The sequence below is a fragment of the Candidatus Enterococcus testudinis genome, assembly GCF_002140915.1.
GTDB classification, from domain to species: Bacteria; Bacillota; Bacilli; order Lactobacillales; family Enterococcaceae; genus Enterococcus_D; species Enterococcus_D testudinis.
Genome location: NZ_NGKU01000001.1, coordinates 2,803,194 through 2,860,864, shown reverse-complemented (window position 1 = coordinate 2,860,864; position 57,671 = coordinate 2,803,194). Strand labels below are relative to the sequence as shown.

The following is a 57,671-nucleotide window of genomic DNA, read 5'->3' as shown; positions in this document are numbered from 1 at the left end:
GCGACGGATAAACGTTAAATAAATAGGATGAAAAAAGATTAAAAGTGGAAAATATGGGAGGAAATAAAAATGAAAAAGATTTTAGGTTTTGCAACGACAGTATTGTTAACAGCAGCTTTGGCAGCATGTGGAACAGGATCTAACTCAAGCAGTTCTGACTCAACGACTGCTAGCAGCGGTGAAAACACCAAATTGGTGGTAGGTGCGTCTGTCACACCGCATGCGGAAATTTTAGAACAAGCCAAACCATTATTGGCTGAAGAAGGTATTGATTTAGAAATTCAAACATTTGATGATTATATCTTACCGAATAAAGCATTGGAAAATGGCGACATCGACGCCAACTACTTCCAACATATTCCTTATTTAAACAAACAAATTGCTGACAACGGCTATGACTTTGTCAATGCTGGTGCAATCCATATCGAACCAATGGGTCTATATTCTCAACGGATCGACGACATTGCTGACTTGGCAGATGGTGCGACAGTCATCACATCCAACTCTGAATCTGACTGGGGACGTATCTTAACAATCTTACAAGATGCAGACTTGATCACTTTAAAAGATGGCGTTGATACTGAAACAGCAACATTTGATGATATTGCTGAAAATCCTAAGAACTTAGAATTCAAACATGATATTGATCCATCATTATTGGCTACTGCCTATCAAAATGATGAAGCAGATCTAGTCGCAATCAATGCCAACTTTGCCTTTGGGATCGACTTGAACCCAGTTGATGACTCTGTCTTATTAGAAGCAGACAACTCACCTTATGTGAATGTGATCGCGGTACGTAAAGGCGACGAAAATACAGACAAAATCAAAAAATTAGTTGAAGTATTGCACTCTGACGAAATCAAAGATTTTGTTGATCAAGAATGGCAAGGTTCTGTCAAGATCGTTGATGCAGACGCACAATAATCGACAGGATAAATAGTTGATTACACCACCCGGAATCATGTATCGGGTGGTGTATTTTTTATCGTAAACATCGGTTGAAAGATCGATTGTTTTTGCCACACGCATTCATATAGCATGGGTAATTCTGGATGTTTCTTCAATAGTTTTTCATAATGGGGAAGCTGCAGTAAGAAACTGCGGATCAGCTGTACTGTCGTATCAGAGAATGTAAGCACCACTGGTTGAAAGACGAAAATATTGCCTTCCAATAGTGCACACACCAAATGGATTTGATAAATTTGTGATAGATTGTTGGCCCATAGCTGCGCATCACTATCTTGGATGAAAGATGCGGCAATTTTGGTGATCAATATGGCTTCGTGCGCGGGAACAAAGAATGTTTCTTGGGCCAATAACTGTTTCCATAAGAAAAGATAGGCCGCTTCATTGGTCAAATAATAGTCAGGCACATAACAATCGGGGGAGATTTTGCCAGAAGTGATACTAGTGGCAGTGGCATACAAGACCTGTTGGCGCAGGGTATGGATATCAAGGAAATGTTGGTAAAGCAATGCCGGCGCATCACAGAGAGCAGGAAGCAAAAACGCCGTCAGTTTGAATAACAGGAAACGAATTTGGCGCTCGTTGCCACTGACAAAGGGATAAGTACGTCGATCAATCGAAATCGAATAAGGGGAGAGAAACTGATCAAAGCAGGCAAAGCGGCGATGGAGTGTCGTTGCACTGATATATGCAGTGTCGCTGAGTAACGAAAAGGACAGTACGGGTTGTTTCATGCATAGAATCAAAAGGGATAAATTATGACTCTGATCAAATAAAGCGGCTATGATCTCCGGCTGGTTGCCTGTGAACAAACCAAAGCCATGCACACGCTTGATTTTCCCAGTAGTGATCTGATAATTAAATAAAGCACCTTCATTCAATTGGCCAGCGATCAATCGGCGGATTGCGCGAACCGAGATTTGCTGCTTATCCGCCGCTTTTTTGATGGGCAGTGGATTTTCTTCTAACAAGGCAGCGGTCAACTCAAACATACGCATAATATCTTTCTCCAGCAATGTATCCATCCATGTTCACCCCATAACGATTTTCTTTTTGCCATTATTGTAGTAGAAAAGTCGTTGTTTTTTCTGCGGAGAATAGAATAATTCGCAAACTATAATAAATAAATTTGAGGGGGAACGTGAAAGGGAACTTTCCTTTTTTATCCAATAAAAAAAGAATGAAAAATTCGAAAAAAAAAACTATCCTCTTAAAGCAAAAGGATAGTTTAATCAATAGACTGCGTTATCATACATACCCAATCCTTTAGATTCGCCTATCGGGTTTCGCTAGGCAGTAGAATTGTTTGTCGCTGGCCATCGTCATAGGCATACACCGTTTTAGGCAACGATGCGTCATAAAGATAAGGCAGATCGACCCCTAATGCGACTTCAGAATGTGATTGCGAAAAGAGCAAAGTAACGCGCCCTTGGTTGTTTTGCACAGTGAAGGTCAATAAATTGGTCAATGGGAATACTCCTTTTAGGTCTACATCAATGATCATCCAAATACTATCGATCAATTCGCCAGGCATTCTTTGGACGATGCCACCTGAGGCGTAGCGGCTGCGTGCATTATCAAATGTTTCAAACATAGCAATCCCTCCTTCAAAGGTTTGGCAACACATTTTGTGTATCTATCATAAGGAAGAAGTTGAAAAAAAGCAAATGATTTTTATTTTTTTATAGAAAAAACAGTACCCCTTGAGAAGGGTACTGTTGAGACAGTGATTGACTTTTGCAGATCACAGATTATTCTTCTTCTTCACCAATCACTGCAGGTTCAGCAGCTTCACCAGCTTCTTCGTCCTCTGTGATTTCTTGTGGTTCAGTGATGGCAACGATTTGTTCTTCGCTATCTGTAACGATCGTATAGTCATCATTTTTCGGCAGATCAGCAACAGTTAATGAATCACCGATTTCCAAAGCAGTTATATCCACTTCAACACGTTCAGGCAATTTGTCTGGTGTTGCAGAAACAACGACTGCATATAAGTTTTGTGCCAATACGCCACCAGCTTTCACACCAGCAGCTTCACCAGTCAAGCTGACTTCGGCTTCCACTTCTGTTTCTTCGTTCATATCGACTGATAGGAATTCAACGTGCGTTAAGTTGCGGGTAAAGGTATCTGCTTGATACTCTTTGATCAGCGTGTTGACTTTTTTTCCTTCTAAGTTAATGGTGATTACTGTATTTAACCCATTTTCACGCAAAATTCTTTCTAATTCAGCAGCATTGACAGCAATTGCTGTACTTTCTACTTTGTAGCCATTGACTACCGCAGGCACTTTGCCTTCGTGACGTAATTTGTTCCTTAAAGAACGGGGGCGGACTTCTCTTTTCGTAACTTCTAATGATACTGACATAACGCAATTCCTCCTAAAATTTTCTCGGTTTGACCGAGCGTTTTTTAAGCAAATTTTTGTTAACTCTGCACATTAAGTGGTACGTGAATGAAAACACGCAAAAGGACAGCTGTGTACACAACTGTCCCGGAAAGTTTTGGTTCAACTTTTCTCCACCAGGTCGTAACGCTGTGTATGAGAAACTTTATTTACTTTACTCTTTAACCTTACGCGTTATCCGAAACAAAGTCAACTAATATGAAATCCCGCGAGTGTTCAGATAGGGAAATCTACGCTATAATAACCGCAATGGAGAGAATTTTATGCGTTTAGACAAATTGATTGAAGAACAACTACATACCCCGAGAAAAGCCATGAAACGCTTGTTTCAAACGGGTCAGATCCTTGTGGATGGCAAAATCGAGGGAAAAAGAGAACGGAATGTCGATAGCAATCTGCATGAGATCATTGTCCAAGGAAAACAGTTAAAAACCAATGAAGTGTATTTTCTGCTGCATAAGCCACAAGGGGTGGTCACGGCCAATCAGGATAAACAACATCAAACAGTCATTGACTGTTTGGCTCCTCATGATCGGCACCCTGACCTCTATGCAGTCGGGCGTCTGGATAGAGATACCCAAGGATTGGTTTTGCTGACGTCGAATGGACAGTTGGGCTATGCATTGATGCATCCGGAAAAGAAAGTGATGAAACGCTATGAAGTAACTGTCAATGGACCCTTGACAGCAGCGGATCAGGCAGCCTTTGAACAAGGCATCGTGTTTCACGATGGGACGACTTGCCAACCTGCTGGATTAACGATTCAGCAGTCATCCTCCGAGCAATCACAAGCAATGGTCATGTTGATGGAAGGCAAATTTCATCAAATAAAAAAAATGTTTCTGGTGCGCGGTGTCAAAGTGATTGCCTTGAAAAGGACGGCTATTGGTCCGTTAACACTCACGGATGACCTGCCAATTGGCACGTACAGAAGGCTCTATCAGGAAGAACTAGAAAGTCTAGTGGATTATTTTCACTAAGAAAGAGGAAAAAATGACGTATAAAACTTTATTATTCGATGTCGATGATACGATTCTTGATTTTCAAGATACTGAAAACCAAGCGCTGCAAAAATTATTTGCTACCCAAGGATTGCAGCTGACAGATAGCCTCAAGCAAACCTATCAAACCTTAAACCATGGCTTGTGGCAAGCGTTTGAAAAAGGGGAATTAACACGAGAACAAGTGACCAATGAGCGGTTTGGCTTATTTTTTGAGTCACTTGGCAAAGAAGTCGACAGTCTAGCCTTAGAACAGCAATACCGCGCCTTTTTAAATCAAGGCCACAAATTATTGGGCAATAGTGCACAAGTCCTCGCCCAATTAGCCCCGAATTTTGATACCTATGTTGTCACAAATGGTGTATCCAAAACACAATTTCAACGCTTAAACGATGCAAAATTGATGGATTTTTTCAAAGCTGTTTTTGTGTCGGAAGATACGGGGTATCAAAAACCAATGAAAGAATTTTTTGACTATGTTTTTGATCGAATACCTGGATTAAAAAAACATGAAACAGTGATCATTGGCGATTCGCTGAGTTCAGATATATTAGGTGGACAGCTTGCGGGTATCGATACCGTGTGGCTCAATCCCCATAAAAAAAACACCAACGGCATTACACCTACATTCGAGATCGAGTCGATCGATCAATTGCCAGAATTGTTACAAGGCTGATTTTTCAGAAATGGTAGTAATTTGCAGAAATTTCGCTATAATAGAAACAGTGTGAATTTTAGAAATGAAAGAGGTAAATCGAATGACGAATGGCAAGCCCATTATAATTGGTGTGACAGGTGGATCAGGAAGCGGCAAAACAAGTGTGAGCCGAGCGATTTTTAATCACTTTCCGAATCATTCTATTATGATGTTGGAACAAGACTCTTATTACAAGGATCAAAGTGAGTTGAGTTTTGACGAACGATTGAACACCAACTACGACCATCCTTTTGCATTTGATACAGATTTATTGATTGCCCACTTGGAACAATTGCTTGCATATCAGACGATTGAAAAACCAGTTTATGATTATGTGGCGCATACCCGTAGTGAAGCAACCATCATCCAAGAACCAAAAGAAGTGATTATTTTAGAAGGTATCTTGATTTTAGAAGATGAACGCCTGCGTAATCTTATGGATATCAAATTGTATGTCGATACCGATGATGATATTCGTATCATTCGCCGAATCAAACGTGATATGGAAGAACGAGGCCGGACTTTAGATTCAGTCATCGAACAATATCTTACAGTTGTGAAACCAATGTACCACCAGTTTATCGAACCGACTAAACGCTATGCGGATGTGATCGTGCCAGAAGGCGGCGAAAACCACGTAGCGATAGACTTGATTACGACGAAGGTCGCTACATTTCTTTCATGATCCACTTATTTTTTAGATAAAGGTAGCTTTCCTGAAAGTTATGTGGTAAAGTAATCCTCATGCGACGAGTCGAGAAGGTCTAGCATTTGCTGACCAGATTGATAGCAGAGGCACACCGCGTAAGCAACCTGCCGGATTTGCAGGGTGTCGGAATTGACCTTTTGTGGAGATAGGGCTTTTCTACTAGCAATAGTACTGTGAGTAAAAAAACAGCTTTGAACGTTTTCGTTCAAAGCTGTTTTTTTTGTTTCGTCTTAGCCTTCTCTAGGTAAACGGATTTGGAAAACAACACCTTTTGGCTGCAAGTCTTTCACTGTGATTTGCCCTTTGTGTTCATCAATAATCTGTTTGGCGATTGCTAACCCTAAGCCGTAACCGCCAGTTTCTTTGGATCTGGAACGGTCTTCACGATAAAAACGATCAAAAATGCGGGCTTTTTCTTCATCGGTGATGGAAGGTCCTGTGTTTTTGACTTCGATCAGCCAATGTTTATTGGAGATTTCTGATAGTAGTGTGATTTTATCGCCAGCATTGGTATATTTCAAGGCATTGTCCAGCAAGATCACTAAGACTTGGTGGACCTTCTTCTGATCAAATACCGCTGTCGTTTCAGCAAAGTTTTCGATAATGAAGCGTTTGTTATCTAATTCAGCGATCTCTTTGAAGGGCTTGACCAGTTCTGCAATAAAGTGGGCCAACTCAACGGGTTCTTTGACCAAGGTCAATTGATTGGAATCACTGCGGGCAATCGTCAGCAGGTCCGCAGTCAATCCTGTTAAGCGCCGTGTTTCTGCTAATGCTTGAGCGATGCTTTCAGATTCGTCGATGATCGTATGATTGGGCTTAGTAAACAACCGCTCCAAACTATTTTGAATGATCGTCAGCGGTGTGCGCAATTCATGGGAGGCATTTTCCACAAATTCCTGCTGCTTTTTCCAAGAGGCCAAGATGGGCCGCATGCTGATGGTTGTCAATAAGTAACTGATACCAATCGATAAAATCCAGAAAAAGATCATCGACAAAATCAAAATCGTTTGAAAGTTAGACATCGCATTTTTGATTTGATTGGTATTGGCAAGCACTTGAATATAACTGACCCCTAAATTATTGGCGGGGGCCTCAGTTGTGATCGATCGAAAGAGTAGTTTGTCTTCGTTGGCGTCAGTCGATTGGTCATCAATGGAAAAAGATTGAATACTTTCCAGATTATCCGTGTTCAATGTCAAATTCGTTAATTGAGAAAAACGACCACCTAACGTTTGCTTATTCAAAATCTCACCATCAGCAGACCATAGAATCAATTGGGTATTGAAACGGTTGGTTCCAGGAATCTTTGGCATGGTTGAATCCGGCGGTGTCGTCAGGCTGTCCGTTTGGAAGGAACTGATCTCTGCTTGGATCAATCGTGTATCTTCCACTGCTTGTTCCAGAGATAAGTCTGTTTCTCGATAGGCTGACTGATTGAATAGTTCCAAGACGATCACACTTAATAAGAAAAAAACGATGGCAAATGCACTGACGTTGATCAAAAACGACTGTAATCGTTGTTTATTTGAACGTTCATTGTTCATCCATTACGCTCCTTGCATGATATAGCCGACATTACGCAATGTGCGGATTTCTTTATCAACACCAGTGTCTCGCAAATGTTTGCGCAAGTTGCTCATATAGACTTCGACGACAGTCAGTGTTGTTTCTGAATCAAATCCCCAAATGCGGTCAAAAATCTGTTCTTTCGTCAAAATGATCCCTTTATTTTGTAAGAAATAAAGCAACAGCTCAAACTCTTTGCCTTGGATCGGCAGCAACTGTCCATTGAAGGTCACTTCATTGGCAGCCAATTTGCAGACCAACCCTTTATATTCAATATTATTTTCATTGAATAAGCCTAATGATCGTTTCAATAATGCTTTGACCCGCATCAATAATTCTTCCCGATAGAAAGGTTTCGTTAGATAGTCATCGGCACCTTTCTGGAAACCAGTGACTTTGTCTTCTAAACCGTCTTTTGCAGTAAGGATCAAGACAGGTGTTTGGATTCCTTTGCTTCTTAAAGCAGCCAATACTTCGTATCCATCCATTTCTGGCATCATCAAATCCAAGATGATCAAGTCATAGATGCCTGTTTCGGCTTCGTATAATCCCTCGCTACCATCATAGGATTGGGTCACATCACCAATCTCACCAACAATTTCTTTGATATTTTCTGACAATGTTTTGTCATCTTCAACAAGTAAAATTTTAATCATTTTTCCACCTCTTTAATGATAAGAATAGCACGAATAGCATAAAAAATACTTAAAATGCAGAGAATTACTTAAGCTGGTTTTAAGTTACCTCCTTTAAATTATAAGCAAGAACACATAGGAGGACAAACAAATGAAACTTAAGAAGGTTTTCCAACGAAAAGAAACAAAATATCTGATCCCTACCGAGCGCTTTCCAGCTTTCTTTAAAGCATTACAGCAGCAAATGGCTGTTGATGAGTACGGCAAACATACGATTATGTCTTTATACTACGATACCGATGATTACCGGTTTATCCGCCATTCAATGGATAAACCAAAGTATAAAGAAAAATTTCGGATCCGCAGTTATGGCGTACCTAGTCAGGATAGTTTGATTTTTTTGGAAATCAAGAAGAAAGTCAATGGCATCGTCTATAAGAGACGCGTACCGATGTCTTATCAAGACTATCAGCAATGGGTTCTTGGGGGCAAATTGCCAGATACAGTTGAGCCAGCACAAATCGCTGCTGAAATCAAATGGTTGTTCAAACAAAACCAAGATCTCGCACCAAGAGTGCTGATCGCCTACGATCGTTTGTCACTGTTTGTCGATGATGAGAGTGAATTTCGCGTGACGTTCGATCAAGATATTCGTTTTCGTGCTTGCAATTTAGACTTGGCTGCAGGCAGTGACGGCGCATTGGTGGCACCGGAGATTGGTGTCTTGATGGAAGTCAAAGCCATTGGTGCTTATCCATTGTGGTTTGTTGATCTGCTCAATACCTACGATGTAAGAAAAGGTAGTTTTTCTAAGTATGCCCAAACATATCAGCGGCATTTATTCAAGAAGGAGGAAGTTTTACATGTTATCTAGTTTGTTTTCAGGAGATACCAGTTCACTTGAATGGGGGAGCCTGTTGATTTGTATAACGGCATCATTGATTTTAGGTTTATTGGTTGCAGTGATCCATATGATCAAAAATGTCTACACTAAGAATTTCGTGATTACATTGGCTGTCTTGCCGATTTTGGTTCAATCAGTGATCATGCTGGTCAATGGCAATCTGGGTACCGGGGTTGCCATCCTCGGTGCATTTAGTCTGATTCGCTTCCGTTCAGTCCCTGGCGGATCAAGAGAAATCACGAGTGTCTTTTGGTCAATGGGGATTGGTTTGGCAACAGGAATGGGCTATGTCGGCTACGTCGTTGTCTTTTCGATCATTGTGGCCATTTTCTTGACGATTCTTTACACCGTGCCGTTTGGCGATCGCCAAAAAACGACAGAGCGAGAATTAAAAGTCACCATTCCGGAAGATTTGGATTATCCGCAACTGTTCGATGATATTTTTGAAAAATACGCCCATTCTGCAAAATTAGATTCTGTTCGCACAACAACGATGGGGAGCTTATATGAGCTGCGGTATCATTTGTTGCTGAAAGATCAATCGCAAGAAAAGCAGATTATTGATGAAGTCCGTATTCGCAATGGCAATCTCCCAGTCGTGTTAGGCAAAGCCGCGGCGAATCGCGACGAGTTATAGAAGGAGGAATTTTTGATGAAGAAAATCATTTATCCATTATTACTATCCACGTTACTATTAGGGGCCTGTGCCCAATCAGATACAACGTCCAGTACAAGTACGAGCGCAACAGCAGCTGCAGCGACGACTGGTTCAGCAGCAGTCACCAATGTGTCAACAACCTTAGATGATACAACTGATTATTATGGCACGTATGAAGAAGAAGATGTGGATGCATCCTATGATGCATCCTCTGCGACAACGATTACTTTGGATGATGATGCAACGCAAGCTGCAGATGGCGTGACGGTTGATGGCCAAACGGTCACGATCACCCAAGAAGGGACGTATGTCGTTAGCGGTTCCCTAAGCAATGGGCAATTGGTGGTAAATGTTGACAAAGAAGCCAAAGTTCATTTGCTCTTCAATGGTGTCACAATCACCAACGATTCTGGCGCTGCTGTTGTGGTAGAACAAGCTGAAAAAGTGATCACGACATTGGCCACTGATACGACGAATACATTGACAGATGGCAGCGACTATACATTGGCAGACGGAGAAACGGAGCCTGATGCCACATTCTATAGTAAAGAAGACTTATCGATCAACGGGGATGGTACGTTGGTGATCACTGGCAATTATAGCAATGGGATCCGCAGCAAAGACGATTTGGTTTTGGCTGGCGGTACCTATGAGATCACTGCCAAAAACAATGCTATCAAAGGGAAAGATTCAGTATCGATCTTAGCAGGTCAGTATACATTGACCACTGAAGAAGGTGATGGTATCCAAGCCAACAATACTGAAGATACAGCAAAAGGATATGTCGCGATCGATGGGGGGACATTCACTATCCAAAGTGGCCGTGACGGCATCCAGGCTGAAACCAATTTGAGTATGCAAAATGCCGATATCACGATTCAAACGGCAGATGGTGCCCAAAGCCAATCTATCAGTACAGATGAAAGTTATAAAGGATTGAAAGCTGGTGGGGCAATGGTCATCAGTAGTGGGACTTATACCATCGATAGTGCAGATGATAGTTTGCACACCAATGATACGATCACGATTTCCGGTGGGACGATCACAGCCAATAGCGGTGATGATGGCATCCATGCAGACAATGAATTAACGATCAATGATGGTGATATTTCCATTGAACAATCCTATGAAGGGTTGGAAGCAAGTGTCATCAATATTGCCGGCGGGACGACCCAAGTGGTGTCTAGTGATGATGGTGTCAATGCTGGTGGTGGTAGTGATACCGATGAAGGCACAGGGCAATTCGGTCAAGACAGCTTTGGCGGCGGACAACCTGGTGGCGGCGATGAAGCGGATGATAGCAAATTGGTCAATATCACAGGTGGTACATTAGTAGTTGATGCCGAAGGTGATGGCATTGATAGTAACGGCAATGTCACGATGAGTGGCGGCACGGCAATCGTCGATGGTCCAACAACAGGCGGGAATGGTGCGTTAGATTATAATGGCACGTTTGAGCTCACAGGTGGCGTCTTGTTGGCTGCTGGTACAACGGATATGGCGATGAATGTCAGCGATGGCACACAACAATCTGTCGCAATCACCTTTGACCAGTCTCAAGCGGCGGATAACTTGGTAACACTGCTGGATAGTGACGGCAATGCCATCGTTTCATATGCACCTAGTAAAGCCTATCAACATGTTGTGATCTCAACACCAGATATGACTGACAGCAGCTATACATTGGTGAGTGGCGGTAGTAATGATGGTGCATCGACCTATGGCTATTACGCTGGCGGTACGGTGACTGACAGTACAGAACTAGGGACATTGTCTGTCACAGATACGATTGCGAATTTGACGCAATCTGGTGAGACAGCATCCACCAACCAAATGGGTGGCGGCGGATTTGGCCGTTAAAGCTGTTGTAGAAGCTATGCCGTGATACACAAAAAGCGTGACAGAATAAAAGTGATCGACGGATCAACTTTTGTTCTGTCACTTTTTTGTGGCTTTAAGTTTCTATTAAGCTAAACAAAGTATAGTCGGTGTACGTTAGATATAGGAGGAAGCGCCATGAATTTTTTTAAGCGAGGTCTGCAAAGTGTGTGGGCAAAAAAAGGCAGAACGATTCTGCTGATCGCTGTCTTTTCAGCAATTTTGATTTTTGTATTAGCGGGTTTGACCATTAGAAGTGCTGCTTTGGTTGCAACAGAAAATGCCCAGAAGAGTGTGGGGGCAACTGTGACATTACAAGCCAACCGAGAACAAGCATTTCAACAAGGAACCGATTCTTCGGATAGTGATAGTGAAGAGTCTCGTCCGAGTCCAGGCAGTTTCCAATCAACGCCTGTTGCCATCGATGATGCCCAAGCAATAGCAGACTTAGATGGTGTCGCTTCATATAGTTTTGAAGTCAGTACCTCCGCAGATGCAGTCAGCGGGATCGAAGCAATCTCTAGTTCAGACACGGATACAGCGACCTCTGATTCAAGCGCAGACACCAACCAAATGGGTGGGATGCCTGGCGGTGGGATGCAAGGTGGCGAAATGAGTTCTGGTGATTTCCAAATCACTGGGGTATCCACCAGCGCTGCCTACTCAAGTTTTTCAGAAGGCACGGCATCTCTGACAGATGGTGAAGGCATTACTGCAGAAGATGAAGGCACCAACAACGTGGTGATCGAATCAACATTAGCCGAAGCCAATGACCTTGCTGTTGGGGATACATTTACGATTACCGATAGTGATGACAATGAGGTGGAAGTCACGATCAAAGGGATCTATGAAACCTCAGAAGTTGGCAATAGCATGAGCCAGATGTTTCGTTTCTTGAATCCAGCCAACACGATTTTTGCTTCTTATACGTTGGCGAATACATTGAGCGGCAATGAGGATACGATTGATTCCGCAACGTACACATTGAGCGATCCTTCAGAAATGGATGCGTTTGTGGCCGAAGCAGAAGATTTGATCGATACGGATACGTATAGTATCCAATCCAACGACCAACAATATCAATCACTCTTGACACCTTTGAACAATGTGGCTAGTTTTGCCAAAAATATCATTATTTTGGTGGCAGCAGCTGGTGTGATCATTTTGACATTGATCGTGATGATGTCGATTCGTGAAAGACGCTATGAGATTGGTGTCTTGCTGTCATTGGGCGAATCTCGCGCAAAAGTGATCTTCCAATTTTTCACTGAAATGTTTATTTGTATGATTTTTGCCTTAGGGATCGCTGCGGCGAGCGGAAACCTTGTCGGCAATGTCGTGGGTGAACAGTTGCTGGCACAGCAAACAGAAACAACCACCAATCAAGAAACGACCAATGGCGGCCCTGGCGGTGGCGGCGGTGATATGCAGCAGATGGGCAATGGGGGCGGATTCCCTTCATTTACCCAATCTGAAGAAGTACAATCATTAGACATCACTGTTTCAGCAGAAGAAATCGGTTTACTGGCATTGATGGGCTTAGGGATCAGCTTTGGCTCGATCATTCTTTCTTCGGCCGGCATTTTACGCCTAAATCCGAAAAAAATCTTGGTTTCATAGGAGGGATATCATGACATTACGAACAGAACAGTTGGGCTATTGGTACCAAACAGAGGCAGAAGCGTTGTTTCGTCAAGTGGATGTAACGTTTGAACCAGGGAAGATGTATGCGATTTTGGGCTCAAGCGGCTCGGGTAAGACCACGTTTTTATCATTGATCACCGGTCTGGATACGCCAAAAGAGGGCAAGATTTTATACAATGAAGAAACATTAGCCAAAATCGGCTTGCGAGAATATCGTCGCAAAGACGTGTCGATCGTTTTCCAAGCGTATAATTTGTTGCCATATATGTCGGCATTAGACAATGTGACGACGGCGATGGCTATCGCAAAATCACAGCAAACAGATAAAAAAGCCTATGCGCTGGCAAACTTAGCCAAAGTTGGGATCACAGAAGAATTGGCAATGAAAAAGGTCACGCTGTTATCAGGTGGACAGCAGCAACGGGTAGCAATCGTGCGCGCCCTGTGTTGTGAACACGAACTGATCGTTGCCGATGAACCAACCGGAAATCTAGACGAAACAACGTCAAAAGACATCGTCAAACTATTCCAAGAAATTGCCCATGAGCAGAACAAATGTATTATTTTGGTGACACATGAGCAAGATGTAGCAAAAGCTTGCGATGTTGTTTATGAATTAAAGGATCGTCAGTTTTCGATCATTGAGCCAGCAACTTAAATCATGCAGCAGAGGTATTGTCAGAGGGTAGACTGTCTGGCAATACCTCTGCTTGCATAATCGCCAAATGAACCGTACAATATAGAAAAAAAGCGAGGTAGACATGTATGCGACTGTTGATTGATGGAGATGGATCGCCGGTCAAAAACGAAGTGATCACTCTTGGTGCGAAGTATCATGTGCCAGTCGTGATCGTCACGAGCGTCGATCATTACACCAAAAAAGAATTTCCGGCACATGTCCAATTTATCTATGTTGATAAAGGTTCTGACCGGGCCGACTATGAGATCGTCAAAGAGATCCAAGCGGGTGATTTACTAGTGACGCAAGATTATGGATTGGCCTCTTTGGTCTTGCCGAAATCGGCGCGGGTGTTTCATCATAATGGCTCGGAATATTTGAAAGAAACCATTGATTTCTTATTGGGCCAGCGCTATTTAGGTGCCCAAATGCGCAAAGCTGGGAAACGCACCAAGGGGCCGAGACCCTTTACGAAAGAAGATCGGCAGCACTTTGAAACAGTATTTGAAGCGGCTATCAAAGAAATGAAGACAAAATAAAGATCGTCAAACAGCAGTCAGTAACGATTGTGTTTGACGGTCTTTTATTCGTGTGTGCGAAAATGATCATAAAAATATTTGCCAGCCAATAACAGACAAGCGATAAAGGCCAAACAAAACCCAAAAATGCCCATTCGATGCACGAAACTGCCATTTTCAGGACTCGCAACGACCAGCAAAGAAGAACTTAAGATCACTGCTGCCAAAATGACGCCAATCACGATTCGATTGACCATTTTATCCAAGCGATCCAATAATTGTTTTTGTTCACGGATCTCGACGTTCAAGCGATGTTTGCCGGTAGCGAAGGTATCCAATACCGCCATTGCGCGATCTGGGATACGACTGAGGGCACGGATACTTTTGGCCGTAGCAAGCGTACTTTTCTTTAATTCTTCAGCGATATCGAATTGGGCCAAGAAATATTTTTGGGCGAAAGGCTGCGTAACTTCCATCATGGATAAATCAGGATCCAGCGCTTTGATGACTCCTTCTAGGGTGCCGAACGCTTTGATCAGCAAGGTGATATCTCGATTCATCTGTAAGTGATTGTCATAGCAGATTTTGATGACTTGTCCCATCACTTTTTGAAGATCGATCTCTTTTAACGGCATATTGTAATAATTTTCGACAAAGCGTTGCAAATCTTGATAGAACACCACTTCATCGAAGGCACTCCCTTGGTTGCCGCATAAGCGCAAGACAGCTTTGCCTACTTCTTGGGTATCTTGCGTATAGAGCGCGATCAAGGCGTCAGCCAGCCTGCTGCGCAACGATTGATCCAAGTGGCCCATCATACCAAAATCCAAGAAAATCACTTGATAAGGCGGCAGGACTGTTTCATCTTGCCATTTCAATGCATAGTCTACACCACCGAGCACGCCAACCCGTTGTTTTAAGTGAAAGGGATGCGGTCGATGTGCTTGATCGGCAAAGACATGGAGAAAGATATTTCCAGGATGTGGGTCGGCGTGGAAATATCCATCTTCGAATACTTGTTTCATAAAATTTTTGACTAACAATGTGCCAATCTCTTTTTTGACATCTTTGACCCTTTGATTGTCGTATACAAATGCTTGGTCATCTTTCGTCAATAAGCAATTCAAACTTTCGCCAGACATGTAATCCATGACTAAGACCTTTTGCGTACACCATTGGGGATAGACTTTAGGAATCGACAATTGCGGGTCTTGCTGATTGTCGCGATAAAATTCTTGGGCATTGGTCATCTCTTGCAAAAAGTTTGTTTCATTGGCCAATGAGCGGCGAACTTCGGCCAGCACACTCTTCAAATCGACAACATTTGCTTCAGGTACTGAACGAATCAGCGGAATCGCTTTTTCAAACAAGTTTAAATCGACTTCGATGGCTGCGATGATCCCAGGATGTTGGACTTTCACGATGACTTCTTTACCGGAAAGCAAGACAGCGTGGTGGGCTTGACCAATGGAGGCAGAGGCGACGGGCAGTTGATCAAAGGAAGCAAATACAGCGGTCAAAGGTTGTTGTAGTTCTGCTTCAACCAATTCTTTGACGGCGTCGAAAGGATCGCTTTTGACGTTGTCTTGTAGTTGTTTGAAGGCAGCCGCAAAATCAGGGGCTAATAGATCAGTCCGTACAGACAACATTTGCCCGATTTTGATAAAGGTTGGCCCCAATTCTTCGAACGCTTGCCGAACCATTTCTGGATGTTGCTGTTTGCTGATATTTTGCAGCACTTTATATTTCATAAAGACTTGTATAATTTGCTTCAAGCGGATCCGCCTGGACGGAATCGTTTCATTTGTCATTGATTTCACCTCGATAATCATTCCTTGATATAGTCATCTTACTGACAAATCGCAAATTATTCAACTGGTGACTCGTATACGAAGCAATCGCAAAAGATTTTTGACGAAGATTTAGTGCTGATTTTCTGTTTTTATGCTAAAATGTGGAAGACTTAGTTTGGTAGAAACAATCAATACAGGAGGAAATTCTTTTGAAAATCATCTTATTATATGGGGGACGCAGTGCGGAACACGATGTGTCGCTGCTATCCGCTTTTTCAGTTGTTAATGCTGTATATTATACTTACTACCAAGTGCAATTAGTAATGATCACTAAAGAGGGACAATGGTTGAAAGGTCCGTTGCTGACAGAAGCACCTGCATCTAAAGAGGTACTGGACTTGACCGGTGAAACCAAAGGCGAGGCTATTCAACCAGGGGCTATCTATGAAGAAGATGCCATTGTTTTTCCATTACTGCATGGGCCAAATGGTGAAGACGGTACGATCCAAGGGTTTCTAGAAACGATCGGCATGCCTTACATCGGAGCCGGTGTCTTAACGAGTGCTTGCGGTATGGACAAAATCATGACCAAATATATTCTGCAAGCGGCAGGTATTCCACAAGTGCCTTATGTGCCTGTGCTAAAAAATGCTTGGAAAGAAAATCCTAAAAATATCTTTGATCAATGTGAAGGCAGTCTGCTCTATCCAATGTTCGTCAAACCTGCGAATATGGGGTCAAGTGTCGGTATTTCTAAAGCTGAAAACCGAGAAGAATTACAGAATGCACTGCAAGAAGCGTATCGCTATGATACCCGGGCGATCGTGGAGCAAGGCATTGAAGCCAGAGAAATCGAAGTGGCTGTCTTGGGAAATGAAGATGTCCGCACGACCATGCCAGGTGAAATCGTCAAAGATGTCGCTTTTTATGATTATAATTCCAAATATATCGATAATCAGATCGAGATGCAGATTCCTGCACAGATTCCAGATGAAACGCAAGCCAAAGCTCAGGCGTTCGCCAAGAAAGCTTACACGATGCTGGGAGGCAGCGGACTGAGCCGTTGTGATTTCTTTTTGACCAACAAAAATGAACTGTTCTTGAATGAATTGAATACCATGCCTGGATTCACAGAATTCAGCATGTACCCTCTTTTATGGGAAAAAACCGGATTGCCTTACGGTGATCTGATTGAAGAGTTGATCCAATTAGGGATGAACCGTTTTAATCAACGACGGGCATTTTTGACCAACGTCGAATAATAAGAAAGAAAGCCAACTCAACTCAAGGAAAATACTTGAAGCGATCCTTGGCTTTCTTTTTTTTAACCAAAGGAGAAAAAACAATGAACGTAACGATAAAAGAAGTCGCTGCTTTATTTGATCAAGTCCACAATGGATCTACTGTGATCAGTTCTGTTGAATTTGATAGCCGCTTGATCAAAGAAAATAGCCTGTTTGTCCCACTAGCCGGGGCGCGCGATGGGCATGAATTTGCCCAACAAGCCAAAGATAATGGTGCGATTGCTACGCTTTGGAGTCATCAGACGATCGAACCTCCTCATGATATGGTGGTGATCCGTGTGAAGGATACTGTACAGGCGTTTCAAGCATTGGCCAAAATGTACAAAGAAAAAATCAATCCGAAAATCATCGGTATCACCGGCAGCAATGGCAAAACGACGACGAAAGATATGGTCGATGCTGTGTTGGCACAAACTTATAAGACATATAAGACCCAAGGGAACCATAACAATGAACTGGGCTTGCCGTTGACGATTCTCCATGCGCCAGCAGACACAGAAGTATTGATTTTGGAAATGGGCATGGATCATGCAGGTGAGATCGAAGTATTGTCTTTATTGGCAGAACCAGATGCAGCAGCAATCACGCTGATTGGTGAGGCGCATATCGAAAATCTCGGTTCAAGAGAAGGCATCGCCAAAGCCAAAATGGAAATCACCGCCGGCCTGAAAAAAGATGGCTTTATGATGGTACCGGCAGATGAACCGCTGCTGGAACCCTATGTCTCACGTTTGACGCAGACAATAGAAACCTTTGGTCTGAAAAAAGGGGCTTTGCAGGGAACGATTTTAGATGAAGCACTACAAGAAACAGTCTTTGCAGTAGATGGCGTCCACTACACGATTCCTGTGATTGGTGGTTATAATGTCAAAAATGCGCTGATTGCGATCGGCATGGGGCGATATTTTGATGTCCCTGAAGCAGCGATCCAAGCAGGACTTGCGGGTTTCCAATTAACCAAAAATCGCACGCAATGGCTTGAAGCCAGCAATGGGGCGGCTCTATTAAGTGATGTCTACAATGCCAATCCAACAGCAATGGGCTTGGTATTGGATAGTTTCAAAAAACTGCCAGTGAAAGGCCGACGCATTGCGGTGCTGGCAGATATGCTGGAATTAGGTCCTGATAGTGGAAAAATGCATGCCAGTATGGCGGAGCATATCGATGATGCCTTCCAGATCATTTTCTTATATGGTTCTGACATGCATGCTTTACAGCAACGTTTAAGCGAGACTGCATTTTCTGGGCAGGTCTATCTTTTTGCCAAAGAGGAAAAAGCTGCGTTGATCAAGGCCTTAATAAAAACTTTAACCCCCACAGATAGTGTTGTACTCAAAGGTAGCAATGGAATGGGATTGAGTGAAGTGGTGGAATCATTAAAGGAAATGTAAAACAGAATTGAAATCTTGCTGAAACTTTCAAATTATGCTATACTAATCTAACGCCGAAAGATGAAGCACAGAATGATTACTGTAAAAAAACATTGACGTTTTGAGATAAATGATGGCTGAAGCATATATTTTTTGTTTTAGCCTTTTATAATGCCTTCGAGAAGCGGTTTTTCGGTACCAAGAGAAAGATAAGAGTAACTGGACTGCTCTTGTGTTTCGTGAAGAACTAACTACGCTTCAATGATAAAAACAGGCATCTGTAGGATGACCAAATAGGAGGATCCATTTGAAATTTAAAGATCTAGAATTATCCAACGAATTATTGACTTCTGTTGAGCGTGCCGGCTTTGAAGAAGCAACACCCATTCAAGAAGCAACGATTCCGTTAGCCTTAGCAGGCAAAGATGTGATTGGTCAAGCACAAACTGGTACTGGTAAAACTGCTGCATTCGGTTTGCCAATGCTAGAAAAAATTGACCCGACAAACCAACAATTACAAGGTTTAGTGATTGCGCCGACCCGTGAATTAGCGATCCAAACCCAAGAAGAGTTGTATCGTTTAGGGAAAGACAAAAAAATTCGTGTCCAAGCTGTCTACGGTGGTGCTGATATCGGCCGCCAAATCCGTCAATTGAAAGACCGTCCACATATCGTTGTGGGTACACCAGGACGTATGTTGGACCACATCAACCGCCACACCTTGAAATTAGGTACGGTTGAAACCCTTGTATTAGATGAAGCAGACGAAATGTTGAACATGGGCTTCTTGGAAGATATTGAAAAAATCATCAGCCAAGTACCTGATGTACGTCAAACACTATTGTTCTCAGCAACGATGCCTCCAGCTATCAAAAATATTGGTGTCAAGTTCATGAAAGAACCTGAACACGTCCAAATAAAAGCCAAAGAAATGACTGCCGATTTGATCGATCAATATTATGTACGCTCGAAAGACTTTGAAAAATTTGATGTGATGACTCGTTTATTGGATGTCCAAACACCAGAATTAACAATCGTCTTTGGTCGTACCAAACGTCGTGTAGATGAATTGGCTCGTGGTTTAGAAGCCCGCGGCTATAAAGCTGAAGGTATCCATGGTGACCTTTCTCAACAGAAACGGATGAGCGTTTTGCGTTCATTTAAGAGCGGCAATTTAGATATTCTGGTTGCAACAGACGTCGCTGCCCGCGGTTTAGATATCTCAGGCGTCACGCATGTATACAACTATGATATTCCACAAGACCCTGAAAGCTACGTGCATCGGATCGGTCGTACTGGCCGTGCAGGTAAAGGCGGCATGTCTGTGACATTTGTGACACCAAATGAAATGAGCTACTTGCATGTCATTGAAAATTTAACCAAAAAACGGATGACACCTCTTCGTCCGCCAACCGAAAAAGAAGCCTTCAAAGGTCAATTAGGTGCGGCATTAGAAGCGGTAGAAACCAAGATGGATGAAAATGGATTAGACAACTATTTGGCAGCTGCAGATGATTTGGTTGAACGCTACTCAGCGCAAGATTTAGCAGCTTTGTTGTTAAAAACATTGGCGAAAGATCCGACTGATCAAGTACCAGTTAAAATTACGCCAGAACGTCCGCTTCCTCAAGGCAAAAAATCATTTGGTAACAAAAATGGTCGCCGCAGCAACAACAACGGCGGCAACCGCAACCGTAAAGACGGCGGCAGCCGTGGCGGCAATGGCAGCTACAGCAAAGATGGCGGCGGCAATAAAGCCCGCGGCAATTACAGCAAAGATGGTGCCAAACGCAACAACCGCCGCAGCAACGACAAAAAACGCGGTTTTGTGATCCGCAATAACCAAGATTAATAGCAGAAACATCGTGTCATAAGGCAATGGATGCTGGCAGCTCTTAAAGAATCGTCTTTAAGACCTGTCGGTGCCATTCGTCTTATGGCATTTTTTTTGCGCTTTACCCGCGATTGGCAGCGCATTTTATAATCAAATGGTAAAGAATATAGTTTGGCATGGTATTTCGCCGATTTTTTGGTAGAATGGTAACTAGTTGAAGTGGTTGCGCGTAATCTATACAGTGAAGCGTAAAAATAGTTGGAGAGAAGACAAAGATGATCAAAGGAATCGGTATCGATGCGGTGGAATTGCCGCGAATCAAAGCATTGATTGAGCAAAAGCCTCGCTTTGTTGCAAGGATTTTGACAGAAGCGGAAATGGCACTGTTCAGCAATTTGCCATTGAAACGGCAAGTGGAGTTTCTGGCAGGACGCTATGCCTGTAAAGAAGCCTTCTCGAAAGCTTGGGGCACAGGGATCGGCCAGGTATCTTTTCATGACTTGGAGATTTTGTCCAATGAAGCAGGAGCCCCGGTAGTCACTAAAGCACCGTATCCATTAGATTTGATATTTGTCAGTATCACCCATACCAATGATACGGCTTTTGCCCAGATGATTTTAGAAATGCCACCTGTAGCATAAAATGAAAAAAATGAATTTGACACTGTTTGAGAAAGAAGGAATCATAGATGGTTGTTGCACGTCATAGACCGACAAAAGCGATTATCGATACCACGGCAATCACAGCAAATATCAAAAACGAACGAGCAAGGCTTCCCCAAGACACCGCATTGTTTGCGGTGGTCAAAGCCAATGGCTATGGCCACGGTGCAGTAGAAACAGCACGGGCTGCGGCTAATGGTGGTGCTACCGGTTTTTGTGTGGCAACGATCGATGAAGGCATCGAGTTGCGAGAAGCTGGTATTGTTGCGCCCATTTTGTTGTTAGGCGTGGTGGCAGTCTCAGATACGCCGCTTTTGGCAACCTATGATTTTTCTTTCCCTGTTGCCAGCCAAGAATGGTTGCAAGAAGCTGAAAGCTATCTGGCAAATGTAGCTTTAACGCGTCCGTTAAAGGTCCATATCAAAGTAGATACAGGGATGGGGCGAATCGGCTTCTTGGATGCACAGGCAGTTGCTGAAGCTGCTTCATGGGTAGAGGCGCATGAGGCCTTTGAATGGGAAGGGGTTTTCACTCATTTTTCAACGGCCGACCAAGCAGATACGGCTTATTGGCAGCAGCAGCATCTTTTCTTTCAAGAAGTCTTAACTGCATTGCCGCATTTGCCGAAATATATACATACAGGCAACAGTGCGACTGCTTTATGGCATGAGCAAGCCGTCGGCAATATGATTCGATATGGTATCGCAATGTATGGCTTGAATCCTTCGGGGCATGCGTTGGCTGCACCGTTTGAGTTAAAACCGGCCTTATCTTTGGTTTCAGCCTTGATCCAAGTGAAATTGCTTGAAAAAGGATCTGGTATTGGCTATGGTGAAACATATATCACGCCGCAGCAGGAATGGATCGGGACAGTACCGATTGGGTATGCTGATGGCTGGTTGCGCAAGATGCAAGGTTTCTCAGTATTGGTGGAAGGTGAGTATTGCGAGATCGTTGGCCGTGTCTGTATGGATCAATTGATGATTCGCTTGCCAAGAGAGATGCCAGTCGGTACGAAGGTCACGTTGATCGGCGAAAATCAGGGGCAACAGATCACCATGCAAGACGTGGCCGATCAATTAGATACGATCCATTATGAAGTTGCATGTACATTGTCATCGCGGGTGCCGCGAGAATACAAAAGTTAGGGTGGTCCTATGGTAAAAAGAGGAGATATTTATTTTGCGGATCTTTCACCTGTTATCGGCTCAGAACAAGGTGGGATTCGTCCGGTATTGATCATTCAAAACGATCTGGGGAATCATTTTAGCCCCACCGTGATCATTGCCGCAATCACTGCAAAAATGGCCAAACCGAAATTGCCAACACATATTGGTATTTCATCAGATTGTACAGGGATTGGCAAAGATTCAGTGATTTTGATGGAGCAGATTCGAACGATCGACAAGTGTCGGTTAAAAGAAAAAGTCTGTCATCTAGATGAAAAAATCATGGGTGAAGTCAATGCGGCATTAATGGTCAGCATTGGGGTCGAAACGGCGTATACACCGTCAACGATCCAGGTTTGAGGAAGAAAAGATGCTTGGTTATTTATTTGTAGTTGTCGTGATTTTGTGCTTATTTATTTTTACTTATCAACATTTGCGTCGCTTCCTATTTGAATCTAAGAAGCAGCAAGAAGCAGTCAGGGGTTATTACCTCGTCAGTCATACATACGAAGAAACAAATGGTCAAAGTCGCTATTATGGTGTTTTCCAACAAGGAAGTCAGCAAGTGACACTAGAATTAAGCTTACAATTATATCTGCAAATCAAACCGCCTATGCGGGGAGAATTGGTTGCGCTAGACGGCAAAGTCCGCTCTTTTGTATTCTGATCGGTTTTGCTGATGGAAACTGCTGCTGTTCAATAGACGGAAGCAGTTTTTTTCTTATATCCATTCAAGGAACACACACGCTTTCATTTGTGCAGGATGTATCTTTTGATTCTACTGTGTTTAAAACTTGCGTAAATGCTTAGACAGCAGGTTGCTTTTGCCTATCATTTCAGTTATAGTATGTAGCGACTAGTTTGAAAAGAGGAAAAATTGTGAACCCTTCTATTTATGGATTAACCAAAGAATCTTTGTCTTTGTGGCTTAATGAACAAAATGAAAAGAAATTTCGGGCCAATCAGATTTGGGAATGGCTGTATGAAAAACGCGTGATGACCTTTGCGGATATGACCAATTTGCCAAAAAGTTTGATTGAAAAATTGACGCATGCATTTGTCATCAACCCTTTGAAGCAAGTAATCGTGCAAGAAGCCAGTGATGGCACTGTCAAATACCTGTTCCAATTGCCAGATAACCATATGATCGAAACGGTCTTGATGCGTCAAGAGTACGGTATGTCTGTTTGTGTCACGACCCAAGTCGGTTGTAATATCGGCTGTACATTTTGTGCCAGTGGTTTGCTGAAAAAGCAGCGAGATCTTACAGCTGGTGAGATTGTGGCGCAGATCATGTTGGTGCAGCATTACTTTGATGAACGCCAGCAAGAAGAACGGGTTTCTCATGTGGTGGTCATGGGGATCGGTGAACCTTTCGATAATTATGACAACGTGATGCGTTTCTTGCATATTATCAACGATCCCAAAGGACTAGCAATCGGTGCCCGCCATATCACCGTTTCAACAAGTGGGTTGGCGCACAAAATCAGAGAGTTCGCAGAAAATGGTTTGCAAGTCAATTTAGCTATCTCATTACACGCGCCGAATAATGACGTGCGGACATCGATGATGCGGATCAACCGCAGCTTCCCAATCGAAAAATTGATGGCAGCAGTTGATTATTATCTGGAAAAAACCAATCGGCGCATCACGTTCGAATACATTATGCTGGACCATGTCAACGATCGACCTGAACACGCGCGGGAGTTGGCAGCATTATTGAAGGATAAGAAAAAGTTGACCTATGTCAATTTGATTCCGTATAACCCCGTCAGCGAGCATGATCAATACGCCCGCAGCAAAAAAGAAGACGTCGCGGCCTTTTATGACATTTTGAAAAAGAATGGCATCAACTGCGTGATCCGTAAAGAACATGGGACAGATATCGATGCAGCCTGTGGCCAATTGCGAAGCAAACAGATGAAAGAGCAGGCGACTGCTTAAAAATAGCATCCACGCAAGAAGAAGTAGTGTTTTTTAGCACGCTTCTTTTTTGTCTTTAACATTCATAATTCCTAATAGATTTGATTTTTTGTGAATCAAATGATATATTATTCTTAAATCTCAACTCAATTATCAGAATCTTCAAATTTTATATCCTCTGATACACAGTAACCAAGGCATCAGCGCAGCAAATACTGTCATAGGGTGATAAAAAACGGAAAAGGAGGAAAAGAATGAATCGAACAGCAATCATTGTTGATAAGAAGCTACCATTAGGACAGCAAGCGAACGTCATTGCGATTTTATCAGCTGCAATGTCAACGATTACTTCTGATATGATCGATTCCGAGGAAATCATTGATTTGAATGGAAACAATCATGCAGGCATAAAGAATAATGTCGTCGTGTTGAAAGCGAATGCCACTGCTTTGTTGACCTTGACTGAAGGAATCCAAGAAATAGAGGACATTGATTGTGTAGTTTTCAGCAAGGAAGGACAACAGTATAGCGATCGTTTCTCTGAATACAAACAGTATATTTCCAACAATGAATTAAAGAGTTTGGGCGTTGTGGGTGTTGCTGTATATGGAGAAAGTGAGAAAGTGAAAAGCGCAACAAAAAAATTTAGTTTGTTGCGTTGATGAAGTTTTTATAAAACTAAGCTTTGATTGTTGATAGCGTACCATTGAGAAGAAGACAAAAACTTTCACTTAGCAGATCAAGTGGAAGTTTTTTTGGCGTCATAGGGCTATGTCTAAATCTTCCCTCAATAAATAATCAGTGGATACTTGCAAGGTATCCGCCAAAACAATCAATGTTTGGATATCAGGATAATTGCGTCCGATCTCCCAGTTAGAAATAGCAGATCTGCTGATTGATCATTTTGCGGCCGATTCTTCTTGTGTCAGTCCAAGTTCTTTTCTTTTTTCTTTCAAGATCAAATGAAATTTCATAAGCGCCTCCTTTATATAGATGTATTAAAACATATTCTCTATTGGCAAACTGCAAGAAATTGAAACATGCCCCATTGTTTTTATGCCACTTGTTGTGACAGCCTGTTTAAACAGGCTTTATAGTGGTCCAAACTGTCATTATAACCAGTTTTTCTAATCACTTTTTTTATTTAATAACAAAGAAAGAAAACGATTCATCATGAGAATATTCTAAAAACAATGTTTTGCTGATTTGAAATAGATTATACTAAAGATTGGTTTTTACTATAAATAACTGAGGGGGAAGATTTGATGGAATGGATCAAATTGATTGGTATTCTAGTCATCTTAGTTGGTTTCTTATTGAAACTAGATACGATTGCTGTCGTGATCATTGCTGGGTTAGTTACCGCATTGGTGTCAGGAATATCGGTACCAGAATTTTTGACGATGCTGGGGGAAGCGTTCGTGAACAATCGTCTCGTGACATTGTTCTTGTTGACATTGCCAATGGTAGGTTTGTCTGAGCGCTTTGGGTTGAAGCAGCAAGCGGTGATTTTGATAGAAAAAATCAAAGGACTGACACCAGGCAAGTTTTTGAGTTTGTACTTATTTATTCGGGAGGTCGCTGGCTTCTTTTCTATCAGGATCCAAGGACATACGCAATTTATTCGCCCGATCGTCAATCCGATGGCGCAAGCAGCAGCTGAGAATAAATTCGATACGATTGATGAAGATGACCAAGAAAAGATCAAAGCACGGGCAGCTGCCAATGAGAACTTTGGGAACTTTTTTGCCCAAAATACCTTTGTGGCCGCTTCTGGCGTCTTATTGATCGTGGGTACATTGAAATCTTTGGGCTATGATGTGGCTGCCAGTGCCGTGTCGCAAGCTTCATTGCCGATCGCTTTGATCGTGTTAGTTGTGGCTACGATGTCAAACTTGTTATTTGACCGGAAGTTAGCGAAAAAGTACGGCAAGAAGGAGGAGAAATAGATGGCAGGATGGATCGATAACATTTTGGAGTTCTTCTATATCTTGATTGGCTTATTGGCTATTATGACTGCGGTACGGGTATTTCGTGAAACAAGTCATCCGACGCGATTGGGTACAGCTGCATTTTGGTTATTATTAGGAATCGTTTTTGCTTTCGGTAATTTCATTCCTTACATGATCGATGGGATATTGATTGTCTTGATGGGGTGTTTGACAATGTTCAAACAAGTCCAAATTGGTAAGATCGTTGATGTGGAAGAGGCAAAAGCGGAAACATCTGCAAGGAAAATCGGCAGTCTGATTTTTGTCCCATGTATTTCACTGGCCGTGATCGCTGTCGCGATTTCATACACGCCGTTAGGTGGTCAAGTAGGGATCGGGATTGCGTCTGTTTTGGCACTTCTGATTGCGATTGCAATCACAGGGGCGAAACCGCAAACTGTGTTGGATGATTCTGATCGGATGCTGCGTCAAGTAGGTACAGCAGGAATCTTACCACAACTATTGGCGGCATTAGGTGTGATTTTCAATGCAGCAGGTGTCGGTGATGTCATCTCTCAAGGAATTTCAGGTGTTGTCCCAGAGGGGAATCGCTTGGCAGGTGTTGTGGCATATTGTTTGGGTATGATGATTTTCACGATGATCATGGGGAATGGTTTCGCGGCTTTCACTGTTATTACTGCCGGTATCGGCGTGCCGTTTGTGATTGCACAAGGTGGTGACCCTGTGGTGGCAGGTGCCTTAGCGATGACAGCTGGTTTTTGTGGTACATTGCTGACACCAATGGCAGCCAATTTTAATGCGTTGCCAGTGGCGTTATTGGAAATGAAAGATGCCAATGGGGTCATCAAGGCCCAAGCGCCGATTGCGTTATTGTTATTGGTGATCCATATCGCTTTGATGTACTTTTGGGCATTTTAGTGATACAACGGAATGAGAAAGGATGAGGATAGATGAAGATTTTGATTACTGGATTTGATCCATTTGGCGGCGAAGCAATCAATCCCGCTTTAGAGGCTGTAAAACTATTGCCAGATACGATTCACGGCGCAACGATCATTAAAGCGGAGATTCCTACCGTTTTCGGCAAATCTGCGACGATCGTAGCTGAAACAATCGAGGCTGAACAACCTGATGTCGTGTTAAATATTGGTCAAGCGGGCGGTCGCTTTGCGATTTCGCCAGAACGGGTAGCAATCAATGTAGATGATGCGCGTATTCCTGATAATGAAGGCAACCAACCGGTAGATGAAGTTATTCAACCAGATGGTCAGCCGGCTTACTTTACGCAATTGCCAATCAAGGCAATGGTTGAAGCAATGAAACAAGCGGGTATCCCTGCGGCTGTGTCCAATACAGCAGGGACGTTTGTCTGCAATCATATTATGTATCAAGTACAATATATGATTGATAAACAATATCCAGCCGTGAAAGGTGGATTTATCCACGTGCCGTTTATCCCACAACAAGTCGTGGACAAAGCAGGACAACCAGCCATGAGCTTGGCAGATATTGCCAAAGGACTTGAGGCAGCTGTTTCAGCAATCGTTGATTTTGCAGATAAAGATGATTTGAAAGCAATCGGCGGCGCGATCCATTAAGAAGATATAGAACAGGCACACGATGTAAGGGAAGTCCTTAGGTCGTGTGTTTTTTATTTTTTGTTTAAAGGATTGGGGCAGCGGGTTCTCTGTAAATGATGATGAGATCATAGAAAATCGTATGAAAAATTTCAAACGCCGATGTTTTTTAATTATTTTTTTTCATAGACTTTACAAACGAAGAAAGGTAAAAATAGCTTTCACTAAGCGTTCAATGAGAATCGCGTAAGAAAATAAATAGAATATTATATTTAAAGGCTGTTTTTTATCGAAAAAAAGATTGCTTTTTTAATAATTATTAATTAAAATCTTATCTAACTTCAGAAATCGAAGGATTATTCTGAAAATTATTTCAATTAAGGGGTAGGACAGGATGAAGAACAAATGGGCATATGGTTTGGTTGCTGTGTGCGGCTTAGTATTAGCAGGCTGTACAACAGGCGGAACCGACAGTTCGGGTGATAACGCTGCGTCCAGCGGCACCAGTGACGCAGAACAAGTATTTAATGTAGTGGTTTCACAAGAAATGCCGAGTGCAGATCTATCATTAGCAACAGATACGATCAGTTTCAGTGCATTGAACAATGTATATGAAGGGTTATATCGTTTGGATGCTGACAGCACACCACAACCTGCTGGGGCTGCTGAAGCAGCTGAAGTCAGCGAAGATGGGTTGACTTACACGATCAAATTGCGTGAAGATGCAAAATGGTCAAATGGTGATCCTGTGACAGCTGCCGATTATGTCTATGGTTGGCAACGGACGGTGAAACCAGAAACAGCTTCTGAATATGCATACTTATATTCACCTGTGAAAAATGCAGATGCAATCACAGCGGGTGATACTGACCCGTCAGAATTAGGCATCAAAGCAGTCGGTGATTATGAATTAGAAATCACGCTAGAAAAAGCTACACCTTACTTTGACTACTTATTGGCATTCCCTTCATTCTTCCCACAAAACCAAAAAGTGGTTGAAGAAAATGGCGACCAATATGCAGCAACAAGTGACAATGCAGTTTACAACGGACCATTTGTCTTAAGTGGTTTTGATGGTGCCGGAACGGATACTGAATGGGCGTATGAAAAGAATGATCAGTATTGGGACAAAGATACTGTTAAATTACAAACAATCAATGTCAGTGTTGTGAAAGAATCAGCTACTGCATTAAACCTATTCCAAGACGGCCAAGCAGATGATGTTATCTTGACGGGTGAATTGGCTCAACAAATGGCCAACGATGAAGCATTTGTTTCTCAACCAGAAGCAACCACTTCATACTTAGAATTGAACCAACGAGATGAAGACTCACCATTCCGCAATGAAAACTTGCGTAAAGCGATCTCATACGCAATCGACCGCGACGCATTGGTGACGTCTATTTTAGGTGATGGCTCATTGGCTTCAACTGGTCTGGTTCCTACAGGCATGACGTTTAGCCCAACAGACAACACAGACTTCACAGAAGCTGCAGGCAGTGTCATCGAGTATAACGAAGACCAAGCCAAAGAATATTGGGAAAAAGCCAAAGAAGAATTAGGCATCGATTCATTAGAATTCGACATCTTAGCTTCTGATACAGATTCAACGAAGAAAATCATTGAATACTTGCAAGATACGATTGAAAAAACACTAGATGGCGTGACTGTTACATTAAGCCCAGTGCCATTCTCAGTTCGTTTGGATCGTTCGAATGCTGGTGACTTTGATGCTGTTATGGGTGGTTGGGGTGCCGACTATGCGGATGCAAGCAGCTTTACTGACTTGTTCACAACTGGCAACTCCTACAACCGTGGTCAATGGAGCAACGAAGAATATGATGCGGCTGTTGAAGCATCAAACACAACCGATGCCAATGATCCAGAAAAACGTTGGGAAGACTTAGTAAACGCTGAGAAAATCATCATGAACGAACAAGGCGTGATCCCAGTTTACCAAAAAGCAGAAGCACATTTACGTGCAACAAAAGTCAAAGGTGTTGTTGCCCATGCGGCAGGTGCACAATATGACTACAAGTGGACATCAATCGAATAATCACGAGTAGTTGACTTGAAAGGCCGAAGAAAAAGGCTGGGACAATTTCTTGTCTCAGCCTTCTTCTATTGTTTGAATCAAAAGACGGTAAAGGATATTAACTGGTAGCAATCAGTAAAAAGAGCATGGAGAGGATGAATAGAAAAATACCGGGCCAAACCCAGAAGGCATAACTTTGTTTGCCGATTTGCGACATTTTCAGATAATCTGTTTTGTTTCTCGAGAATGCTTTTTTCATGGAATATTGAAAATGGTCAAAGAAACCTGAAGCAAATACCCAGAGAAAGCCACCGATGATCAAAAAGAACATGGCCCACAAAAAGAGGGCATCTGAGAGCGTTGCGAAAGATAATTTGTTTTTGACTGCCAACCAACCTAGGGAAGCAGCAAAACAGAAGAGGGTGATCCACCCGCTGCTTTTATTGATATTTATTTTCATGATCTGGCTCCTTTTTAATGATTCGTACTATGCTAATTTACATAATTATTGATTAGAAGTCAAAATACTTAAGGGGGAAAACGCGTGAACGGCTTTTTGAAATATCTATTAAAACGAGTATTCTATATGGTACTGACACTGTGGCTGATTGCAACGATCACATTTTTCTTGATGCAATTCTTGCCGGGTACACCGTATACCAATGCTGAAAAATTAAGTCCTGAACAAATTGCCTTGCTGAATAAACAAGCAGGCTTAGACAAACCAACCATTGTCCAATATGGACTCTATCTGATGAACTTAGTGAAAGGCGACTTTGGGATTTCCTTCCAATTTAAAAATCAGCCAGTTGCGAATTTATTGTCAGGAAGAATTGGACCATCTCTACAATTAGGTGTCCAAGCCATCATCTTTGGCACATTCTTTGGGATTATTTTGGGCACGATCTCAGCAATGAAGCAAAACACATGGGTCGATACAACGTCGACTTTAGTGGCGATTTTGGGCCGTTCGATCCCGAACTTCGTCTTTGCTGTGTTGCTGCAATATATTTTTGCCATCAAATTAGGCGTATTGCCGATTGCGAAATGGGAAACTTTTGCTAGTACGATTTTACCGACAGTGGCATTGGCCATGTCGCCGCTGGCAGATTCCGCCAGGTTTATTCGAACCGAAATGGTGGAAGTGCTGCATAGTGACTATGTAGAATTGGCGCGCGCCAAAGGACTTAGTCGTTGGGAAATTGCCTTCAAACATGGATTGCGCAACAGTTTGATTCCGTTGCTAACGCTATTAGGACCGCTAGCGGTTGGGCTAATGACTGGTTCATTGGTTGTTGAAAACATCTTCGCGATTCCAGGAATCGGGGAGCAATTCGTGAAATCGATCATGACCAATGACTACCCAACGATCATGGCAGTAACGATTTTGTACTCCGCTATGTTGGTCTTTGTGATTTTGATCGTAGATATTTTATACGGCATCGTTGATCCGCGGATCCGTGTATCAGAAGGGAGTCGTGGCTAATGGCAGAGAAGCCTTACACCGCAAATGAAGTAGCTGCGATCGATGCAGCCAAATTTCAACCATTACAAAAAAATACCAAAGAAGAACGAGAAGCCATCGCAACACCGTCTTTGACCTTCTTTCAAGATTCATGGCGCCGTCTGAAGAAAAACAAAGCGGCCGTCTTTTCAATTATCTTATTGGTGTTCATTATCGCGATTTCGATTATTACGATATTTGTGTCACCTCATGATCCAACCGCGCAAAATGTGAAATTTACCAACTTGCCGCCAAAAATTCCAGGGATCGATATCAATGGTCTGAACGGCTATGCGATGGTTGGTGGGAACTTAGTTGATAAGTATGCAGCAGCCAATGTACCAGAAGGCACCTATTACTTATTAGGGACCGATGGTTTGGGTCGTGACTTATTGAGTCGTTTGTTCGTCGGTACCCGGATCTCATTATTGATTGCCTTTATCGCAGCCATGCTGGATATCGTCTTCGGTGTGACGTATGGCTTGATCTCAGGTCTATTGGGTGGACGTGCGGATAACGTGATGCAACGTTTCTTAGAAATCTTATCCGGCATTCCAAACTTAGTCGTGATGATTTTGATGTTGGTTGTCTTTGAACCAGGTATTCCTTCTATCGTAGCCGCGATGGCGATCACCAACTGGATCCCAATGGCACGGATCGTCCGAGCGCAAACGATGAAACTGAAAGACCAAGAATTTGTTTTGGCAGCAACGACATTAGGTGAAAGCCGCTCGAAAATCGCGATGAAACATATCTTGCCGAATATTTCGAGTGTGATCATCGTTCAAATGATGTTCAGTATTCCCTCAGCGATTTTCTTCGAGGCTTTCCTAAGCTTTATTGGCTTGGGCTTGAAACCACCTGCAGCCTCATTAGGGATGTTATTGAGTGATGGATACAAAACCTTCTTATTCTTGCCTTACCAAATGTGGGTGCCTGCTGTGACACTATCTGTGATCATGATCGGCTTTAACTTGCTTGCAGATGGGTTGCGAGATGCCTTTGATCCGAAAATGAAAGAGTGATTGCGATGAAAAAAGTCTTAGAAGTGAAAAATTTAGAGATCTCCTTTGATACCTTTGCAGGGAAAGTCAAAGCAATCCGCGACGTCAGTTTCGATTTGTATAAAGGCGAAACATTGGCGATCGTAGGAGAATCAGGGAGTGGTAAATCCGTAACGACCCGCAGTATCATGGGGCTATTAGCGAGTAACGCCAACGTTGACAACGGTCAAATCTTGTTCAATGGAACAGACATTTTGACCAAAACAGAAAAAGAATTACAAAAAATTCGCGGCAAAGAAATTGCCATGATTTTCCAAGACCCAATGACTTCATTAGATCCAACGATGCCTATCGGCAAACAAGTAGCAGAATCATTGATGAAACACAATAAAATCAGCAAAAAAGAAGGCTTGAAACAAGCCTTGGATCTTTTGAACTTGGTTGGTATTCCTAATGCAGAAAAACGTTTGAAAAACTACCCCCATCAGTTTTCAGGTGGCCAACGGCAACGGATCGTGATTGCGATTGCGTTGATCTGCTACCCGCAAGTCTTGATTGCAGATGAACCAACAACTGCATTGGACGTAACGATCCAAGCACAAATCCTAGAATTGCTGAAAGATATCCAGAAAAAAATCAATTCCTCCATTGTCTTCATTACCCATGACTTAGGTGTTGTGGCCAATGTAGCAGATCGCGTAGCCGTGATGTATGGTGGGAAAATCGTTGAAGTCGGCACATCGGAAGAGATTTTCTACAATCCACAACATCCTTATACATGGGGCTTGTTGGGATCAATGCCGACACTAGAAGGTACCGGGGATCGCTTATACGCGATTCCAGGTTCACCACCGGATCTATTGGATCCGCCAACCGGCGATGCATTTTATCCACGGAATGAATTTGCTTTGCAAATCGATGCGGAAGAACAACCGCCATTCTTTGATGTTTCACCGACCCATAAAGCAGCCACTTGGTTATTGGCCCCGCAAGCGCCAAAAGTGACGCCGCCTGACGAAATTTTGATTCGTTGGAAAAAATTCCAAGAAAAAAATAGCCAAACTACGGTCTAAGGAGGAGAAACGGTTGGAAAAAGTGTTACTTGAAGTAAATAATCTAAAACAATATTTTAATGTTGGCCGCAAAGACGAAGTCAAAGCCGTTGATGATATCTCTTTCAAAATTTATGAAGGAGAAACCTTCGGACTAGTTGGCGAATCAGGGAGCGGCAAGTCGACCACTGGTCGGACGGTGATCCGGTTGAATAACCCGACTGGTGGAGAAGTGCTTTTTGATGGACAAGATGTGATGAAAATCAAAGGCAAGAAAGATTTGGCAGATTTTCGCCGTGATGTGCAAATGGTTTTCCAAGATCCTTATGCCTCTTTGAATCCACGGATGAAAGTTCGGGATATCATTGCTGAAGGGATTGATATCAATGGCTTGGCCAAAACAGAAGCACAACGGAATCAGCGTGTGGATGAGTTGTTAAAAACCGTAGGCTTGAACCCAAGTCATGGGACCCGTTATCCGCATGAATTTTCTGGTGGTCAAAGACAACGGATCGGTATTGCCCGCGCGTTAGCGGTCGATCCGAAATTCATCATTTGCGACGAACCGATTTCAGCTTTGGACGTATCGATCCAAGCACAAGTGGTCAATTTGCTGCAAGATTTGCAAGAACAACATAAATTGACCTATTTATTTATTGCCCACGATCTATCTATGGTCAAACATATCAGTGACCGCATCGGTGTGATGCACAATGGCAAGTTATTGGAAGTGGGTACTAGTGATGAGATCTATCATTATGGCGTACATCCATATACGGAAAGTCTATTGTCGGCCATTCCATTGCCCGATCCTGACCATGAGCGCCAACGCAAACGGATCAAATATGTCAGTGAACCGACAGATGACCAAGCGCGTCAAATGGAAGAAGTCGCACCCGGACATTTCGTCTATGCATCAAAAAATGAAGTGGCACATTATCAAGAAAAATTGGCACAAAAAAAGGGAACAGTTTTGGTTTAAAGGTATAGGGGGATAGGTTAGGAGGAGATGAAACTGGGTGTTTTAAAAGCATACAAATTTCGGATCTATCCTAATGGACAGCAAAAACAGTTCTTCATCGAAACTTTCGGCTGTGTACGCTTCACGTATAATCAGCTGCTGAAAGCCAAGATGGATGAACTGGCGAACAAGGAAGTAAAGTTAGGGTTAACACCAGCCAAATTAAAGAAAGACTATCCGTTTTTAAAAGAGACGGATAGTTTAGCATTAGCGAATGCACAACGGAATCTGGAACGGGCGTTTCGGAATTATTTCCAAAAACGAGCCGGCTTTCCAAAAATGAAAACCAAAAAAAGTATTTGGCAATCGTATACCACCAATAATCAACAACATACGATCTATTTTGTCGAAGATCAACTCAAGCTGCCAAAATTGAAATCATTGGTTCCGGTGAAGCAGCATCGGGCAATCAAAGGAACCATCAAATCAGCAACGATTTCCGCAAAAAACGGTACTGAATTTTATGTATCGATTTTATGCTTGGAAGAAGTTGAACCATTACCAAAAAAACAACAGAAGATTGCACTGATCTTTGATCCGCAACTTCTTGTGCAAGCCAATCATTCGTTACCAGTCGCATGCACCCATGCCTTAGCGACGCTGCAAAAACTAGCGCGGGCTGAGAATAAACTGACGATCAAAGCCAAGGCGGTCAAGCGCAAGAAGATTCTCTTGAACAATGCCCGCAATTATCAAAAACAAAAAGGCAAAGTAGCCAAACTTTATCGGCTTCACGGCTGTCAAAAGCGGGAGTACATTGATCAGATGAGCTATCATTTAGTAAAGCAGTACGATACGATTTATATTGAGAAAATCAGTGAAGATGCCCAGGTTTCTGGTAACTACACGATTAGCGACTGGCACCAATTTGTTCGCAAAATGCAGTATAAAGCCAAATGGTACGGAAAAGAGCTTCATTTTGTCGCTTTATCCGCAACTGACAATCGAAAAATGCCTGAGTTATTGGCCCAAATGGGTTCTTGATCTAAAAAACTGGAAGGGACGCCAGGGTTCGCCTAGGGTATAGAAAAAGCCAATCACGGTTTTTGTTTCTAGGAACCACGTCCACTAATTATGATTAGCCAGTAAAACCCTCCAAACATGGTTTGGAGGGTTTTACACGTTACATCTTGTTGCCTAGTACGTCATCATTCAAACGATAAATCTTAGAAGGTCTTCCGATACCAACAGGTTTTTCACCAACTTCAATAAAATATTGCAGCATGGATTTTTTGAAATTCGAATGATCGATCAGCTTGAAATCGATGCCGAGGAATTTGGCAAACACTTTACGGGCTTCTGTGATCGTGAAGTCTTGTCCTAAGACCAAAAGGACTTGCGGCTCATGCTCCATTTTATTGGCGACCCGTTGGAAAGCTTTCAGAATAATGGCGCTATGGTCAAAGGCCAAGGTATCCTTGCCAATCGATGTGCCAGATTGCATATCCAAAACAATCTCGATCTCACCACTGCTTAAAAACAGCTGTTGACCCTTACGTTCTAATGAAAACCAGCGCACTTGATTGGCGTCATCCCCCGCACTGAGGGGCTCTTCACCGATGAAAGCCAAGTAACTAACTGTGATGACCCAGCCCCGCGGATCACGATCGGGTGTGCTGAAGGTATGCAGTTGTTCAATGTTTTGTTTGGAAATCGTTACGCCGATTTCTTCGTTGGTTTCTCTGATGACACTGTCACCGGTCGATTCTTGGGGATTGACGAATCCGCCAGGCAAGGCCCATGAATTACGAAACGGGTGGCCTTTCCGCTGAATCAAGGCGATTTTCAATTGTTCTTCTTCTTTGTTGTAACACATCAAGACCATATCAACAGTCACCGAAGGCTTTTCATATTTTGGTTGATCTTGTTCTTGATACCAAGCAAGAAATTCGGCTTCTGACGCGTCTTGTTCATAGTAATGTTTTTCTGCAGATTTAGAAGTGAATGTTTTCATTGTTTTCTCCTAGATAGATTCATTTGTAGGGCTAGTTGTATTAGAAAAAGCATGCATCAATTAAAAAAATACGGGCAAATCAAGTTGACAAAAAATAAGGCGGTATATAACCAAGTCAATCGTTGCTGATCGTGCAACGTGCGGTAGCCGCAATAAGCGAGCCAGCAAAGGAAGATCACCCGCAACAATGTGACGACCGTTGCGAAGGCTGCAGCTTGATCGAGTCCGTTGAAATAAGCATAGAAATAGGGATAGTAACTTGCGCCGATCAGATGCAAAACAGTCAGTCCGATCGACAGCCAGAAAAAACGTTTATTTATGTTTGACATGAGGCATCCTTTCAAGAGGAGATTTTTATTCTATTATAACAAAACAAGCAGCTATTTTTCAAAGCAAGGAAGTAGCCGTATTATCGGATACTTTTCCGATCAAAAAAAGAAAAAACTCAACTTGAATTATGGTATACTACCTTAGTATACACTTTATTCGACAGAAGGAGGACACCTGTCCATGGCTGAAAAAGAAACATTTTATATCACGACGCCAATCTATTATCCAAGCGGCAAATTACATATCGGAAACTCATATACGACAATTGCCTGTGATGCAGTCGCTCGCTACAAACGCTTGATGGGCTTTGATGTGTTTTATTTGACTGGTGTCGATGAACACGGTCAAAAAATCGAAAAAAAAGCAGAAGAATTAGGCGTTGATCCGCAAGAATATGTAGATAAAATGGCAGCTGATGTCAAAAAGTTATGGAAAACACTTGATATCAGTTATGACAAGTTTATCCGCACAACTGACGATTACCACAAAAAATCTGTGCAGCAGATTTTCCAACAACTGCTGGATCAAGGCGATATTTATTTAGGAGAGTATGAAGGCTGGTATTCTGTATCAGACGAAGAATATTTCACTGAGACGCAGTTAGCCGAAGTCTTCCGCGATGAAGCAGGCAACGTGATCGGCGGGAAAGCCCCAAGTGGCCATGAAGTGGAGTTGGTCAAAGAATCTTCTTACTTCTTCCGCATGAGCAAATATGCGGATCGCTTGGTGCAGTACTATGATGAGCATCCAGAGTTCATTCAACCGGAATCACGTAAAAACGAAATGCTGAACAACTTTATCAAACCAGGTCTAGAAGATCTAGCTGTTTCTCGGACGACCTTCAAATGGGGCATCCCAGTGACTGCTAGTCCAGAACATGTGGTCTATGTTTGGATCGATGCGCTATCCAACTATATCACGGCTCTTGGTTATGGCACAGAGGATGATTCGTTGTTCCAAAAATTCTGGCCGGCAGATGTCCATATGGTTGGTAAAGAAATTGTACGATTCCACACGATTTATTGGCCAATCATGTTGATGGCATTAGACTTGCCATTGCCTAAAAAAATCTTTGGCCATGGCTGGTTGATGATGAAAGACGGCAAAATGTCAAAATCAAAAGGCAATGTCGTTTATCCTGAAATGTTAGTCGAACGCTATAGCTTAGATGCCTTACGCTATTATTTATTACGGGCAGTTCCTTTCGGCAGTGATGGTGTCTTCACACCGGAAGACTTTGTGTCACGCTTGAATTACGATCTAGCCAATGATCTAGGCAACTTGTTGAACCGAACGATTGCCATGATCAACAAATATTGCGATGGGTTGGTTCCTGATTATGCCTCTAAAGTGACACCATTTGACAGTGAGCTATCAACAACAGCGGCCAATGTCGTGGGGCGTTATCATGAAGCAATGGACAAAATGGAATTCAGCACAGCTTTGGCTGAAGTTTGGACTTTGATTTCAAGAGCCAACAAATATATCGATGAAACCCAACCTTGGGTCTTAGCAAAAGAAGAAGACCGCAAAGCAGAATTGAATAGTGTGATGGTCCATTTGGCGGAAAGCTTGCGGATCGTAGCGATTTTATTGCAACCTGTGATGACAGAAACACCTACGAATATTTTTGCGCAATTGGGTCTAGCTGTTGAAGCCATGGACTTGAAAGATCTACGCTTTGGCGAATTCCCTAGCGGCACGAAAGTCGTTGCCAAGGGGACACCAATCTTCCCACGTTTAGAGCTTGAAACGGAAATCGCCTATATTCAAAAGAAAATGGCAGAAGGGACCCAAGGACCAGAAGAAACGGTCAAATGGGATCCTGAAGAAACCGACTTGCAATCAGACAAAGCAGAAATCAAATACGAAGATTTCGATAAAATCGAATTGAAAGTTGCTGAAGTGATCGACTGTCAGAAAGTCAAAGGGGCAGACAAATTATTGCAATTTCGTTTAGCCGCTGGCGATGATCAAGACCGTCAGATTTTATCCGGTGTGGCAGAGTTCTATCCAGACCCTCAAGTGTTGATTGGCAAAAAAGTCGTGATCGTTGCCAACTTGAAACCACGGAAAATGCGGGGACAAGTCAGTCAAGGGATGATCTTATCTGCTGAAGATGCAGAAGGACGTTTAGAAATCGTTGATGCACCAAAAGGCATGCCGAATGGCGCAGTGATCGCCTAATTTGCTATTGATTCAGCTGATAAGAGATATAGATTGCAATCGATGGAAACTTTTTGTATAATGCGTGTTATTGATATGATCATGAGGGAGTAACTAGCGGTTTTTGCATCCGCGGCAACATCACCATCCTGAAAGAAATTTCTGGTGTTGCCTTAAATAGTGAGACTTATGTATGTGTTCCAGTGCATACATAAGTCTATTTTTTTTCATTTCATGTACAATAAAAGAAGGATCTATAAGGGAGGAAAAAAGATGTCAGAAGAAAACAAAAAAGCACAACTGTCGCAAGCCTTTTATGCGCAAGAGACCACGAGTGTCTTGCAAGAATTGCAAGCAGATGCCAATGGCCTGACAAATGATGAAGCAAAAAAACGCTTGTCTGAATATGGCCCCAATGAATTGGAAGAAGGCAAGAAAAAATCATTGGTTCAAAAGTTTTTTGAACAGTTCAAAGATTTGATGATCATTGTCTTGTTGGCCGCTGCCATCATCTCAGCAGCTGTTTCTCATGAATTTGTTGATTCAATCATTATTTTGGCTGTTGTGATCATCAATGCCATCATGGGCGTGGTCCAAGAAGCCAAGGCAGAACAAGCCATTGAAGCATTGCGGGAAATGTCGACACCCAATGCCAATATTTTGCGCAATGGCCATACGGTGACGGTCAAAAGTGATGAGTTGGTGCCTGGAGATATCGTCTTGCTAGAAGCCGGTGATGTCGTACCAGCCGATTTGCGCTTGCTAGAAGCAAGTTCTCTAAAAATCGAAGAAGCTGCCTTAACAGGTGAATCAGTGCCCGTTGAAAAAGAACTGACGGTAATTGAGGGCAGCGATGTCGGTATCGGGGACCGGGTCAACATGGCGTATTCAAACAGCAATGTGACATACGGTCGCGGTAAAGGGGTTGTTGTCAATACTGGTATGGGCACAGAAGTCGGCAAAATCGCCGGCATGCTGGCGAGTGCCCAAGAAACAGAAACACCACTAAAACGCAATTTGAATGAATTAGGTAAGTTTCTAACGATTGCCATCATTGTGATTGCAGTCATTATGTTCTTCGTGGGAACGATCTTCAACAATACCTCATGGGTCGATATGTTACTGACCTCGATCTCATTAGCTGTAGCTGCGATTCCAGAAGGCTTGCCAGCCATAGTGACCATCATTTTGGCATTAGGAACGCAAGTGATGGCCAAGCGTAATGCAGTCATCCGCAAATTGCCAGCTGTTGAAACATTAGGGGCAACAGATATTATTGCATCGGATAAAACTGGTACATTGACATTGAATCAAATGACTGTTGAAAAATTATATGTCAACAATCACCAACATGCCGCATCTGAAGATATTCCTTTGGATAATATGGCATTGAAAGTCATGAACTTTGCCAACGACACCAAATTTGGAGAAGAAGGCAATCTGATAGGGGATCCAACGGAAACTGCCCTTGTACAATTTGGGATGGATCAAGGATTCCACGTTCGTGATCTGGTCGGACAAGAGCCTCGTGTGGCAGATTTGCCATTTGATTCCGATCGTAAATTGATGAGCACCATCCACCAACAAGAAGATGGCCGCTATCTGGTGGCAGTGAAAGGCGCGCCAGATGTGCTTTTAGGGCGAACAGCTACAGTCTTATTGGATGGACAAGAAGTACCAATGGATGACAAGCAAAAACAAGCGATTTTGACCAATAATACCGATATGGCAAAACAAGCTTTGCGAGTCTTGGGTATGGCCTATAAATATGTAGATGCTGTACCAGAAAATCTCGAATCAGAAATCGTTGAAAATGATTTGGTTTTTGCCGGATTGGTCGGTATGATCGATCCAGAGCGTGCTGAAGCGGCAGATGCCGTTAAAGTGGCAAAAGAAGCAGGTATTCGCCCAATCATGATCACAGGCGACCACCGGGATACAGCGGAAGCCATTGCCGGTCGCTTAGGGATCATTACACCTGGTGATGATGATGCTGTCTTAACGGGTGCTGAGTTGAACAAGATGAGTGAAGCAGAATTCGCCCAAAAAGTGACCCAGTATTCTGTATACGCCCGGGTATCTCCTGAACACAAAGTACGGATCGTCAAAGCGTGGCAGCAAGAAGGAAAAGTCGTTGCCATGACAGGGGATGGAGTCAATGATGCCCCAGCATTGAAACAAGCGGATATCGGCGTCGGCATGGGAATCACTGGGACCGAAGTGTCGAAAGGTGCTTCTGATATGGTCTTAGCCGATGATAACTTTGCCACCATCGTTGTTGCTGTTGAAGAAGGCCGTAAAGTATTTTCGAATATCCAGAAATCGATCCAATATTTATTGGCAGCCAATTTAGGGGAAGTGTTGACTTTATTCCTTGCCACACTTTGGGGCTGGGATACATTATTGCCAATCCACTTGCTCTGGATCAACTTGGTGACAGATACCTTCCCAGCGATTGCATTAGGTATGGAACCAGCCGAGAAAGACTTGATGAAACATGCACCACGCGGCCGTAGCTCAAACTTCTTCTCTGGTGGTGTGATGAGCAGTATTATTTATCAAGGGATCTTAGAAGCAGCAACAGTGCTCTTTGTTTATTGGTCTGCGATCCAATGGCCTGTTCATACCAGTTATAATGAGATTCATGCGGATGCGTTAACGATGGCTTTTGCCACACTTGGCTTGATGCAATTGTTCCACGCATTCAATGTTAAGTCTGTGCATCAGTCTCTCTTCACCGTAGGACCTTTCAAAAATAAAGCCTTCAACTGGGCAATCTTATTGTCCTTTGCTTTGATGATGGTCATCATCGTGGTGCCAGGATTGAATGATATCTTCCGCGTAGCCCATTTGGACTTATATCAATGGGGAATCGTCTTAGGGTCATCTTTTGCGATCATTCCAATCGTCGAAATCGTGAAAGCTGTCCAACGTGCAATGGGGCGTAAGTAGATAGTTGAAACGAAAAAACAAAACATGATAGTATCAAACCAGTCACACCGGCATCAAAAGAGATGCTAGCCGGTATGGCTGGTTTTCTTTTTGTTTCAAGAAGTTTCGTTATACGGCACAATCAATGGAGTGGGACGGTTTCGACTCATTTTAAATGGACGAAGGAGAGTCATTATGGCCTTAGAAAATAAGTTAGGGTTGACCAATCAAGTGGCGTTAGCCAAACATGAAGAAAAAATCAGTAAGCAAAAAGCGAAAGATTTATATGATTCTGGTAAAATGAACAAAATCGAGATTGGCACTTTTAAGGGGCTTTCAGACATTCATAGGTATTTGTTCTCAGACATATATGCCTTTACAAAAAGGTGCGCAATGTCAACGTGGCAAAGGGAATTTCCGTTTCGCACCAGTGATGTACTTGCAACAAGCACTCGTGCATATTGATCATATGCCGCAACAGACTTTTGATGAAATCATCAAAAAATATGTCGAGATGAATATCGCGCACCCCTTTCGAGAAGGCAATGGGCGCAGTACGAGAATCTGGTTAGATTTGTTGTTGAAACAGGAAATCAAGCAAGTGGTTGATTGGAATCTGATTGATAAAGCGGACTATCTATCTGCTATGGAACGCAGCCCAATCAATGATTTAGAAATCAAGTTCTTGATTTTCCATGCCTTGACAGATAGAATCGAGGATTGTGCGCTGTATATGAAAGGGATTGATGTCAGGTACTATTATGAAGGGTATACGGAATATACGATTGATGAAGTATAGAACGATTGCTATGCTTAGTAGCATCAGAATGTCCTTACACCTTTCCATTTCCCATCAGAAACGGTAAAATAAACAGTATCAACTGAAGAAAGTAGGAATATATTGTGCGACCAAATTTAGGGTATTATGTCCAAACAATCAATGATTTAGTGAAAGAAACGGAAGCAATCGGGGAAAAAATGCATCCCAAGTATGAGGAGATTCGGCAAGCAATCGACGAAAAGAAGACCAGTGAACTGACACAAGAACGGTTATCAGAAATCGCAGAGACATTCAAAGAAGGAACAGATAAGTACCGTTTGATGTTGAAAAAAATCAGCCAACTGCGGCCACCGGCAAATGTAATGGGGATCCACAAAAAATTTGAGCGCGCATATATGAGCTATGTTGCCGGCTGTGATGAAATGATTCTAAGTATCGCAGATGGGGTGGACACAGAAGCATTTGATGCGGCAGAAGAAAAACAAGATCAAGCAACAGATGATATTTCATTTGCCATTCAACGCATGACGGCGCTTTTGTTAAAAAAATGATAAATAAAAACGCTTAAACAAGAGTTATTTAATTTAACTGTTATGTTATTCACATGATTAAAAATTAAATCGGCACTATAATAAAGCCACAACCAACAACCTTTTTATTTTTCATTTTACTCCTTTTGCCACCGGGACTAACCAACCTGGTGGTTTTTTTGTGCAATTATATGTTTTTTTATCTGGATTGAACAGACGATTTACTGAAACTTTGTGAAGGAAAATATTTTCGTTTTTAAAGAAAGGTGCGATTGGCAAACAATCAGTGGCGAGTGAATATAGAATGTTTGCTTTCAATGAATCAAGCATGCTATACTTTGGGCAATCAAACATGAAGTGAGGGATCTTCCATTGAAAAAGTAACCAATTTGTTGAAAGCTGCATACGACTAGAACCACCAAGGGGACAGTCTGCAGATTTTCAGGATTGGCGGCTTTTTTGATGAAAGGTCTTTTTTGTGTCCTTTTTTTGCTGATCACTGAAAATAGCTTAGGACCCCGTCTATTCAAGAAATAGACACGAGGTGAACAATATGAGCACAATCAGTATCAAACAATTGACCTTTGGCTTTGACAGCCAAGAACAACTTCTATTCGATCGGACCAATTTAACGATCGATACCACTTGGAAATTAGGCTTATTGGGGCGCAATGGACGCGGCAAAACCACCTTGCTGCGCTTGTTACAAAATCAATTGCCTTATAGCGGAGAAATCAGTCATGGACAGACTTTTGTCTATTTCCCGGTAGCAATCAACGATCCGCAGCAATTGACATATCACGTGTTACAAGAATCTGGTGATGTAGCATTGTGGCAATTGGAAAGGGAGTTGCGTTTGCTTCAAACAACGCCGGATGTTTTGTGGCGTCCCTTTCATACATTGTCAGGAGGCGAGCAGACAAAAGTCCGTTTGGCGCGTCTGTTTGTCGATGAGGAAAATTTTCCTCTGATCGATGAACCAACCAATCATCTTGATATCACGAGCCGTATTCATGTGGCGAATTATTTGCAACAAAAAACGGGCTTTATCGTGGTGAGCCATGATCGTCAGTTCATGGATGATGTGGTCGATCATGTGTTAGCAATCGAAAAGAGCCAACTGGTCTTATACAAAGGAAACTATACAGTCTATGAAGCGCAAAAACAGCAAAAAGACAACTACGAGCAAGAACAAAACAAAAAACTAAAGAAAGAAATCGGACGTTTGCAGCAAACAGCTGCAGAAAAAGCCGAATGGTCACGGGGAAGAGAACGGGATAAATTGGGTTCCCCTCATAAAAAAGGCAGTGGCGGTGTCTTTGATACTGGCGCAATCGGTGCCCGGGCAGCGCGTACGATGAAACGATCAAAAGCCATTGTCAAACGAATGGAAGATCAAATTCAAGGCAAGTCTGCTTTATTAAAAGATATTGAGTACATCGATCCATTAAAGATGTATCCTTTAACAAGTCACCATGATGTACTGCTCAAAGCAGAAAAACTACAGCTAGGTTATGAACAGCCATTGTTTTTGCCAATCACATTTGCTGTGAGAGACAAAGAGCGCATAGGGATCGAAGGCCCCAACGGTGCAGGCAAGTCAAGTGTCATTCAAGCGATTCTGAGGCAATTTGCTGGCCAAACGACGGGTAGCCTCCAGCTGGCGCATCAAATCAAAGTCAGTTGTGTCCGGCAGAACTATGAAGACAATCATGGAACATTAGCGCAGTTTGCTGAAGCACAGGGAATCGCCTATCAAGATTTGTTGCGCAATCTCAAAAAATTAGGCTTAGAGCGATCGGTGTTCCAGACTCCCATCGAAAAGATGAGTATGGGACAGCGCAAACGGGTCGAATTGGCTAAATCATTGGCGACACCGGCCCATCTGTTTATTTGGGATGAACCATTGAATTATTTAGACGTCTTCAACCAGCAACAGTTAGCGACGGTCATTTCTTTGGTAGAGCCGACGATGGTGATCGTCGAGCATGATCGCTATTTTCTTGATCAAGTCACGACGAAACAAGTAGTGTTGCGGCCACCAAATCATGGCTGAAGGCCTATTACAGAACGTCATCTCTAAGGATGACGTTCTGTTTTTTTGCTTTTTTTGACCAAATTATGGCATATTTGTGTCTTGACACTTTATGTTGGGATGGTAAAGTAGATGTAATCAATATGTCAAGACACATTGATAAGACCCGACTTGTTTTATCATAGGCTTTTCATTCGGCTGTTGCTGTGAAACGGGTTCAGTTGGACATGGTTTATTTTTTAAATAAAGGCGCTTACCAAAGTGTAGGTTTGAAGTATTTTCAGTATATAAAGCGCTATTTTTCATTTTTCGCTTTTTTTTTTGAAAGAAATTATTAAAAATTCTTTCATAATTCATTTCGGCTTTTACAAAACATTTACAATAATAGTATCGAATGAAAATAATCGTTTGTTATCATTAAAATCGAATTTCTTTGTAAGTTTGACAAGGATGACGTCTTTTCTTATGGATTGTTATTCTGGCCAAATGAAATGGGAAAGAGAAAATGGAGGGGCAGTGTTTGATAGAAGTAGTGGGGTTAAAGAAGGTCTTTGATAATAAATTCGAGGCCTTAAAAGCGGTTGATTTTACTATTGAAAAAGGCGACCTTGTTTGTTTATTAGGACCAAGTGGTTGTGGGAAATCAACGATTTTAAATTTGATCGCTGGTTTGTTAAGTCCGACAGCTGGCGATATTTGCTTTAATGGCAACTCGGTGGTCAAAACCGAACCAAAAGACCGCAATATTGGGTTTGTTTTTCAGAATTATGCACTATATCCCCATATGACCGTCTTGGAAAATGTGATGTTTCCATTGACAGTCGGCGAGAAGAAAATCAAAAAAAATGAAGCAAAGCAAATCGCCGAAAAGTACATGCGTTTGACCAATATTGAAGAGTTGAGCCAAAAAAAACCAGGCACGTTATCTGGTGGTCAACAGCAGCGGGTCGCAATCACCCGCGCTTTGGTCCAAAATCCTGAAGTTTTGTTACTGGATGAACCACTCAGTAATTTGGACGCCCGTCTGCGGTTGAAGATTAGAGAAGAGATACGACGCTTGGTCAAAGAAGTTGGGATCACGACGATTTTTGTGACGCATGATCAAGAAGAAGCATTGTCGATCAGCGACAAAATTATTCTGATGAATGAAGGCGTGATCCAACAAAACGATGATCCGCAAAACTTGTATTTAGAACCGAATAATCAATTTGTCGCCAAATTTATAGGCAATCCGATCATCAATATGCTGCCAATCGAAATCAAGGATGGCAAAATACATCATCCTGCATTTACAGCGCCCGTGAGTCGCTTGACGGATATTCGTTTCAAGAAACCGATGCCAGATGGACGATATACGTTAGGCATTCGTCCAGAAGATGTGTTGACCGTAACCCAAAACAGTTTGTTTGAGACATCGATCAAGAGTGTGGAATTGATTGGCCGAGAACGAATTTTAAATTTTGATTTGGCTGATAAACATTTGAAATCAATCGTCAGTATTGAAGAAATCATCGAGGAAGGTGCACAAGTTGCGTTTGATTTCCAATTCAAAAAGGCCTTCATTTTTGATGACAAAGGGGAGCGGGTCTACTGATGTTCAAAAAAAATTACAACCCGGAAAATCAGCCCAAAGCGTGGCTGTTTCTGCTGCCGTCACTGGTGATCATCTTTTTGTTTAGTGTCTATCCGTTGTTTCGCTCATTGATCATGAGTTTCCAAAAAGGGACATTGATCAATCAGCGCTATGCAGGAATCGAGAACTATCAAAAAGTGTTGACTGATCCTGTCTTCTTTAAAGCGTTAAGAAATACGGCCCTCTTTGCCTTTACCGTCGTGCCGATTGCCTTGATTTTGTCATTGGCGATTGCTTGGATCATTTTTGAAAAAGTCAAACACAAAAGTTTTTTTGAAACGATTTTCTTTATGCCTTATGTGACGAGTACGATTGCGATCGGGATCGTTTTTCGCTATTTTTTCAATGGGTCATATGGGATTATCAATTATCTCTTGAGTTTGGTTGGCATCGCACCGATCAATTGGTTGGACAATGTCAATATGAGTATGACAACGCTGATTATTTTTGGCGTTTGGACGAGTTTGGCTTTCAATATCATTATTTTATTGGCAGGTATGCGCAACATCGATCAGGAACATTACAAAATTGCCAAAATGTTTGGTGCCAACAATTGGGAAATTTTTCGTAGAATCACGTTTCCGCAATTGATTCCAACCTTTGCCTTTTTGCTAACAGTCAATATTATTGCGGCCTTTAAAGTCTACACGCAAGTCTACGCACTTTTTGGTGGACAACCAGGGATCGCCAAGAGCGCAACGACAGCGGTGTATTACATCTATGACAAATTCCACATCGCAGGTCGACCAGGCATTGCGATGGCCGCAACGGTGATTTTGTTTATCATTATCCTGATGGTGACATTCATCCAAAACAAAATTTTGAAGAAAGTGGGGGAATAAGCAAATGAAGAAAGTCGTTACCGTGATTTCCATGCTTTTCTTGGCGCTTTTAGCGATCATCACTGTTTTCCCATTTATTTATATGATTTTGGCTGGATTGATGACGTATAGTGAAGCCACCAGTATTCCGCCGACGATTATCCCCGCTTCTTTTCAATGGGAAAATTATGCAGAAGTATTTACGAAAGCCCCCTTTTTACGGTATTTCTTGAATACAGTCTTTGTGTCGGCCATCACGACGATTGCCACACTGGTGACGGCGGTACTCGCCGCCTTTGCCTTGACCAGTCTTGAGTTTAAGTATAAGGGGTTGGTCATCGCACTGATGATCTCATTACTGATGGTACCGTATGAATCAATCATTTTTACCAATTACAATACTATTGCCAGAATGGGTTTATTGAATACGTATAGTGCCTTGATCATTCCTTTTTTGACAAGTATCTTCTATATCTATTATTTGAATGGCTATCTGAAAAGTATTTCCAATACCTTTTACAAAGCAGCCAAAATCGACGGTGCCAGCGATTTGGCTTATATTCGTCGCATATTGATTCCAATGTCTAAACCAGCGTTGGTGACAGTCGGGATTTTGACATTTATTTCTAGTTGGAACTCTTTCTTGTGGCCGCTGCTAGTGACCAATGAGAAAAAATACCGTCTGTTGAATAATGGTTTGGCCGCTTTTACAACAGAAAGCGGCAGTGACGTACATTTGCAAATGGCTGCTGCAACCTTAACGGTCATTCCGATTTTGATTATTTATTTGATCTTTAGAAAAGAGATTATTAAAGGAGTGGCAAAAGATGGCATCAAAGGATAAAACAAGTATTACATTTCATAGCGGGATTTTGACGATTGGCGGTACAGTGATTGAAGTTGCATATAAAGATGCCCATATCTTTTTCGATTTCGGGACAGAGTATCATCCGGAAACACCGTTGCCAGATGAAACATTACAAACGCTAGTTGATCACCGCTGGGTCCCTCAGTTACAACAGGTGTATGATCCTCAATTGGCGTATCACTATGAAGGGGATGAAAACAAAACGTATCAAGAAACAGCTGTTTTCTTGTCCCACGCTCATTTGGATCACGCCAAAATGATCAATTATCTTGATCCGGCGATTCCTTTATATACCTTGAAAGAAACCAAAGCGATTCTGGAAGTGCTGAACCGCAACGGGGACTTCTTGTTGCCAGTTCCTCATGAAGCCGACAACTTTGTCCGATCGATGGTGGGCTTGGCACCTCACGATGTGATTCGGGTTGGTGAAATCGAAGTTGAGATCGTCCCTGTCGATCACGATGCCTTCGGGGCGGCGGCACTATTGATCCGCACGCCAGATCATTTTCTGGCCTATACCGGTGATTTGCGTTTGCATGGGTATCATCCCGAACGCAGCAAGGCGTTTTGTCAATTGGCAAAAGGGACAGACTTATTGATGATGGAAGGGGTCAGTATCAGTTTCCCTGAACGCACCCCAGACCCAGCGACAATTGTTGTTGATAGTGAAGAGGCACTTGTTGAGGCCTTTGTTCAGTTGGTAGCGGAAAATCCAGAGCGCCAAATCACATTTAATGGCTATCCTGCGAATGTGGAACGCTTCTTGGCATTGGTCGAAGCTGCACCGCGAACCGTTGTTTTAGAAGCGCAGCAAGCCGCTTTGCTGAAAGAAATCTTTGACAAAGACGTCTTTTATTATACCATCGATGGTCAGGTGCCAGGAAATTTGACACCAGAATATGCTATTTCTTATCAAGCTTTATGTGCCGATACTAGTCAGTATGTCTGGCAAGCAGTGGCACAGTTTGCGCATCTGCAAAAGGGTGGTTTATATATCCATAGTGATGCCCAGCCTCTAGGGGACTTTGATCCAGCTTATCAAGTGTTTCTGGATCAATTGGCGGCACTTGAGATCGAATTTGTCCGGTTACCAAACTCGGGCCATGCAATCCCAGAAGATTTGGATCAAATCATTGCATGGATCGAGCCTAAATGTTTGGTTCCAATCCATACGCTGCGACCAGAAAAACTGGTCAATCCGTACGGTGAAAGAATATTGCCGCAACGCGGTGAGAAAATCATTTTATAAAAAGGAATAAAGGAGAGAAAAGAATGAAGACAAAGAAATGGGCATTTGCAGCAACAGCGGCCGCGACATTGGTATTAGGGGCTTGTGGCAGTAACGGATCTTCAGCAGCAAACGATGAAGACATTGCAACAGAAATCACAGAGGAAACAACCGTCACCTTTTGGCATGCCATGAATGGCGCGCAAGAAGAGTCATTGACCCAGTTGACCGAGGCATTTATGGCGGATAATCCCAATATCAAGATTGAATTACAAAATCAATCTCAATATTCTGACTTGCAAGCCAAAATCAATTCAACGTTGCCATCGCCAAAAGATCTGCCAACGATCACCCAAGCGTATCCAGGTTGGTTGTGGAATGCCGCGCAAGATGAGATGTTGGTGGATCTGGGTGCTTATATCGACAACGATACGATTGGCTGGGGGGATCAAGAAGAAATCCGCACACCGTTACTGGAAGGGGCACAAATCGATGGCGTGCAATATGGTATTCCTTTCAACAAATCAACAGAAATGCTCTTTTATAATGCAGATATGCTAGATGAGTACGGTGTGGAAGTACCAACAACCTTTGATGAATTAAAAGCGGCTTCTCAAACGATTTATGAAAAATCAGATGGTAAAGTCGTGGGTGCCGGCTTTGATTCTTTGAATAACTATTATTCCATTGGTATGCAGAATCAAGGTGTGGACTTTGACAAAGATCTGCAATTAGATAGCAACGAGTCAAAAGAAGTGATCAATTACTATGCAGAAGGTGTCAAAGATGGCTATTTCCGGATTGCAGGCTCTGATCAATACTTGTCAGGACCGTTCGCTAACGAACAAGTGGCGATGTTTATCGGATCAATTGCGGGTGAAGGTTACGTGAAAAAAGATACCGAAGGCAAATTTGAATATGGTGTTTCGGCACGTCCAGAAGCCATCAATTTGCAACAAGGAACGGATCTTTACATGTTCAATAGTGCGACTGCCCAAGAGCGGACAGCTGCGTTTGAATATATGAAATTCTTGACGTCTCCTGAGTCACAACTAGAATGGTCAGTTGCGACAGGCTATATGCCAGTGGTGGAGTCTGTTTTAGAAAGTGATGATTACAAAAACAATCCAGATACGAAAGTTGCGTCTGAACTAGAGTCAGCTACCAAAGAACTATTCTCTTTACCAGTGGTAGAAAATTCTGATTCAGCGTACACAGAAATCCGCGCGATTATGGAAAATATTTTGTCAAATACAGACAAAGATGTCGATCAATTGATTGAAGAAGCAAAACCGCAATTGGAAGATGTATGGAATCAATAAGACGTTGTTCTTTCTTTAAGGTATAATAGAGACAAACACCTTGAATGAAATGACAGCCAAAAGGATTTGTGTCATCAGGTGTCGAGATGCCTAGGCACAGATCCTTTTGTGTACATAGCTGAATAAAGGAGAATCACACATGAAAATCACGTTCTTAGAAACGAGCGATATGCACGGATATGTCACACCAACCAACTATTCTGATGACCAAGAACAGGGCTTTGGCACCGCAAAAGTTGCCACCAAAATGAAACAATTAAAAGCTGAAGCAGACGGTCCGGTGATCACCATCGAAAATGGCGATTTTATCCAAGGATCGCCATTGAGTTACTATATTGCCAAGAGCCAGCATCATGTCTCGGCGCTAACAGCACCGGTCAATCTTCTTGATGTGGATGTCCACGTGTTAGGAAACCACGAATTCAATTATGGGCTTGATTACTTGAAAGAGGCCATCACTAGTTACCAAAGTCCAGTATTAGCAGCCAATATTCTCAATGAAAACGGCGATCCTTATTTTGGCCAAGCCTACAAGATCATTGAAAAAGAAGGCGTCAAAATTGCTGTTTTGGGCTTAGTCACACAATATATTCCCCACTGGGAACAACCTGCAACGATCAAAGGCATGACCTTCCAATCGATCGTGGAAACCGCCAAAGTCTATATTCCGCGGCTAAGAGAAGCGGCAGACATCGTGGTGGTCAGTTACCATGGCGGGTTTGAAAAAGATTTGATCACTGGAGAACCAACCGAATTGTTGACGGGGGAAAATGAAGGTTATCAATTGCTTCATGAAGTATCAGGAATAGACGCTTTGTTTACTGGGCACCAACACCGGGAGATAGCGACCAAAATCAATGGCATCCCTGTGGTGCAACCGGGTTTTCGCGGCAGCTTTATCGGCAAAATCGAATTGACCGTCGCAACAGATGAAGATCAATTCCGCGTAGTGGATAGTAGGGCAGAATTGGTTTCTGTCGTGGATGCAACGCCAGATGAAGCGACATTGGCATTGCTGGCCCCAATCAATGAAGAGTTGAATACCTGGCTGGATCAACCATTAGGACAAGTGGAAGGAGATATGCGCATCACAGATCCAATGGGTGCCAGAATCAAAGAACATCCGTATATCGAGTTCATCAATCGGGTGCAAATGGCCGCCAGCGGCGCAAAAATCTCAGGGACAGCCTTGTTCAATAATGAAGGGAAAGGCTTTGGATCCACGATCACTATGCGAGATGTCATTACCAATTATATTTATCCCAATACATTGGCAGTGGTTCGTGTGACCGGCGCAGAGTTGAAGGCAGCACTTGAGCAAACAGCGAATTATTTAGCTGTGGAAGAAAACGCCATCATCTTTAATCCCGCTTTTATTGAACCGAAACCACAGTACTACAATTATGATATGTATGAAGGCATTGAGTATACGATCGATCTGCGTCAACCAGTGGGGCAACGGATCACAACCTTGGTCTTTGAAGGAGAACCGGTAGCGATGGACCAGCATTTAGATATCGTCATCAATCAATATCGGGCGGTAGGCGGGGGAAACTATGACATGTTTGCTGCAGAGAAAATCATTCGTGAAATCCAAGTTGATATGACCGAGTTGATTGCGGATTATCTGAAAGCACATCCCGTGATTGACGCTGTCACGAACCAAAATTTCAAAGTTATCGCCTAAAAAAAACACCTAAGAAGCGTCTTCTTAGGTGTTTTTGAATGGGTTTAGTTTTCTATGTTGCGGACATAGTCATCAAAATACTTGATCAAATCAGCTTTGACTTGTTGATAGTCTGCTTCAGTATAAACCTTGTTTTCTAATGTTGCTTCAAAGAATGGCATTTCTAATTCTTCTCGCAGTCGATCCAATACTTCTTCTTGTGTCATGGGCTTCACCTTTTCACGATTGATTTGCTTCCATCATAGCAAATTAAATGAGGCTGTCAATGCTTCATAGGCAGATGCTGTTTGGTTCAATCGATTTTTTAAAGAAACAAAATCATCGTCATCATGGAACAGTACTTGTTTCAATTCAAAATAGTAAATTTCAAAGGCATCAAAAAATGCTTGGACTTCAGTCGTTTGCAACTCTTTGAACGTATCACAACGAATATAGGCTTTTTCTGCAATTGCATAGGTTTCTGCGGTGGTCAGTAAAACCAACGATTCGTTATAGCGACGACTTGTGACCAATTCATATGTCGATTGGCATTTGTTGTAAATATTTGAGAAATCTTTTAATACTAGTTCCTTTGGTGTTTTTTCAAACATGGGGGAGTCCTCCAGAAGATTATTTTTCGAATAGTACGCAGACGCATTCTGGTGTATAAATGTCTTTTTCTACTAAAGTCAAGACGCCAGTATCCGCATCACGACGGTATAAAGTCAAGTTGTCAGAATTCTGATTGGCATTGACCAAATAGCCGTTGCTTGGATCTAAATCAAAGTCGCGAGGGAAGTCGCCTTCAGTCGAAATCGATTGAACAAAAGTCAAGGCAGCACCGTCTTCTGCCACTTCAAAGACAACGATCGAGTTATGGCCGCGATTAGAACTGTAAACAAAACGTCCATCAGTGGATATGCGTACCGCAGCACCGCTATTGAAATCAGTGAAATCAGCAGGAATCGTTGGCACTTTTTGGATACGCGCGAAACTGCCGTCAGTCTCGTTGTAACGCAAAACGGTCAAGGAGCTGTCCAATTCACCAACAAGATAGGCATACTGATTGTTTGGATGAAAGACCAAATGACGCGGCCCCGTTCCATCTTCAGCCACATACACAGCTACTTCGGTCAACTTACCGTCAGCTGATACATCGTATGTGTAGACACGGTCGGTACCTAGATCACAGACCGCTAAACGTTGGTCGGGTGTTAAATTGGTATAATGAACATGAGGTTTGTCTTGATTTTCATGAGAACCAACAGGCTCATCATGGTAAACACTATCAGTGGCTTCGATACTGCCATCTGCTAAAATTTTATAGACATTGACTTCTCCTTTATGGTAGTTGGCACCATAAAGCAGTTGGCGGGTTTCGTCTACCGCTACATAACATAAAGGCGCGCCTTCTTCAGTTGCTGTATTCAGCAAAGAGAACGCAGGGGTATATGCCGCAGCACCACCTTTGCCATCGACTTCAGTCACAGAATAAACCGCTTCTTTTTTGCTGCGTGCCAAATACGTAGGGCTTGTTTCTTCTGCCCGCAATGTTAAATCAGACAATGTTCCTTTTTCAGTATCTAAAGCGATCGAGTAGATCCCTTTGCTTTCACGTCGGGTATACGTACCTAAATAAATTGTTTGCAACATAAATAACCTCCTAATATTTTCATTTCTTTTTAATTCTACCATAGAATGCGGATTTCGGCGGCTATAAAAACTCTTTATGTTATAATAATCAATGAAGAATGGAAAGGGGAATTTGTCTTATGAAACAAGGAACTATCAAAGAAATAGGGGCACAAGCCATCGATCCCAAAGAAAACATGTTGATTTTCTTCGGCGAAGAAGCGAGTGACACATTACGAGAATACTCAGTGGTTCAATCACTGCCCGATTCAGGCGACCTGATCGTCAAGCAAGACGATCAAATTCTTTTCGGCGATCAAGCATATCGTGTACAATATGTAGGAACTGTGGCAAACCAAATCTTGCAGACGATCCAGCACGTGACGTTTGTTTTTGGCGATGTGCCAGCAGAAAATCAATTATCAAGTGCCATCTACTTAACACCGGCAGTATTGCCAACAATTGCAGTTGATATGAAAGTGACCTACAAATAGGAGGCCGTCCCTAAATGAAAGAAACACATAAAAAACCATATTCCTGGTTTTGGAAATGGTTTTTGAACAACCAAGCAGTGACCAGTTTGCTGGTCATTCTTTTGGTCCTGCTGATTTTGTTTATGTTTACCAAAGTATCGTATCTATTTGAACCCTTCTGGCAATTTTTGGCCATCGTAGGATTGCCGATTATTCTGGCAGGAATCTTATATTATTTGATGAACCCGACCGTCGACTATCTCGAACGCAAGGGCATAAAGCGAATTTATAGTATATTTGGTTTGTTTGTCTTGGTGATTGGGTTGATTGTATGGGGTGTGGTGGTGATCATTCCGAAAATTCAAGAACAGTCCCTAAGTTTTGCGGACAATTTACCAGGTTACTTGACGATTATCGAAAATAAGGTCAATGAGATTCTATCAGACCCGATTTTTTCACAAGTGCAAGAGCAAATCGAAGCTTCAAACGAAAAATTGATAACCACAATGACTGATTTAGTTCAGAATTTATCCCGCAGCACGATTCAGAACTTAGGCAGCTTTTTCGGGGCTGTAGCAACGATCATCTTGGCAGTGATCACGATGCCATTTATCTTGTTTTACTTGTTGAAAGATGGTCGCCAATTGGCACCGTATTTTGTGAAGTTTTTGCCAACAAAAATGCGTCAACCTTCGTTGATCGTTTTAAAAGAAATGAATGACCAAGTGTCGTCTTATATCCGCGGTCAATTGACAGTCGCCTTTGCTGTAGCAATCATGTTTATGATCGGGTTTAGTTTGATTGGTCTAGATTATGCTATCACGTTGGGGATCGCAGCCGGCTTCTTAAATTTGATTCCTTATTTGGGTTCATTTTTGGCCATGGTACCGGCAGTCTTCTTAGGCATCGTCGGCGGACCGATTCTATTGGTCAAAGTATTGATCGTTTTTGTGATCGAACAGACGATTGAAGGCCGCTTGATTTCACCGCTAGTCCTAGGCAATGAATTGTCGATTCATCCCGTCACGATTCTATTGGTCTTACTGACATCTGGGAAGTTGTTTGGGCTGGTAGGAGTGATTTTAGGAATCCCTGTCTATGCGGCAGCAAAAGTGATCATTACGCATATCTTTGAATGGTACACGAGAGTATCCAGTTTATATGAAGAAGAAACAGATACTGAAGTGAAACAAGAATAGCTAAAAAAACACAAGATGCCTAGGAATAAAGCTCTTGTGTTTTTTATCTGTTTAAATGTAGTTTCTTTTTTTACCTGAACGCTTGTTGTTCATCTGTTTTTTCAGCAAATTTAGCATATATAATACATGTATAAGAAAGAGGAAGGAAGAACGAGCTAAAACCTTGTCTATCCGTTCACACATACTTCTCACGAAAATCAGCGATTGCTTGTCGTGACTCATAAATATTCCGGGCCAATCGTTCATTCTTGCTCAAAAAGACGTAGAAAAGAACATCGACAGCCAATAAGTGAGCAATGATCGAATTAGTAGCCGCACTGCGACGGTTGGCTTCTTTGGCGCGAGAAACTTGCAAGGGAACATCAGCTAGTTTTGTTAAAGGGTTATTGCCAAAACGGGTCAGAGAAATAATCGGTATCTTTTTGCCAGTAGCGAACTCAGCCAAATGGACCATTTCTGGGGTGTGGCCACTGTTGGAAATCACCCAGAGGACGCTTTTTTTCTCATATTTGACCAACTGCGGCAGCAATAAATTATAGTCATTTTCGAAAATCACGATTTTCCCCAAACGGGTCCACTTTTGTTGGATATCTTGCGCAATCAAAGACGAAGCACCGATACCGCAGACAAAGATTCTTTCACAGACAGCCAGCAAATCAGTCGCGTCCACCATGAGCGATTCATCCAATAGATTGGCTGTCTCGGTCAACGTGACCTGTGCATTGTGGCTCAATTTAGAAGTGATCGCTTGGAAAGGTTCATTTAATTCCACATCTGCATACCCCAATCTCTCGTGGGGATTTTGGCGTAGGCCGGTTTCAGCAGATAATTGTATTTTTAGATCAGTCAAACTGGCAAATCCGGTTTTCTTGGCAAACCGGACCACGGTAGGGGCGCTGATTCCAGTTGCTTCTGCTAATTGGCTGGCAGTCATGGAAGGGACCTTCTCAGGATTCTCTTCCATAAAAGTAAAGAGTTTCTTTTCAGAGAGTGAAAGTTCACTCTTCATGCTCTCGATACGGGAAAGAACACTCATTCTTTCACATCCTTTACATCAATATCTAAAAACAGTATACCATAAGATTTGTATGAGCTTTCATGATTCGCAAAAAGAATCGAGTCATTAACTTGCTTTTTTACCTAGAATAAAGTAAAGTAGTAACGTGTGAAAAGCACGTGACCTGTTACTTGGTTCAACGAATCACCAACGTTTTACTCAGTCGCAGGGGAATAAGAAGAAGAGGTGAAAAACATGGCAATTTCAAAAGAACGCAAAAACGAACTAATCAACCAATTTGCACGTCATGAAGGAGATACTGGTTCTCCAGAAGTTCAAATTGCTGTCTTAACTGAAGACATCAACCAATTGAACGAACATGCACGTACGCACAAAAAAGACCACCATTCATACCGTGGCTTAATGAAAAAAGTTGGACATCGTCGTAACTTATTGGCGTACCTACGTAAAAAAGACGTACAACGCTACCGCGAATTAATCCAAGCTTTAGGATTACGTCGTTAATCAAACACAAGAAAAGTGAGGTTCAACCCGAATCTCACTTTTTTGCTATGAATCACTGCGACTGGACGGCGCAAGCCGTACAGAGCAGATGATGAATAGTACTAGGGGAGCGAA

At 42.5% G+C, this 57,671-nt stretch carries 56 protein-coding genes and 1 pseudogene (1 of these 57 only partly in view); 43 read left to right on the top strand and 14 right to left on the bottom strand.

Features of this window, described 5'->3' with window-relative positions; all coding sequences use genetic code 11:
- Both A5886_RS13905 and A5886_RS13900 read left to right on the top strand, forming a co-directional pair.
- Positions 1-18, top strand: partial view of a methionine ABC transporter permease gene (locus A5886_RS13905; RefSeq protein WP_086276074.1) — the 3' portion only. The gene continues 612 nt to the left of window position 1, outside the view; only the last 18 of its 630 coding nucleotides appear in the window; its start codon lies beyond the left edge, outside the window; its stop codon occupies positions 16-18.
- 51 nt (positions 19-69) lie between these two features.
- Entirely contained in the window at positions 70-927 is an 858-nt protein-coding gene (locus A5886_RS13900; RefSeq protein WP_054115166.1) for a MetQ/NlpA family ABC transporter substrate-binding protein, read from the top strand.
- 35 nt (positions 928-962) lie between these two features.
- Here the strand turns inward: A5886_RS13900 and A5886_RS13895 are convergent, their stop codons facing one another.
- The 3 genes from A5886_RS13895 to A5886_RS13885 form a co-directional block, all read right to left on the bottom strand.
- Entirely contained in the window at positions 963-1,994 is a 1,032-nt protein-coding gene (locus tag A5886_RS13895) for a helix-turn-helix domain-containing protein (protein WP_086275681.1), read from the bottom strand.
- A 251-nt stretch (positions 1,995-2,245) separates the two neighbouring features.
- Positions 2,246-2,563 carry a DUF960 domain-containing protein gene (locus tag A5886_RS13890; protein WP_086275680.1) on the bottom strand — a complete coding sequence of 106 codons (318 nt, stop codon included), beginning with the start codon at positions 2,561-2,563 and terminating at the stop codon, positions 2,246-2,248.
- Between the two features lie 157 nt (positions 2,564-2,720).
- Positions 2,721-3,335 carry a 50S ribosomal protein L25/general stress protein Ctc gene (locus A5886_RS13885; RefSeq protein WP_086275679.1) on the bottom strand — a complete coding sequence of 205 codons (615 nt, stop codon included), beginning with the start codon at positions 3,333-3,335 and terminating at the stop codon, positions 2,721-2,723.
- Between the two features lie 302 nt (positions 3,336-3,637).
- Here A5886_RS13885 and A5886_RS13880 point away from each other — a divergent pair, with 302 nt between their 5' ends.
- From A5886_RS13880 to udk, 3 genes are all read left to right on the top strand, one after another.
- Positions 3,638-4,354 (top strand): 16S rRNA pseudouridine(516) synthase, encoded by a 717-nt coding sequence (locus A5886_RS13880; protein ID WP_086275678.1) that lies wholly within the window; start codon positions 3,638-3,640, stop codon positions 4,352-4,354.
- Positions 4,355-4,367: 13 nt separating this feature from the next.
- Positions 4,368-5,051 carry a YjjG family noncanonical pyrimidine nucleotidase gene (locus A5886_RS13875; RefSeq protein WP_086275677.1) on the top strand — a complete coding sequence of 228 codons (684 nt, stop codon included), beginning with the start codon at positions 4,368-4,370 and terminating at the stop codon, positions 5,049-5,051.
- An 82-nt stretch (positions 5,052-5,133) separates the two neighbouring features.
- Positions 5,134-5,757: a uridine kinase gene (udk, locus tag A5886_RS13870; protein WP_086275676.1), complete on the top strand. Its 624-nt coding sequence runs from the start codon at positions 5,134-5,136 to the stop codon at positions 5,755-5,757.
- Between the two features lie 254 nt (positions 5,758-6,011).
- Here udk and A5886_RS13865 read toward each other — a convergent pair whose 3' ends face one another.
- Positions 6,012-7,328, bottom strand: coding sequence for a sensor histidine kinase (locus A5886_RS13865; RefSeq protein WP_086275675.1), 1,317 nt, complete (start codon positions 7,326-7,328; stop codon positions 6,012-6,014).
- Positions 7,329-7,331: 3 nt separating this feature from the next.
- Positions 7,332-8,006 carry a response regulator transcription factor gene (locus tag A5886_RS13860; protein ID WP_086275674.1) on the bottom strand — a complete coding sequence of 225 codons (675 nt, stop codon included), beginning with the start codon at positions 8,004-8,006 and terminating at the stop codon, positions 7,332-7,334.
- 130 nt (positions 8,007-8,136) lie between these two features.
- Between A5886_RS13860 and A5886_RS13855 the strand changes: the two genes are divergently transcribed.
- From A5886_RS13855 to A5886_RS13830, 6 genes are all read left to right on the top strand, one after another.
- Complete coding sequence (locus A5886_RS13855; protein ID WP_086275673.1) at positions 8,137-8,859, top strand: polyphosphate polymerase domain-containing protein; 723 nt, start codon at positions 8,137-8,139, stop codon at positions 8,857-8,859.
- Positions 8,849-9,526, top strand: a complete 678-nt coding sequence (locus A5886_RS13850; RefSeq protein ID WP_086275672.1) for a DUF4956 domain-containing protein — start codon at positions 8,849-8,851, stop codon at positions 9,524-9,526. The genes A5886_RS13855 and A5886_RS13850 overlap by 11 nt, the downstream gene beginning before the upstream one ends.
- Positions 9,527-9,541: 15 nt before the next feature.
- Positions 9,542-11,407, top strand: a complete 1,866-nt coding sequence (locus A5886_RS13845) for a carbohydrate-binding domain-containing protein (RefSeq protein WP_086275671.1) — start codon at positions 9,542-9,544, stop codon at positions 11,405-11,407.
- A gap of 156 nt (positions 11,408-11,563) precedes the next feature.
- Positions 11,564-13,045 (top strand): ABC transporter permease, encoded by a 1,482-nt coding sequence (locus A5886_RS13840; protein ID WP_086275670.1) that lies wholly within the window; start codon positions 11,564-11,566, stop codon positions 13,043-13,045.
- 10 nt (positions 13,046-13,055) lie between these two features.
- Positions 13,056-13,727: an ABC transporter ATP-binding protein gene (locus A5886_RS13835; RefSeq protein ID WP_086275669.1), complete on the top strand. Its 672-nt coding sequence runs from the start codon at positions 13,056-13,058 to the stop codon at positions 13,725-13,727.
- Positions 13,728-13,834: 107 nt separating this feature from the next.
- Positions 13,835-14,287, top strand: coding sequence for a YaiI/YqxD family protein (locus tag A5886_RS13830; protein ID WP_086275668.1), 453 nt, complete (start codon positions 13,835-13,837; stop codon positions 14,285-14,287).
- A gap of 44 nt (positions 14,288-14,331) precedes the next feature.
- On the opposite strand, the gene A5886_RS13825 is transcribed toward A5886_RS13830, so the two are convergent.
- Positions 14,332-16,077, bottom strand: a complete 1,746-nt coding sequence (locus A5886_RS13825; RefSeq protein ID WP_086275667.1) for an ABC1 kinase family protein — start codon at positions 16,075-16,077, stop codon at positions 14,332-14,334.
- Between the two features lie 191 nt (positions 16,078-16,268).
- Between A5886_RS13825 and A5886_RS13820 the strand changes: the two genes are divergently transcribed.
- The 9 genes from A5886_RS13820 (at position 16,269) to A5886_RS13780 (ending at position 24,983) form a co-directional block, all read left to right on the top strand.
- Positions 16,269-17,321 (top strand): D-alanine--D-alanine ligase, encoded by a 1,053-nt coding sequence (locus tag A5886_RS13820; RefSeq protein WP_086275666.1) that lies wholly within the window; start codon positions 16,269-16,271, stop codon positions 17,319-17,321.
- 83 nt (positions 17,322-17,404) lie between these two features.
- A complete protein-coding gene (locus tag A5886_RS13815) occupies positions 17,405-18,754 on the top strand; it encodes a UDP-N-acetylmuramoyl-tripeptide--D-alanyl-D-alanine ligase (protein ID WP_086275665.1) in 1,350 nt (449 codons plus the stop codon).
- 286 nt (positions 18,755-19,040) lie between these two features.
- Positions 19,041-20,585 (top strand): degradosome RNA helicase CshA, encoded by a 1,545-nt coding sequence (cshA, locus tag A5886_RS13810; protein WP_086275664.1) that lies wholly within the window; start codon positions 19,041-19,043, stop codon positions 20,583-20,585.
- A gap of 257 nt (positions 20,586-20,842) precedes the next feature.
- Positions 20,843-21,208 carry a holo-ACP synthase gene (gene acpS / locus A5886_RS13805; protein WP_086275663.1) on the top strand — a complete coding sequence of 122 codons (366 nt, stop codon included), beginning with the start codon at positions 20,843-20,845 and terminating at the stop codon, positions 21,206-21,208.
- A gap of 47 nt (positions 21,209-21,255) precedes the next feature.
- Entirely contained in the window at positions 21,256-22,377 is a 1,122-nt protein-coding gene (gene alr, locus A5886_RS13800; protein WP_086275662.1) for an alanine racemase, read from the top strand.
- Positions 22,378-22,386: 9 nt separating this feature from the next.
- On the top strand, positions 22,387-22,758 hold the full coding sequence (locus A5886_RS13795; protein WP_086275661.1) for a type II toxin-antitoxin system PemK/MazF family toxin: 372 nt from the start codon (positions 22,387-22,389) through the stop codon (positions 22,756-22,758).
- Between the two features lie 10 nt (positions 22,759-22,768).
- Positions 22,769-23,065 (top strand): hypothetical protein, encoded by a 297-nt coding sequence (locus tag A5886_RS13790; protein WP_086275660.1) that lies wholly within the window; start codon positions 22,769-22,771, stop codon positions 23,063-23,065.
- Between the two features lie 209 nt (positions 23,066-23,274).
- Positions 23,275-24,342, top strand: a complete 1,068-nt coding sequence (rlmN, locus tag A5886_RS13785; RefSeq protein WP_086276073.1) for a dual-specificity RNA methyltransferase RlmN — start codon at positions 23,275-23,277, stop codon at positions 24,340-24,342.
- A 233-nt stretch (positions 24,343-24,575) separates the two neighbouring features.
- Positions 24,576-24,983: a DUF2000 domain-containing protein gene (locus A5886_RS13780; protein WP_086275659.1), complete on the top strand. Its 408-nt coding sequence runs from the start codon at positions 24,576-24,578 to the stop codon at positions 24,981-24,983.
- Positions 24,984-25,082: 99 nt separating this feature from the next.
- On the opposite strand, the gene A5886_RS16110 is transcribed toward A5886_RS13780, so the two are convergent.
- Entirely contained in the window at positions 25,083-25,217 is a 135-nt protein-coding gene (locus A5886_RS16110) for a helix-turn-helix domain-containing protein (protein ID WP_256926257.1), read from the bottom strand.
- Positions 25,218-25,586: 369 nt separating this feature from the next.
- On the opposite strand from A5886_RS16110, the gene A5886_RS13770 reads away from it, so the two are divergent.
- The 4 genes from A5886_RS13770 (at position 25,587) to A5886_RS13755 (ending at position 29,906) form a co-directional block, all read left to right on the top strand.
- Positions 25,587-26,270 (top strand): DUF969 domain-containing protein, encoded by a 684-nt coding sequence (locus A5886_RS13770; protein WP_086275658.1) that lies wholly within the window; start codon positions 25,587-25,589, stop codon positions 26,268-26,270.
- Positions 26,271-27,191, top strand: coding sequence for a DUF979 domain-containing protein (locus A5886_RS13765; RefSeq protein WP_086275657.1), 921 nt, complete (start codon positions 26,271-26,273; stop codon positions 27,189-27,191).
- Positions 27,192-27,223: 32 nt separating this feature from the next.
- Entirely contained in the window at positions 27,224-27,871 is a 648-nt protein-coding gene (gene pcp, locus A5886_RS13760; protein ID WP_086275656.1) for a pyroglutamyl-peptidase I, read from the top strand.
- A 373-nt stretch (positions 27,872-28,244) separates the two neighbouring features.
- On the top strand, positions 28,245-29,906 hold the full coding sequence (locus A5886_RS13755; protein ID WP_086275655.1) for a peptide ABC transporter substrate-binding protein: 1,662 nt from the start codon (positions 28,245-28,247) through the stop codon (positions 29,904-29,906).
- A 97-nt stretch (positions 29,907-30,003) separates the two neighbouring features.
- Here A5886_RS13755 and A5886_RS13750 read toward each other — a convergent pair whose 3' ends face one another.
- Positions 30,004-30,339 carry a DUF3899 domain-containing protein gene (locus A5886_RS13750; protein WP_086276072.1) on the bottom strand — a complete coding sequence of 112 codons (336 nt, stop codon included), beginning with the start codon at positions 30,337-30,339 and terminating at the stop codon, positions 30,004-30,006.
- 90 nt (positions 30,340-30,429) lie between these two features.
- On the opposite strand from A5886_RS13750, the gene opp3b reads away from it, so the two are divergent.
- The 5 genes from opp3b to A5886_RS13725 are packed head-to-tail and all read left to right on the top strand — an operon-like array spanning position 30,430 to position 35,450.
- Positions 30,430-31,371 (top strand): oligopeptide ABC transporter permease, encoded by a 942-nt coding sequence (gene opp3b / locus A5886_RS13745; protein ID WP_086275654.1) that lies wholly within the window; start codon positions 30,430-30,432, stop codon positions 31,369-31,371.
- Positions 31,371-32,414 carry an ABC transporter permease gene (locus A5886_RS13740; RefSeq protein ID WP_086275653.1) on the top strand — a complete coding sequence of 348 codons (1,044 nt, stop codon included), beginning with the start codon at positions 31,371-31,373 and terminating at the stop codon, positions 32,412-32,414. The genes opp3b and A5886_RS13740 overlap by 1 nt, the downstream gene beginning before the upstream one ends.
- Complete coding sequence (locus tag A5886_RS13735) at positions 32,414-33,466, top strand: ABC transporter ATP-binding protein (RefSeq protein ID WP_218776654.1); 1,053 nt, start codon at positions 32,414-32,416, stop codon at positions 33,464-33,466. Before A5886_RS13740 ends, A5886_RS13735 begins: the two co-directional genes overlap by 1 nt.
- 13 nt (positions 33,467-33,479) lie before the next feature.
- Complete coding sequence (locus A5886_RS13730) at positions 33,480-34,427, top strand: ABC transporter ATP-binding protein (RefSeq protein ID WP_086275651.1); 948 nt, start codon at positions 33,480-33,482, stop codon at positions 34,425-34,427.
- A gap of 27 nt (positions 34,428-34,454) precedes the next feature.
- Positions 34,455-35,450: an RNA-guided endonuclease TnpB family protein gene (locus A5886_RS13725; RefSeq protein WP_086275650.1), complete on the top strand. Its 996-nt coding sequence runs from the start codon at positions 34,455-34,457 to the stop codon at positions 35,448-35,450.
- 139 nt (positions 35,451-35,589) lie between these two features.
- On the opposite strand, the gene A5886_RS13720 is transcribed toward A5886_RS13725, so the two are convergent.
- Positions 35,590-36,420, bottom strand: a complete 831-nt coding sequence (locus A5886_RS13720) for an NUDIX domain-containing protein (protein WP_086275649.1) — start codon at positions 36,418-36,420, stop codon at positions 35,590-35,592.
- 56 nt (positions 36,421-36,476) lie between these two features.
- On the bottom strand, positions 36,477-36,749 hold the full coding sequence (locus A5886_RS13715) for a hypothetical protein (RefSeq protein ID WP_086275648.1): 273 nt from the start codon (positions 36,747-36,749) through the stop codon (positions 36,477-36,479).
- Between the two features lie 181 nt (positions 36,750-36,930).
- On the opposite strand from A5886_RS13715, the gene metG reads away from it, so the two are divergent.
- From metG to A5886_RS13655, 11 genes and pseudogenes are all read left to right on the top strand, one after another.
- A complete protein-coding gene (gene metG, locus A5886_RS13710; protein ID WP_086275647.1) occupies positions 36,931-38,937 on the top strand; it encodes a methionine--tRNA ligase in 2,007 nt (668 codons plus the stop codon).
- Positions 38,938-39,189: 252 nt separating this feature from the next.
- Positions 39,190-41,868: a cation-translocating P-type ATPase gene (locus A5886_RS13705; RefSeq protein ID WP_086275646.1), complete on the top strand. Its 2,679-nt coding sequence runs from the start codon at positions 39,190-39,192 to the stop codon at positions 41,866-41,868.
- 174 nt (positions 41,869-42,042) lie between these two features.
- Positions 42,043-42,646: pseudogene (gene fic, locus A5886_RS13700) on the top strand (protein adenylyltransferase Fic).
- Positions 42,647-42,750: 104 nt separating this feature from the next.
- A complete protein-coding gene (locus A5886_RS13695; protein ID WP_086275645.1) occupies positions 42,751-43,179 on the top strand; it encodes a hypothetical protein in 429 nt (142 codons plus the stop codon).
- 532 nt (positions 43,180-43,711) lie between these two features.
- Positions 43,712-45,214, top strand: a complete 1,503-nt coding sequence (gene abc-f, locus A5886_RS13685) for a ribosomal protection-like ABC-F family protein (RefSeq protein ID WP_086275643.1) — start codon at positions 43,712-43,714, stop codon at positions 45,212-45,214.
- A 499-nt stretch (positions 45,215-45,713) separates the two neighbouring features.
- Entirely contained in the window at positions 45,714-46,787 is a 1,074-nt protein-coding gene (locus tag A5886_RS13680) for an ABC transporter ATP-binding protein (protein WP_086275642.1), read from the top strand.
- Entirely contained in the window at positions 46,787-47,668 is an 882-nt protein-coding gene (locus tag A5886_RS13675) for a carbohydrate ABC transporter permease (RefSeq protein WP_086275641.1), read from the top strand. Before A5886_RS13680 ends, A5886_RS13675 begins: the two co-directional genes overlap by 1 nt.
- 4 nt (positions 47,669-47,672) lie before the next feature.
- On the top strand, positions 47,673-48,491 hold the full coding sequence (locus A5886_RS13670; protein WP_086275640.1) for a carbohydrate ABC transporter permease: 819 nt from the start codon (positions 47,673-47,675) through the stop codon (positions 48,489-48,491).
- Positions 48,475-49,764, top strand: a complete 1,290-nt coding sequence (locus tag A5886_RS13665; RefSeq protein WP_086275639.1) for an MBL fold metallo-hydrolase — start codon at positions 48,475-48,477, stop codon at positions 49,762-49,764. Before A5886_RS13670 ends, A5886_RS13665 begins: the two co-directional genes overlap by 17 nt.
- A gap of 23 nt (positions 49,765-49,787) precedes the next feature.
- Complete coding sequence (locus tag A5886_RS13660) at positions 49,788-51,065, top strand: ABC transporter substrate-binding protein (RefSeq protein WP_086275638.1); 1,278 nt, start codon at positions 49,788-49,790, stop codon at positions 51,063-51,065.
- 139 nt (positions 51,066-51,204) lie between these two features.
- A complete protein-coding gene (locus A5886_RS13655) occupies positions 51,205-52,752 on the top strand; it encodes a bifunctional metallophosphatase/5'-nucleotidase (protein ID WP_086275637.1) in 1,548 nt (515 codons plus the stop codon).
- 44 nt (positions 52,753-52,796) lie between these two features.
- On the opposite strand, the gene A5886_RS15925 is transcribed toward A5886_RS13655, so the two are convergent.
- From A5886_RS15925 to A5886_RS13640, 3 genes are read right to left on the bottom strand one after another with little or no spacing between them, the layout of a single operon-like run.
- Positions 52,797-52,958 carry a hypothetical protein gene (locus A5886_RS15925; protein WP_086275636.1) on the bottom strand — a complete coding sequence of 54 codons (162 nt, stop codon included), beginning with the start codon at positions 52,956-52,958 and terminating at the stop codon, positions 52,797-52,799.
- A gap of 33 nt (positions 52,959-52,991) precedes the next feature.
- Positions 52,992-53,342: a hypothetical protein gene (locus tag A5886_RS13645; RefSeq protein WP_086275635.1), complete on the bottom strand. Its 351-nt coding sequence runs from the start codon at positions 53,340-53,342 to the stop codon at positions 52,992-52,994.
- A 19-nt stretch (positions 53,343-53,361) separates the two neighbouring features.
- Positions 53,362-54,384, bottom strand: a complete 1,023-nt coding sequence (locus tag A5886_RS13640; RefSeq protein WP_086275634.1) for a lactonase family protein — start codon at positions 54,382-54,384, stop codon at positions 53,362-53,364.
- A gap of 119 nt (positions 54,385-54,503) precedes the next feature.
- Here A5886_RS13640 and A5886_RS13635 point away from each other — a divergent pair, with 119 nt between their 5' ends.
- Positions 54,504-54,857 carry a PTS glucitol/sorbitol transporter subunit IIA gene (locus tag A5886_RS13635; protein ID WP_086275633.1) on the top strand — a complete coding sequence of 118 codons (354 nt, stop codon included), beginning with the start codon at positions 54,504-54,506 and terminating at the stop codon, positions 54,855-54,857.
- A gap of 14 nt (positions 54,858-54,871) precedes the next feature.
- Positions 54,872-56,035 (top strand): AI-2E family transporter, encoded by a 1,164-nt coding sequence (locus A5886_RS13630; protein ID WP_086275632.1) that lies wholly within the window; start codon positions 54,872-54,874, stop codon positions 56,033-56,035.
- A 175-nt stretch (positions 56,036-56,210) separates the two neighbouring features.
- Here the strand turns inward: A5886_RS13630 and A5886_RS13625 are convergent, their stop codons facing one another.
- Positions 56,211-57,071: a MurR/RpiR family transcriptional regulator gene (locus A5886_RS13625; protein WP_086275631.1), complete on the bottom strand. Its 861-nt coding sequence runs from the start codon at positions 57,069-57,071 to the stop codon at positions 56,211-56,213.
- A 216-nt stretch (positions 57,072-57,287) separates the two neighbouring features.
- Here A5886_RS13625 and rpsO point away from each other — a divergent pair, with 216 nt between their 5' ends.
- Positions 57,288-57,557, top strand: coding sequence for a 30S ribosomal protein S15 (gene rpsO / locus A5886_RS13620; protein ID WP_086275630.1), 270 nt, complete (start codon positions 57,288-57,290; stop codon positions 57,555-57,557).
- The last annotated feature ends 114 nt before the right edge of the window (positions 57,558-57,671 follow it).

Coding starts and splice junctions, on each gene's coding strand:
- A5886_RS13660 (WP_086275638.1), top strand. CDS start 49,788: ATGAAGACAAAGAAATGGGCATTTGCAGCAACAGCGGCCGCGACATTG.
- A5886_RS13885 (WP_086275679.1), bottom strand. CDS start 3,335: ATGTCAGTATCATTAGAAGTTACGAAAAGAGAAGTCCGCCCCCGTTCT.
- A5886_RS13880 (WP_086275678.1), top strand. CDS start 3,638: ATGCGTTTAGACAAATTGATTGAAGAACAACTACATACCCCGAGAAAA.
- A5886_RS13825 (WP_086275667.1), bottom strand. CDS start 16,077: ATGACAAATGAAACGATTCCGTCCAGGCGGATCCGCTTGAAGCAAATT.
- A5886_RS13675 (WP_086275641.1), top strand. CDS start 46,787: ATGTTCAAAAAAAATTACAACCCGGAAAATCAGCCCAAAGCGTGGCTG.
- A5886_RS13635 (WP_086275633.1), top strand. CDS start 54,504: ATGAAACAAGGAACTATCAAAGAAATAGGGGCACAAGCCATCGATCCC.
- A5886_RS13850 (WP_086275672.1), top strand. CDS start 8,849: ATGTTATCTAGTTTGTTTTCAGGAGATACCAGTTCACTTGAATGGGGG.
- A5886_RS13720 (WP_086275649.1), bottom strand. CDS start 36,420: ATGAAAACATTCACTTCTAAATCTGCAGAAAAACATTACTATGAACAA.
- A5886_RS13895 (WP_086275681.1), bottom strand. CDS start 1,994: ATGGATACATTGCTGGAGAAAGATATTATGCGTATGTTTGAGTTGACC.
- A5886_RS13875 (WP_086275677.1), top strand. CDS start 4,368: ATGACGTATAAAACTTTATTATTCGATGTCGATGATACGATTCTTGAT.
- A5886_RS13670 (WP_086275640.1), top strand. CDS start 47,673: ATGAAGAAAGTCGTTACCGTGATTTCCATGCTTTTCTTGGCGCTTTTA.
- A5886_RS13725 (WP_086275650.1), top strand. CDS start 34,455: ATGAAACTGGGTGTTTTAAAAGCATACAAATTTCGGATCTATCCTAAT.
- A5886_RS13765 (WP_086275657.1), top strand. CDS start 26,271: ATGGCAGGATGGATCGATAACATTTTGGAGTTCTTCTATATCTTGATT.
- A5886_RS13780 (WP_086275659.1), top strand. CDS start 24,576: ATGAATCGAACAGCAATCATTGTTGATAAGAAGCTACCATTAGGACAG.
- A5886_RS13845 (WP_086275671.1), top strand. CDS start 9,542: ATGAAGAAAATCATTTATCCATTATTACTATCCACGTTACTATTAGGG.
- A5886_RS13890 (WP_086275680.1), bottom strand. CDS start 2,563: ATGTTTGAAACATTTGATAATGCACGCAGCCGCTACGCCTCAGGTGGC.
- A5886_RS13840 (WP_086275670.1), top strand. CDS start 11,564: ATGAATTTTTTTAAGCGAGGTCTGCAAAGTGTGTGGGCAAAAAAAGGC.
- A5886_RS13655 (WP_086275637.1), top strand. CDS start 51,205: ATGAAAATCACGTTCTTAGAAACGAGCGATATGCACGGATATGTCACA.
- A5886_RS13630 (WP_086275632.1), top strand. CDS start 54,872: ATGAAAGAAACACATAAAAAACCATATTCCTGGTTTTGGAAATGGTTT.
- A5886_RS13795 (WP_086275661.1), top strand. CDS start 22,387: ATGGTAAAAAGAGGAGATATTTATTTTGCGGATCTTTCACCTGTTATC.
- A5886_RS13865 (WP_086275675.1), bottom strand. CDS start 7,328: ATGAACAATGAACGTTCAAATAAACAACGATTACAGTCGTTTTTGATC.
- A5886_RS13900 (WP_054115166.1), top strand. CDS start 70: ATGAAAAAGATTTTAGGTTTTGCAACGACAGTATTGTTAACAGCAGCT.
- A5886_RS13715 (WP_086275648.1), bottom strand. CDS start 36,749: ATGTCAAACATAAATAAACGTTTTTTCTGGCTGTCGATCGGACTGACT.
- A5886_RS13740 (WP_086275653.1), top strand. CDS start 31,371: ATGGCAGAGAAGCCTTACACCGCAAATGAAGTAGCTGCGATCGATGCA.
- A5886_RS13860 (WP_086275674.1), bottom strand. CDS start 8,006: ATGATTAAAATTTTACTTGTTGAAGATGACAAAACATTGTCAGAAAAT.
- A5886_RS13815 (WP_086275665.1), top strand. CDS start 17,405: ATGAACGTAACGATAAAAGAAGTCGCTGCTTTATTTGATCAAGTCCAC.
- A5886_RS13855 (WP_086275673.1), top strand. CDS start 8,137: ATGAAACTTAAGAAGGTTTTCCAACGAAAAGAAACAAAATATCTGATC.
- acpS (WP_086275663.1), top strand. CDS start 20,843: ATGATCAAAGGAATCGGTATCGATGCGGTGGAATTGCCGCGAATCAAA.
- A5886_RS13835 (WP_086275669.1), top strand. CDS start 13,056: ATGACATTACGAACAGAACAGTTGGGCTATTGGTACCAAACAGAGGCA.
- A5886_RS13625 (WP_086275631.1), bottom strand. CDS start 57,071: ATGAGTGTTCTTTCCCGTATCGAGAGCATGAAGAGTGAACTTTCACTC.
- A5886_RS13770 (WP_086275658.1), top strand. CDS start 25,587: ATGGAATGGATCAAATTGATTGGTATTCTAGTCATCTTAGTTGGTTTC.
- A5886_RS13830 (WP_086275668.1), top strand. CDS start 13,835: ATGCGACTGTTGATTGATGGAGATGGATCGCCGGTCAAAAACGAAGTG.
- rpsO (WP_086275630.1), top strand. CDS start 57,288: ATGGCAATTTCAAAAGAACGCAAAAACGAACTAATCAACCAATTTGCA.
- pcp (WP_086275656.1), top strand. CDS start 27,224: ATGAAGATTTTGATTACTGGATTTGATCCATTTGGCGGCGAAGCAATC.
- metG (WP_086275647.1), top strand. CDS start 36,931: ATGGCTGAAAAAGAAACATTTTATATCACGACGCCAATCTATTATCCA.
- A5886_RS13640 (WP_086275634.1), bottom strand. CDS start 54,384: ATGTTGCAAACAATTTATTTAGGTACGTATACCCGACGTGAAAGCAAA.
- A5886_RS13705 (WP_086275646.1), top strand. CDS start 39,190: ATGTCAGAAGAAAACAAAAAAGCACAACTGTCGCAAGCCTTTTATGCG.
- A5886_RS13790 (WP_086275660.1), top strand. CDS start 22,769: ATGCTTGGTTATTTATTTGTAGTTGTCGTGATTTTGTGCTTATTTATT.
- A5886_RS15925 (WP_086275636.1), bottom strand. CDS start 52,958: ATGACACAAGAAGAAGTATTGGATCGACTGCGAGAAGAATTAGAAATG.
- alr (WP_086275662.1), top strand. CDS start 21,256: ATGGTTGTTGCACGTCATAGACCGACAAAAGCGATTATCGATACCACG.
- A5886_RS13755 (WP_086275655.1), top strand. CDS start 28,245: ATGAAGAACAAATGGGCATATGGTTTGGTTGCTGTGTGCGGCTTAGTA.
- abc-f (WP_086275643.1), top strand. CDS start 43,712: ATGAGCACAATCAGTATCAAACAATTGACCTTTGGCTTTGACAGCCAA.
- A5886_RS13645 (WP_086275635.1), bottom strand. CDS start 53,342: ATGTTTGAAAAAACACCAAAGGAACTAGTATTAAAAGATTTCTCAAAT.
- A5886_RS13665 (WP_086275639.1), top strand. CDS start 48,475: ATGGCATCAAAGGATAAAACAAGTATTACATTTCATAGCGGGATTTTG.
- udk (WP_086275676.1), top strand. CDS start 5,134: ATGACGAATGGCAAGCCCATTATAATTGGTGTGACAGGTGGATCAGGA.